The sequence below is a fragment of the uncultured Idiomarina sp. genome, assembly GCF_964010655.1.
Taxonomy (GTDB): domain Bacteria; phylum Pseudomonadota; class Gammaproteobacteria; order Enterobacterales; family Alteromonadaceae; genus Idiomarina; species Idiomarina baltica.
Window position 1 is genome coordinate 1 of sequence record NZ_CAXGLS010000012.1, and the last position, 54,626, is coordinate 54,626.

47 protein-coding genes are annotated in these 54,626 nt (G+C 48.1%); 11 read left to right on the forward strand and 36 right to left on the reverse strand.

Annotated elements, in window-relative coordinates; genetic code table 11:
* Window positions 1-9: 9 nt before the first annotated feature.
* From ABNS04_RS04870 to mgtE, 6 genes are read left to right on the forward strand one after another with little or no spacing between them, the layout of a single operon-like run.
* Window positions 10-1,461, forward strand: coding sequence for an RNA polymerase factor sigma-54 (locus tag ABNS04_RS04870; RefSeq protein WP_348671214.1), 1,452 nt, complete (start codon window positions 10-12; stop codon window positions 1,459-1,461).
* A 28-nt stretch (window positions 1,462-1,489) separates the two neighbouring features.
* Window positions 1,490-1,777 (forward strand): ribosome hibernation promoting factor, encoded by a 288-nt coding sequence (gene hpf / locus ABNS04_RS04875; protein ID WP_006956868.1) that lies wholly within the window; start codon window positions 1,490-1,492, stop codon window positions 1,775-1,777.
* A 3-nt stretch (window positions 1,778-1,780) separates the two neighbouring features.
* On the forward strand, window positions 1,781-2,257 hold the full coding sequence (gene ptsN, locus ABNS04_RS04880) for a PTS IIA-like nitrogen regulatory protein PtsN (protein ID WP_286681510.1): 477 nt from the start codon (window positions 1,781-1,783) through the stop codon (window positions 2,255-2,257).
* On the forward strand, window positions 2,242-3,087 hold the full coding sequence (gene rapZ / locus ABNS04_RS04885) for an RNase adapter RapZ (RefSeq protein ID WP_272978204.1): 846 nt from the start codon (window positions 2,242-2,244) through the stop codon (window positions 3,085-3,087). The genes ptsN and rapZ overlap by 16 nt, the downstream gene beginning before the upstream one ends.
* Window positions 3,084-3,362 carry an HPr family phosphocarrier protein gene (locus ABNS04_RS04890; protein WP_006956871.1) on the forward strand — a complete coding sequence of 93 codons (279 nt, stop codon included), beginning with the start codon at window positions 3,084-3,086 and terminating at the stop codon, window positions 3,360-3,362. Before rapZ ends, ABNS04_RS04890 begins: the two co-directional genes overlap by 4 nt.
* A 2-nt stretch (window positions 3,363-3,364) precedes the next feature.
* On the forward strand, window positions 3,365-4,726 hold the full coding sequence (mgtE, locus tag ABNS04_RS04895; protein WP_006956872.1) for a magnesium transporter: 1,362 nt from the start codon (window positions 3,365-3,367) through the stop codon (window positions 4,724-4,726).
* Between the two features lie 21 nt (window positions 4,727-4,747).
* On the opposite strand, the gene pmbA is transcribed toward mgtE, so the two are convergent.
* A complete protein-coding gene (gene pmbA, locus ABNS04_RS04900; RefSeq protein WP_006956873.1) occupies window positions 4,748-6,094 on the reverse strand; it encodes a metalloprotease PmbA in 1,347 nt (448 codons plus the stop codon).
* Between the two features lie 84 nt (window positions 6,095-6,178).
* Here pmbA and yjgA point away from each other — a divergent pair, with 84 nt between their 5' ends.
* Complete coding sequence (gene yjgA / locus ABNS04_RS04905; RefSeq protein WP_272978203.1) at window positions 6,179-6,712, forward strand: ribosome biogenesis factor YjgA; 534 nt, start codon at window positions 6,179-6,181, stop codon at window positions 6,710-6,712.
* A gap of 3 nt (window positions 6,713-6,715) precedes the next feature.
* Here yjgA and tldD read toward each other — a convergent pair whose 3' ends face one another.
* From tldD to ABNS04_RS05050, 29 genes are all read right to left on the reverse strand, one after another.
* The gene (gene tldD, locus ABNS04_RS04910) at window positions 6,716-8,152 is read right to left on the reverse strand and encodes a metalloprotease TldD (RefSeq protein WP_006956875.1); all 1,437 of its coding nucleotides are present in this window, start codon (window positions 8,150-8,152) and stop codon (window positions 6,716-6,718) included.
* Entirely contained in the window at window positions 8,149-8,988 is an 840-nt protein-coding gene (locus ABNS04_RS04915; RefSeq protein ID WP_272978202.1) for a carbon-nitrogen hydrolase family protein, read from the reverse strand. Before ABNS04_RS04915 ends, tldD begins: the two co-directional genes overlap by 4 nt.
* The gene (locus tag ABNS04_RS04920) at window positions 8,951-12,823 is read right to left on the reverse strand and encodes a YhdP family protein (RefSeq protein WP_272978201.1); all 3,873 of its coding nucleotides are present in this window, start codon (window positions 12,821-12,823) and stop codon (window positions 8,951-8,953) included. Before ABNS04_RS04920 ends, ABNS04_RS04915 begins: the two co-directional genes overlap by 38 nt.
* Complete coding sequence (gene rng, locus ABNS04_RS04925) at window positions 12,823-14,292, reverse strand: ribonuclease G (protein WP_006956878.1); 1,470 nt, start codon at window positions 14,290-14,292, stop codon at window positions 12,823-12,825. The genes ABNS04_RS04920 and rng overlap by 1 nt, the downstream gene beginning before the upstream one ends.
* A 4-nt stretch (window positions 14,293-14,296) precedes the next feature.
* Window positions 14,297-14,881 carry a nucleoside triphosphate pyrophosphatase gene (locus ABNS04_RS04930; RefSeq protein WP_272978200.1) on the reverse strand — a complete coding sequence of 195 codons (585 nt, stop codon included), beginning with the start codon at window positions 14,879-14,881 and terminating at the stop codon, window positions 14,297-14,299.
* Window positions 14,881-15,360, reverse strand: coding sequence for a rod shape-determining protein MreD (gene mreD / locus ABNS04_RS04935; RefSeq protein WP_006956880.1), 480 nt, complete (start codon window positions 15,358-15,360; stop codon window positions 14,881-14,883). The genes ABNS04_RS04930 and mreD overlap by 1 nt, the downstream gene beginning before the upstream one ends.
* Before the next feature lie 2 nt (window positions 15,361-15,362).
* Complete coding sequence (mreC, locus tag ABNS04_RS04940; protein WP_040488184.1) at window positions 15,363-16,217, reverse strand: rod shape-determining protein MreC; 855 nt, start codon at window positions 16,215-16,217, stop codon at window positions 15,363-15,365.
* 32 nt (window positions 16,218-16,249) lie between these two features.
* Window positions 16,250-17,293 carry a rod shape-determining protein gene (locus tag ABNS04_RS04945; protein ID WP_006956882.1) on the reverse strand — a complete coding sequence of 348 codons (1,044 nt, stop codon included), beginning with the start codon at window positions 17,291-17,293 and terminating at the stop codon, window positions 16,250-16,252.
* Window positions 17,294-17,343: 50 nt separating this feature from the next.
* Window positions 17,344-19,218: an SUMF1/EgtB/PvdO family nonheme iron enzyme gene (locus ABNS04_RS04950; protein WP_272978363.1), complete on the reverse strand. Its 1,875-nt coding sequence runs from the start codon at window positions 19,216-19,218 to the stop codon at window positions 17,344-17,346.
* A 193-nt stretch (window positions 19,219-19,411) separates the two neighbouring features.
* The gene (locus ABNS04_RS04955; protein ID WP_348671212.1) at window positions 19,412-24,985 is read right to left on the reverse strand and encodes a DUF6701 domain-containing protein; all 5,574 of its coding nucleotides are present in this window, start codon (window positions 24,983-24,985) and stop codon (window positions 19,412-19,414) included.
* Complete coding sequence (locus ABNS04_RS04960; protein ID WP_006956797.1) at window positions 24,982-25,395, reverse strand: hypothetical protein; 414 nt, start codon at window positions 25,393-25,395, stop codon at window positions 24,982-24,984. Before ABNS04_RS04960 ends, ABNS04_RS04955 begins: the two co-directional genes overlap by 4 nt.
* Entirely contained in the window at window positions 25,385-26,209 is an 825-nt protein-coding gene (locus ABNS04_RS04965) for a type II secretion system protein (protein ID WP_272977718.1), read from the reverse strand. The genes ABNS04_RS04960 and ABNS04_RS04965 overlap by 11 nt, the downstream gene beginning before the upstream one ends.
* Complete coding sequence (locus ABNS04_RS04970; RefSeq protein WP_272977719.1) at window positions 26,209-26,745, reverse strand: type II secretion system protein; 537 nt, start codon at window positions 26,743-26,745, stop codon at window positions 26,209-26,211. Before ABNS04_RS04970 ends, ABNS04_RS04965 begins: the two co-directional genes overlap by 1 nt.
* Window positions 26,735-27,238: a prepilin-type N-terminal cleavage/methylation domain-containing protein gene (locus ABNS04_RS04975; protein WP_272977720.1), complete on the reverse strand. Its 504-nt coding sequence runs from the start codon at window positions 27,236-27,238 to the stop codon at window positions 26,735-26,737. Before ABNS04_RS04975 ends, ABNS04_RS04970 begins: the two co-directional genes overlap by 11 nt.
* A 69-nt stretch (window positions 27,239-27,307) precedes the next feature.
* On the reverse strand, window positions 27,308-27,820 hold the full coding sequence (locus ABNS04_RS04980) for a type II secretion system protein (RefSeq protein ID WP_272977721.1): 513 nt from the start codon (window positions 27,818-27,820) through the stop codon (window positions 27,308-27,310).
* 38 nt (window positions 27,821-27,858) lie between these two features.
* Window positions 27,859-28,476 carry a prepilin-type N-terminal cleavage/methylation domain-containing protein gene (locus ABNS04_RS04985; protein ID WP_006956806.1) on the reverse strand — a complete coding sequence of 206 codons (618 nt, stop codon included), beginning with the start codon at window positions 28,474-28,476 and terminating at the stop codon, window positions 27,859-27,861.
* Window positions 28,477-28,529: 53 nt separating this feature from the next.
* Entirely contained in the window at window positions 28,530-28,988 is a 459-nt protein-coding gene (locus ABNS04_RS04990) for a hypothetical protein (protein ID WP_272977722.1), read from the reverse strand.
* The gene (locus ABNS04_RS04995; protein ID WP_006956810.1) at window positions 28,985-30,238 is read right to left on the reverse strand and encodes a type II secretion system F family protein; all 1,254 of its coding nucleotides are present in this window, start codon (window positions 30,236-30,238) and stop codon (window positions 28,985-28,987) included. The genes ABNS04_RS04990 and ABNS04_RS04995 overlap by 4 nt, the downstream gene beginning before the upstream one ends.
* Before the next feature lie 2 nt (window positions 30,239-30,240).
* Window positions 30,241-32,004 carry a GspE/PulE family protein gene (locus ABNS04_RS05000; RefSeq protein WP_006956812.1) on the reverse strand — a complete coding sequence of 588 codons (1,764 nt, stop codon included), beginning with the start codon at window positions 32,002-32,004 and terminating at the stop codon, window positions 30,241-30,243.
* On the reverse strand, window positions 31,985-33,112 hold the full coding sequence (locus tag ABNS04_RS05005) for a tetratricopeptide repeat protein (protein WP_272977552.1): 1,128 nt from the start codon (window positions 33,110-33,112) through the stop codon (window positions 31,985-31,987). The genes ABNS04_RS05000 and ABNS04_RS05005 overlap by 20 nt, the downstream gene beginning before the upstream one ends.
* Window positions 33,109-34,038: an AAA family ATPase gene (locus ABNS04_RS05010; protein ID WP_006956816.1), complete on the reverse strand. Its 930-nt coding sequence runs from the start codon at window positions 34,036-34,038 to the stop codon at window positions 33,109-33,111. The genes ABNS04_RS05005 and ABNS04_RS05010 overlap by 4 nt, the downstream gene beginning before the upstream one ends.
* Window positions 34,039-34,052: 14 nt before the next feature.
* Window positions 34,053-35,735 carry a pilus (MSHA type) biogenesis protein MshL gene (gene mshL, locus ABNS04_RS05015; protein WP_006956818.1) on the reverse strand — a complete coding sequence of 561 codons (1,683 nt, stop codon included), beginning with the start codon at window positions 35,733-35,735 and terminating at the stop codon, window positions 34,053-34,055.
* Window positions 35,732-36,085 (reverse strand): hypothetical protein, encoded by a 354-nt coding sequence (locus ABNS04_RS05020; protein ID WP_006956820.1) that lies wholly within the window; start codon window positions 36,083-36,085, stop codon window positions 35,732-35,734. Before ABNS04_RS05020 ends, mshL begins: the two co-directional genes overlap by 4 nt.
* Window positions 36,075-36,710, reverse strand: a complete 636-nt coding sequence (locus tag ABNS04_RS05025; RefSeq protein ID WP_006956821.1) for a hypothetical protein — start codon at window positions 36,708-36,710, stop codon at window positions 36,075-36,077. The genes ABNS04_RS05020 and ABNS04_RS05025 overlap by 11 nt, the downstream gene beginning before the upstream one ends.
* On the reverse strand, window positions 36,703-37,296 hold the full coding sequence (locus ABNS04_RS05030) for a PilN domain-containing protein (RefSeq protein WP_272977551.1): 594 nt from the start codon (window positions 37,294-37,296) through the stop codon (window positions 36,703-36,705). The genes ABNS04_RS05025 and ABNS04_RS05030 overlap by 8 nt, the downstream gene beginning before the upstream one ends.
* Window positions 37,293-38,225, reverse strand: coding sequence for a hypothetical protein (locus ABNS04_RS05035; protein ID WP_006956826.1), 933 nt, complete (start codon window positions 38,223-38,225; stop codon window positions 37,293-37,295). Before ABNS04_RS05035 ends, ABNS04_RS05030 begins: the two co-directional genes overlap by 4 nt.
* 100 nt (window positions 38,226-38,325) lie before the next feature.
* Window positions 38,326-39,948 carry a methyl-accepting chemotaxis protein gene (locus ABNS04_RS05040; RefSeq protein ID WP_272977550.1) on the reverse strand — a complete coding sequence of 541 codons (1,623 nt, stop codon included), beginning with the start codon at window positions 39,946-39,948 and terminating at the stop codon, window positions 38,326-38,328.
* Window positions 39,949-40,062: 114 nt separating this feature from the next.
* Window positions 40,063-41,094: a dihydroorotase gene (pyrC, locus tag ABNS04_RS05045; RefSeq protein ID WP_272977549.1), complete on the reverse strand. Its 1,032-nt coding sequence runs from the start codon at window positions 41,092-41,094 to the stop codon at window positions 40,063-40,065.
* Between the two features lie 70 nt (window positions 41,095-41,164).
* On the reverse strand, window positions 41,165-41,746 hold the full coding sequence (locus ABNS04_RS05050; RefSeq protein WP_071463013.1) for a thymidine kinase: 582 nt from the start codon (window positions 41,744-41,746) through the stop codon (window positions 41,165-41,167).
* A gap of 77 nt (window positions 41,747-41,823) precedes the next feature.
* On the opposite strand from ABNS04_RS05050, the gene ABNS04_RS05055 reads away from it, so the two are divergent.
* Window positions 41,824-43,062 (forward strand): adenosine deaminase family protein, encoded by a 1,239-nt coding sequence (locus tag ABNS04_RS05055; protein WP_272977548.1) that lies wholly within the window; start codon window positions 41,824-41,826, stop codon window positions 43,060-43,062.
* Here ABNS04_RS05055 and ABNS04_RS05060 read toward each other — a convergent pair.
* From ABNS04_RS05060 to ABNS04_RS05085, 6 genes are all read right to left on the reverse strand, one after another.
* Window positions 43,008-45,473 carry a GGDEF domain-containing phosphodiesterase gene (locus tag ABNS04_RS05060; protein WP_272977547.1) on the reverse strand — a complete coding sequence of 822 codons (2,466 nt, stop codon included), beginning with the start codon at window positions 45,471-45,473 and terminating at the stop codon, window positions 43,008-43,010. The two genes, ABNS04_RS05055 and ABNS04_RS05060, sit on opposite strands and share 55 nt — an antisense overlap.
* Before the next feature lie 99 nt (window positions 45,474-45,572).
* Window positions 45,573-46,598 carry a DUF2955 domain-containing protein gene (locus ABNS04_RS05065; RefSeq protein ID WP_272977546.1) on the reverse strand — a complete coding sequence of 342 codons (1,026 nt, stop codon included), beginning with the start codon at window positions 46,596-46,598 and terminating at the stop codon, window positions 45,573-45,575.
* Between the two features lie 13 nt (window positions 46,599-46,611).
* Entirely contained in the window at window positions 46,612-47,673 is a 1,062-nt protein-coding gene (locus tag ABNS04_RS05070) for an HlyD family secretion protein (RefSeq protein ID WP_272977545.1), read from the reverse strand.
* Window positions 47,670-48,164, reverse strand: a complete 495-nt coding sequence (locus tag ABNS04_RS05075) for a MarR family transcriptional regulator (RefSeq protein ID WP_272977544.1) — start codon at window positions 48,162-48,164, stop codon at window positions 47,670-47,672. Before ABNS04_RS05075 ends, ABNS04_RS05070 begins: the two co-directional genes overlap by 4 nt.
* Before the next feature lie 151 nt (window positions 48,165-48,315).
* Window positions 48,316-48,930 (reverse strand): single-stranded DNA-binding protein, encoded by a 615-nt coding sequence (gene ssb / locus ABNS04_RS05080; RefSeq protein WP_006956836.1) that lies wholly within the window; start codon window positions 48,928-48,930, stop codon window positions 48,316-48,318.
* Between the two features lie 45 nt (window positions 48,931-48,975).
* Window positions 48,976-50,442 carry an MFS transporter gene (locus ABNS04_RS05085; RefSeq protein ID WP_272977543.1) on the reverse strand — a complete coding sequence of 489 codons (1,467 nt, stop codon included), beginning with the start codon at window positions 50,440-50,442 and terminating at the stop codon, window positions 48,976-48,978.
* Window positions 50,443-50,473: 31 nt separating this feature from the next.
* On the opposite strand from ABNS04_RS05085, the gene uvrA reads away from it, so the two are divergent.
* The 3 genes from uvrA to ABNS04_RS05100 all read left to right on the forward strand — a co-directional run.
* Complete coding sequence (uvrA, locus tag ABNS04_RS05090) at window positions 50,474-53,302, forward strand: excinuclease ABC subunit UvrA (protein WP_272977542.1); 2,829 nt, start codon at window positions 50,474-50,476, stop codon at window positions 53,300-53,302.
* Between the two features lie 9 nt (window positions 53,303-53,311).
* Window positions 53,312-53,719 (forward strand): thioesterase family protein, encoded by a 408-nt coding sequence (locus ABNS04_RS05095; RefSeq protein ID WP_006956839.1) that lies wholly within the window; start codon window positions 53,312-53,314, stop codon window positions 53,717-53,719.
* Window positions 53,709-54,626 (forward strand): glutaminase (locus ABNS04_RS05100; RefSeq protein WP_348671213.1); only part of this gene is annotated, 918 nt, incomplete at its 3' end. The genes ABNS04_RS05095 and ABNS04_RS05100, both read left to right, overlap by 11 nt.

The window sequence follows — 54,626 nt, forward strand, 5'->3', positions numbered from 1 at the left end:
GATAATCAGATGAAACAAAGTTTGCAACTAAAAATGGGTCAACAATTGACGATGCCCCCACAATTACAACAAGCCATTCGGCTGTTGCAACTCTCATCGCTCGATCTACAAGCTGAGATTCAAGAAGCCTTAGATAGTAATCCCTTACTTGAGGTCGAGAACGATGCCGACGACGCGCCTCAAGAATCTTCTCAACAAACTAAAAATGACGATAGCCAAAAAGAAACGTCTGATGCGCTGAACGAGCAGTCCCTGCCTGATGATTTACCATTAGACAGCACTTGGGACGATACCTATACCTCAACCACGCCCACCAGCAGCTTAAGTTCTAGCCAGTCATTTGATGGTGAACATGATGTTTACCAAGGCGAAACCAACGACTCCCTGCATGACCACCTGTTATGGCAAATGCAACTATCTCACTTTACCGACGAGGATGCGGCTATCGCCACCGCGATTATTGAGTCTATCGATGAGCGCGGCTATCTCACGACCGATGTTGCAGAGCTCGTTGAGGCCATTGCACTCCCCGAGGTTGATGTCGAAGAAGTCGCTATGGTGCTAAAGCGAATTCAACGCTTTGACCCGGTCGGCGTTGGGGCGCGCACGATCCAAGAATGCTTGAGTATTCAATTACAACAACTAACTGATGCAACCCCCCATAAAAATCTGGCATTGACCCTGATAAACGATTACATGGAGCTCATGGGTGCACGGGATTACAAAGGTCTGCAACGCAAGCTAAGAATAGATGAAGCCGAACTAAAAAGTACATTACGGTTGATTCAAACCTTGAACCCTTATCCCGGAGATGTAATCGATCAAAAGCCAACTGAATACGTTATTCCTGATATCTCCGTGGTTAAAAAGAATGGTCGTTGGGTGGTCGAATTAAATCCAGATAGCGTACCTAAATTAAGAGTGAACGAAGAATATGCAGCGCTGAGTCGGCAGGCAAAATCAAGTGCAGACTCTCAGTATATAAAGCAGCACACACAGGAAGCACGCTGGTTTATAAAAAGCTTAGAGAGTCGAAACGACACGCTACTTAAAGTTGCACATTGTATCGTTCAACGCCAACAAGGCTTTTTTGAGCATGGTGAGGAGGCAATGAAGCCGATGGTTCTGAATGATGTCGCAGAAGCCGTAGATATGCACGAAAGCACGATTTCGCGCGTTACAACCCAGAAATACCTTCATTGTCCCCGCGGCATCTTTGAGCTCAAGTACTTCTTTTCCAGCCATGTGAGTACCGAAACAGGAGGTGAGTGTTCAAGTACCGCTATCAGAGCCTTAATTAAAAAACTTGTTGCCGCAGAAAACCGCGCAAAACCATTAAGCGACAACAAAATTGCTGAACTCATCGCAGATCAGGGAATCCAAGTAGCGAGGAGAACGATCGCGAAATATCGCGAATCGCTCAATATTCCCTCTTCAAGCCAGCGGAAGAGTCTGCTTTAATATTGTTCAACCGTAGAAGGAAGACGTTATGCAAATCAACCTAACAGGTCATCACATTGATATTACCGACGCGTTGCGTGAATACGTGGATACAAAATTTGCCAAACTAGAGCGCCACTTTGACCACATAAACAACGTTCACGTCATCCTAAATGTTGAAAAAACGATTCAAAAAGCGGAAGCTACGCTTCACGTCAATGGCGGAGAGATTTTCGCCGATGCAGAACACGAAGATATGTACGCGGCAATCGATGGGCTTATTAATAAGCTCGATCGCCAAGTGATTAAACACAAAGAAAAGTTGAAAAAACACTAAATCATGCAATTGTCCGATCTTTTGAGCCCCGACTGCACCAAATGTGCAGTCGAGGGTGCAAGCAAAAAGCGTTTGTTAGAAACTATCAGCGCCATCGCAGCTCCTAAACTTGTGGGAATTACTAAACATGACATTTTTGAGAGTCTAATTAATCGCGAACGCCTCGGTAGCACAGGTATAGGGTTAGGGATTGCAATACCTCACGGTCGCTTGGCGAATGCAACCCAGCCAGTGGCAGTGCTTATGACATTGGAACAACCGATTGAATTCGATGCCATTGATAACCAACCCGTTGATATCGTGTTTGCGTTGCTTGTACCAGAATCGGAACATGAAAATCACTTAAATACGCTCGCGACCGTAGCTAAGCGAATGAACAATAAAGAGTGCACACGTTCATTGCGCGATGCACACAGTGATCGCGAACTTTATACGATTTTTGTCAGCGAGGATCAGGCACCTGAATGCAACTTATCATAGTTAGTGGACGCTCCGGCTCGGGAAAAACCATTGCCCTTAGGGTACTCGAAGATTTAGGTTTTTATTGTGTCGACAATTTGCCGATCGCTTTACTGTCCACACTTGTGCATTCCGTCATAGCGCAGTATGACCGCGTCGCGATAAGTATCGATGTACGTAATCTGCCCGAAGACTCTCAAGAGCTGCTCGAATCCATTGATTTTTTACCGGCGGAAGTTGATATTGAGGTATTATTCATTGACGCCGATGACCAAACCCTACTGCAGCGTTTTGGAGAGACTCGTCGACTCCATCCTCTGTCGCAAAAGCAACTCCCCTTGCTTGAGGCTCTTCAGCTTGAGAACCGCCTTCTTGACCCCATCGCCGTACGTGCAACTTGGCGTATTGATAGTAGTCACCTTTCGCTCCACCAATTAAGTGAAGAAGTCAGTGCCAGAGTACTTGGCAAAGCATCAAAGCAAGTGGTCATTGTGTTTCAGTCATTTGGCTTTAAACATGGTGTGCCAAAAGATGCCGACTTTGTATTTGATGCGCGTATTCTTCCAAACCCACATTGGAATCCAGAGCTCAAGCTGCTAACGGGACAGGATGAAGACGTAAAACAATTTTTCCGAAAGGAAAGCTTGGTCACTAAATACTTATTACAAGTTGAAAACTTTTTGGCTACCTGGCTTCCTTATTTTCGACGCAGTAACCGTAGTTATTTAACTATTGCAATGGGCTGTACTGGCGGTCAACATCGCTCGGTCTATCTAGCCGAAACTTTAGCAGAACAGTTCCGATCTGAGGGGACTCATGTTCAAGTTCGTCACCGGGAATTGTCAAAATGACGCAAAAAGTCTGTAAATCCTTGATCATTCGCAATAAACTAGGGCTTCACGCACGCGCAGCAACTAAATTGGCGCGTTTGACGCAAACCTTCGCTGCTAAGATTACAATTAGCCAAGACGGTCAAGAGGTCGATGCGGGTAGTGTGATGTGCTTAATGTTGCTAGCAAGCCAGCAAGGACGTGAAGTCCAAGTCTGTGCCGATGGTGACGATGCAGAGGCGGCTTTGGTTGCCATCACCACCTTATTTGAAGATAAATTTGAGGAAGCAGAATAATCATGATGGCTGAGTTGTCCGATAAAGAATACGCAATGCAGCGTATTCAAGAGGTAAATACTGCCCTGTCGGACGGTATGTATGTGGCTGCCCGCCGCATGCTGCACAATATGCCAGCCTGCGATATTGCATTATTGCTTGAATCATCGCCGCCGAAAAGTCGAGCTATCGTTTGGAAGCTTGTCGATGCCGATGAACACGGCGATATCCTTGAAGAGCTCTCAGAAGAAGTTCAAAAATCCATTATTCGCCAGATGGCGCCGGAGAAATTGGCGGCTGCCACCGAGGGAATGGATACCGATGACTTGGCTTACGTACTGCGTGGTTTGCCCGACCAAGTTTATCAAGAAGTTCTCAAATCAATGGACGAGCGCGACCGAGAGCGCGCAGAAACGGCATTGTCATACGATGAGGACTCTGCCGGCGGCATCATGAATACGGATACCATCACGGTACGAGCCGATGTCACCGTCGATGTGGTATTACGTTACCTTCGTCTAAAAGGTGAGCTACCAGAAGCCACCGATAAACTTTATGTCGCCGACCGCAACGATAAACTCATCGGTGAAATTGCTTTATCACGTTTAGTGACCGTCGACCCGTCAAAAGTGGTCAGTGATATTATGTCACCGGATATCGTCAGTATTCCTGTCGATATGGATGAGACCGAGGTCGCTAAATTATTTGAACGTCACGACTGGGTTTCAGCGCCCGTTGTCGACGGAGAGCAACAACTTGTTGGTCGAATTACCATCGATGACGTGGTTGATATCATTCGTGAGGATGCCCAACACTCGATGTTGAGTATGGCGGGTTTAGAAGATGACGAGGATACTTTTGCTCCGGTACTCAAAAGTACTCGCCGCCGTACGGTATGGTTGGCTATTAACTTGGTTACGGCGTTACTCGCCGCCATGGTGAGTTCATTATTCGAAGATGTGTTAGCGCAGATGGCAGTGCTCGCCATCCTGAATACCATTGTGCCAAGTATGGGCGGGATCGCGGGTAGTCAAACCCTGACCTTGGTGATTCGAGGTATGGCGCTTGGTCATATCGGTAGTAGCAACTCAAGGTGGTTGATCGGCAAAGAACTCGCCATTGGTGCGCTGAACGGTATTATTTGGTCAATCCTTATTGCCGCTGTTGTGGCGCTCTGGATGCAAAGTTGGTTGGTCGGTGGCATTATCGCCTTCGCGATGATGATGAACCTCTTAGCGGCGGCGCTTGCCGGCGTGACCGTACCCATGATACTGAAGCGTTTTGATATTGACCCGGCACTGGCGGGTGGTGTGATTTTGACCACCGTCACCGATGTGGTCGGTATCTTTGCATTCTTGGGTACTGCGACATTGCTGCTGTCTTAAACAGCAATGTCGCCGGTTGCTTTACTGACCTGCAATCCGCATTTCTTCTAACAACACCGATCCCGTATGCAAGGCATGGCGCTCGTCAACATCGTTACCAATAGCGACAATATTCGCCAACATATCTTTTAGATTGCCCGCAATCGTCACCTCTTCAACTGGATATTGAATTTCACCATTCTCAACCCAGAATCCAGCAGCGCCACGCGAATAATCACCGTTAACTAAGTTTACGCCTTGACCCATCAATTCGGTGACCAGTAAGCCTGTGCCCATCTGTTTGCACAGTTCAGCCAAACTCTTATCACCATGGGTCAAGCGCCAGTTATGGATGCCCCCAGCATGACCGGTGGGCTGCATATCCATCTTGCGGGCCGCATAGCTAGTAAGTAGATAAGTCTGCAACTCACCGGCCGTAACGATATCACGTTCAATCGTAGCTAAACCTTCATGGTCAAACGGACTGCTTGCTAAACCACCCACGATATGAGGACATTCTTTAATGTTTAACCACGACGGCAACACCGGCTGGCCCAATGCATCTAGCAAGAAACTCGATTTCCGGTAAAGGTTGCCGCCACTGATCGCACTCACGAAATGACCGAACAAACTGCCAGCCACGTCAGCGCGGAAAATTACGGGGACTTTGGCGGTATCAATCTTACGGCCCCCTAAACGTGATAACGTCTCCTGAGCGGCTTCCTCAGCTACTTTTTCGGGCGCAGCTAAGTCTTGCGTTCGACGCGCAACCGAATAGCTCATATCGCGTTGCATGCGCTCACCTTCTTTTGCGATCAGTACGCAACTTAAATTATGACGCGACTGCAAATAACCGCCCAAAAAACCGTGACTATTGCCATATACGCGAAAGCCCGTATGCGAACCGTAGTGTGCACCGTCAGAGTTAATAATGCGATCATCTAAAGCTAAGCCATGACGCTCACAGGCAAGTGCTTGCTCTATCGCGTATTCTGCACTTTGATCGCCGGGGTGGCATAAGTCTAACTCAGGATAATCTTTGGTCATTAGTTCTTTGGGTGCTAACCCATTAAACGGGTCAGCTGAGGTATAACGGGCAATTTCCGCCGCCTTTTTTACTGCCGCAGCAATGGCTTCACGCGATAAGTCGGTAGTCGATGCCGAGCCTTTTTGATGATCACGATACACACTAATGCCCAGCGCACCGTCTTGATTAAATTCAACGGTCTCTACATCGCCCATACGCGTACCGACTGAAATACCGGCGCTTTTGCTGATCGAGCACTCGGCCGCTGAAGTCCCCTCTTTAGCCGCTAACTCCAACGCATATTGGACCGCTAATTCAACATCATCAAGTTGTTGCTGTAACTCGCTAAGTTGAGGTTTCAATGTACACTCCTCTAAATGATTAACGCGTCTTGCGTAAAACTGGTAAACTGCTCGTTATTATTAGCAATTAAAACTGAATGGATTATGGCTCGTAAACCAACCCACTCGACATCGCCAGACGAAACTGAATTTGCAGATGTCCCCAGCAAAAGTGAACGCAAACGCCAAGTTGAAGCCCTACAAAAAATGGGCACTGAGCTCGTAGACTTAACTGATGCGCAACTCAAAAGCATTCCACTCGATGAGGAGCTGCGCAATGCGGTCTTACTCGCTCGTAAAATTAAAAATAAACACGAAGGCTATCGCCGCCAACTCCAGTTTATTGGCAAGTTAATGCGCCAAAGAGACGTTGCACCTATTGAACAAGCAATGGAGCGCCTCAACGCCTTTCATCAACAAACTGTGAATCAATTTCATGCTGTTGAGCAACAACGCGACCTGCTGTTGTCAGGTGACGAAGAAGCGCTCACAGACTTTTTTAACCGTTACCCCAACGCCGATATTCAGCGTATTCGCCAATGGCTTCGACAAGCGAAAAAGCAAGCCGAGGAAAACAAGCCGCCTACGGCAGCGCGCCAGCTATTTGTCTATTTACGTGAACTAATGACTGAGGCCTAAGCCTCAGTCAGTACCACCGACTGTCATAGCGTCTAGTTTCAGCGTTGGCTGACCGACGCCGACCGGTAAGCTCTGACCATCCTTGCCGCACACACCGACACCTTGGTCGAGCGCTAAATCATTACCCACCATTGAGACCTTACTCATTGCCTCGGGCCCGTTACCAATTAAAGTCGCGCCTTTAATAGGTTGAGTAATTTTACCGTCCTCAATCAAGTATGCTTCTGATGCCGAAAACACGAATTGACCCGACGTGATATCGACTTGACCACCAGCAAAGTGCGGCGCGTAAATCCCCCGCTTCACAGACGCGATAATATCCTCGGGCTGGTGCTCACCGGGTAGCATGTAAGTATTTGTCATCCGCGGCATAGGCAAGTGTGCATAGCTCTCGCGACGACCGTTACCCGTCACCGCGTGGCCCATCAGACGAGCATTCATTTTATCCTGCATGTAGCCTTTCAAGATGCCATTTTCGATCAGCACATTGCGCCCTGCAGGTGTGCCTTCGTCGTCAATACTTAGCGAGCCGCGGCGATCGGCTAAGGTGCCATCGTCAACGATAGTACAAAGTTCCGAAGCCACTTTTTCACCTATTTTACCCGCGTACGCCGAAGAACCTTTACGGTTAAAGTCACCTTCAAGTCCGTGTCCAACCGCTTCATGCAACAATACACCCGGCCAACCGGCACCAAGTACTACTGGCATCGTTCCTGCCGGAGCGGCAATGGCTTCTAAGTTTACTAATGCTTGGCGAACCGCTTCTTCAGCAAACGCTTTCCAGCGGGGTGTGCCTTCTTCATCTTTAAAGAAGTACTCATAGCTGACGCGCGCGCCACCTCCTGCTGAACCCCGCTCTCGTCGCCCCTCTTGTTCAACAATGACAGAGCAGTTTAACCGGACCAGTGGTCTGTGGTCTTCAGCAAACGTGCCATCAGTCGCTGCAACAAGCACATCGTCGTAGCTGCCCGAGAGACTAACAACCACCTGAGATACACGCTTATCTTGCGCACGCGCATGGGCATCCACCTGCTTCAACAGCGCAATTTTCTCCGCCTCTTCGAGTGACTGCAGTGGGTTCTTAGCGGCATACTGTGCCGCTACCGACTGCTTAGTCCACGCCTTGACCTGTTTACTTTGACCTTGCCGAACAATGCCGCGTGCCGCGTTACAAGTTTGTGTGAGTGCTTGCTGAGTAATCTCGTCAGCATAAGCAAAGCCTGTTTTTTCACCTTGTATGGCACGGACACCCATACCCGTTTCATTGTGATATGCACCGTCTTTAATAATGCCGTCTTCTAATACCCATGACTCGTTGACACTGCCTTGAAAATAAATGTCAGCAAAGTCGATATCGCCGTTGTACAAGGTACCCAGCGCTCTAGCGAGATCCGACTCAGTCACAGGTAGTTCATTTATCCAACTCAATTTATCGCTCATACATCCTCATTTAGATTAGCACTCACCGCTAGACGCGTTTGATCCGCGACAGGCATCTGCGCGCGAATGTTCTCTAATTTTTCTCTGTCAAAATAGGCACTGACAACGCCCTCTCCATCGGCTTGCTCGGCTATGACTTCACCCCAGGGGTCAACGATCATCGAGTGTCCATAGGTACGGCGTCCGTTGGCGGCCTCGCCGTATTGGTTGGGTGCCAACATATACACTTGCTGCTCAATCGCCCGCGCTCTCACCAGCGGATGCCAGTGTGCTGCACCTGTTACCTCAGTAAATGCTGAGGGTAATAAAATAATATCGGCGCCCTTGGCACGCAGCGCTTTGAATAACTCCGGAAAACGTAAATCATAACACACCGCCATACCGACCACAGCGAAGCCGAGGTCGATGGTGACAATCGAACTTCCCGCACGTGTCCAGCGTGATTCTCGGTATTGCCGCGTGTTGTCGGCAACGTCAACATCAAACAAGTGGATTTTATCATAACGCGCCAGGCAGCGACCGTCGGGCCCATAACACAAGCTGGCTGCTGCAAAGCGTTCGCCCGCCTGAAGCGGAATGGTGCCACCGACAAGGTATATTTCATGCTGTTTAGCTAGCTCAGATAAGCGTTGTTGTACGGGTCCATTACCAACAGGTTCGGCCATATCTAACTGAGCTCGGTCGCCAGCACCAAAGCAGCTAAACGCTTCAGGAACCACTACCAGTTGCGGGCGTTGCTCTGGCAATTGTTCTAATAAACGTTCAAGCAGAGCAAGGTTTTCAGTGGGCGTCTTAAAACTACTGAGTTGGATTGCGCTGAGTAGAGGTGACGTCATTGTTTGCCTCCTTATCTTTTTCCAATTCTGGAATGTCCACAGGGCGGCTGTCTCGTTCAACTTCTTGAACGACAGGGTTATCAATAGTACCAGTGACGTGGTAGCGCAACAATGAGATAACTTTGGCGTCTTGCAGCACCTTGTCAATGAGCAGTGCCGCTAATCCGCTCGGTGGATTAACCATCCAAGCCAAAATAACAGGTAAACTAGAGGTCACTTTAGGGGCGTAAGTTAACTCATAATTTAACGACTGCGTCTCTAAATCAGTCGAGCCACGAATCGCCATATCGCCGGCGGACCCAAATAATTGCGTATCATTGGTAGTCAAAACACCCTGCGCGATCTGCACGCTTCCATTGAGGTCGGTATAGAACATTCCTTGCGAAAACACGTCACGAAAATCCAAAGTGAGTTTACGCAAGATACCATCTAAGCTTAGTAGAGAAAAAAGTCGTGCTCCGCCATCACTGACCTCAGCCAAGTAACCTTGTCCAAAGTCCCACTGAAGTGCTCCCGATAAGGTATCGAAATCCACCTGATGAGGATGATCGTTCCAACGTACACCAAAACTGACCTTAGCTGAGCTATCACGAATCGCGGTTTCAAGGCCATACTCTCGTAACAATTCCCCAATATCACTGGTTGTCAACTCACCACTTAGTTGTGTTAACGGCTGTCCTTCACTGACCATCCAAAAACCCGACGCCTCAAGCTGCTCCGTTTCCGTCGTCATTTTCAGTTGATTGAGTGCAATGCCCCCTTGGATAGGAACTAACTCAGCATGTACACGCCCTAAATGGTGATCATCCAAACGACACACCTTACAAGTAATGTTGAGCGGCGGAACGCGGCTGACCCACTCGTAGTCGGAGGAGTCAGCAGGCTCAGAAGTTGTATTCGCCGGCGTGCTGGTATTGAGCTGCGCGAAATCTGCATTAACTTCAATGGGATCTTCTAAAAACGCTTCGGGGAGCGTTGCTTTCACTGATAAGTTATCTGCCAAAATGCGCGCCTGCCAAACACGCTTTTCAGGATAAATATCAATATCAGCATTATTAAACGACTGCTGTCCCCATGAAAGAGCATCGGTTTTGATGCGGATAGAATCAGGCAGATACCAAGCACTTAGCGACTGTTCACTATTGGCATTTGATGGGCCATCATCGGCGAACGAATCACTTATGAAATACAGCAAGTCGTACCATTGACCGATGGCTAGATTCGGTAAGTAGGCACGAATATCAAAAGTCGCTTCACTATTGAGGTCCGGCAACGACGCCCTATCGCCAATAGTCAGGCTTGCATACTGCCACTGGGGGACACCCGGTTGCCAGGCACTTCGCCAGCGCAAACGGTCACCGGATTTCACCTCGAGTGCGAGATCGTTGCCGTTACCATCGAGCCTTACATCTAATTGCCAGTTTTCACCGAACTCCTTATTCAAAGGTTCCGGGAGCCGTGATTCGAGCCCAGTAAGATCGAGTTGTGAATTCGCCGATACCTGAACGTCATCCTGAATATTCAGATCGACATTGACGATACCATTGATTGCACCATAAAAATAACGCGCCCATCCCTGTTTCGGTAGCGCTTTGAAGAGCGGTTCAAGTTGCCAGTCTAATTCATTTTCGATCGTCAGGTGATAACCCTCTGATTGAGGTTTACCGACAACCTTGCTAGCGAAGGGACGTCCAAACCATTTCAGCACAAGATTCTCGGTCGCGACTTGCTGGTCGTCTATCAACAAGGTACCTGACTCAACATCAAACCATTGATCGATCGCCGCGATATAGACTCGGTTACCCGCTAAGTCAGCTTGCACATCAACCCCAACCTCTCGCGAACCGTCAAATGGAACATCGAGGTTAAACTGACCACTGATGCGGCTTTCAGGCATCACTTGGTTAAACACTTCAGCGACCGAGGTCAACGGTGACTGCTGAAATACCGAGCGTACGGACGATGCCGGTCCAGCGACTTTTGCGTTAACCTGTAAGCCACGGCTTGGATCGAGCAAGTCAGCAATAGTGGCATTGACTTGTTCGATCGTCACACCATTGATACGTCCCTGTGAAGCTCGCATGTTCAAACTATGTTGATAAAAATCGAGCGTCAGTGGTAGCTCCTGCAGAGCTGGCCAATCGGGCTGAAAACGATAAGTCAGCGTATCGAACTGCACACTTGCATTAAAAACCCCCTGATTTATATTGCGAGGAAGCATAAAGTGCTCGGCACGCCATGCCAGCGTCATTTGCTTTACCGCGCCTTCCGCTAATGCGCCGGATAGGTAACGCTTGAGCCCTTCCCCCATCACATCCGGTAATGCCGTTTTCAACGAGTCCACAGCAAAGGGTTGTTTGCTAAGCAATGCCAGTTCAAACCCTGGACCTAGCGCCTCGTTTGAGCGCCAAACACCTCGCGCTTCAAGTTGCATATCAGCAATTGCAAGTTGGCTATCTTGCCATGCCACTTGCCAGCCGTCAGAGCCATAGTCAGCGGAGCCACCTATTGCTACGTTATTCAGTTGCCAAGCACGTTGTTCGGATAGATGATCACTGGTAATTGTTAACTGCGGTGCTTCAATCGTCCAATGCGCCTGTTGGAGATCGCCCTCAGCTGTCATTGATAAAGGTGAAAAGGCCGGAATTGTGTCTGAACCAGAGGCCCTCACATTATCGAGCTCTGCTCGCCAGTGCCATGGATGCTTAGCATCGCTCCGCAAATAGAGATCGGCCTCAGCCTCAAGCCCAGACGCCTGCACTGTCTGATATGTCAGCCCTCCATCATCCATTAATTGCAAAAGCGGCGTCAGTTTCGACAGCGGCAAATGTTCTATACTGGCACTCAGTGTATCCGCAAGACTTTGCACGCGCATTGCTGGCCATTCCAGCGAACTGTTGTCGACTTCGACGGTCATTGGGGTACTGTTAATAAGCCACCCCTGACCATGTCTTTCCATCTGTACTTCACCCGACGGTATATGTAAATCAACGACTCTATTGTCTCGTTGCATCGTCAAACGATTATCCAAGATCCGCATCAAAGCCTTCGATACTTGACCCTGGAAAATATCCAACCACACCGTAAAATTGACATTTGAGTCGGTGATGTCGATACCAGGAATTTGTTTTTCGAGCCAAGGACTCACATCTATTCCGCGTGAGTCCACGTAAAACTGACCGACCATATCACGCCAACGACGCCCTTCGAGTTGCAGCACGAAGTTTAAGCGATTCGGCGTAAAATTTTTGACTCTGAATTGGCCAACACCTTGGTGGATGCTACCTCGGTTACTCCAAGATAACCTTTCAATATCGATGGTTCGTGAGTTGCCGCTGAGCGGGGTTACATGCAAGCTACTTTGCTGAAAGGAAAAGCTTTCTAATTGATTCAGAAATAATTGCTCGACTTGATCAAGCTTTACGCTTTCACTCTCACCCTGTGTCAAACGCCGCAGATCTAATTGAATATCTGCCTGCTCAAGAATAAACTGTTGCAGTACCCATTGGCGCTCGGCCACTGATTCCCAGAAATCAATAACCACCCAAAGTCGACCCACATCAACACTGAGCGCGTCATGGTCGGCGTCACCGAGTTTGAAGTTTGATAGCTCGATGGCGGGGCCTTGTTGACGCCAAGATAATGCTAATTGATTAATATGGACCTGTTGCCCAAGACTTGCGCTCACTTGCCTTTCTAACGGTTTAGTGAGGTCGGGAAAATAAGGCAATCCATAGCGTAATAAGCTCAGCAGTACGGCAGCCAGCACTAATAAAATGGCCGATAACCAAACCAGCTTGTGAAAACTCCAGCTTATTGCGCGTTTTAAAGTCACTACATCATCACCACATCAAATTGCTCTTGGTTATAGAGCGGCTCTGTTTGTATTGTTATTTGACGCGAAACAAACAACTCAAGTTCAGCCAATGCATGAGATTCTTCATTCAACAGGGCTTCACTCACCGGTGCGGATGCGTAAACGACGAATTTATCGGCTTCATAGGCTTTGTGCACGCGGACAATTTCTCGCATAATTTCATAACATACTGTTTCAACGGTTTTCATTGAGCCCCGTCCGCGACATACCGGACACTCACCACACAATACGTGTTCTAGACTCTCGCGTGTACGTTTACGCGTCATCTCGACTAAGCCGAGTGTGGTAAAGCCATTTATCGAGGTCTTAGCACGATCCTTATTTAATGCTTGTTCAAGGCTATGAAGAACTCGCCGCTTATGCTCTTCATCTTGCATATCGATAAAATCAATAATGATAATACCGCCTAAGTTTCGCAAGCGTAATTGCCTTGCTATGGCTTGGGTGGCTTCAATATTAGTATTGAATATCGTCTCTTCGAGGTTTCGATGTCCCACAAATGCACCGGTGTTGATATCGATCGTCGTCATCGCTTCGGTCTGATCAATAATTAATGACCCACCCGACTTCAATTCGACGCGTCTATCTAATGCACGCTGAATTTCATTTTCAATATCAAACAGGTCAAAAATCGGACGATCTCCGCGATAATACTCCAACACGTGCGTCAGCTCTGGAATAAAATCCTTAGTAAATAACTTCAATTGATCGAGTGTGGTGCGAGAATCGACACGAATACGCTCTATCGCCTCTCCGACAAAGTCCCGCAGCACACGACAACAGAGGTTTAAATCTTCATATAAAATTCCGACCCGGCGCTGCGACTTTTTGCGCTTCTTAATCTGCGACCACAAGCGTGTTAAAAACTCTGCATCACTTGTTAGCGACCCCTCGTCAACACCCTCGCCCGCAGTTCGGACGATGAACTTGCCTTCATCGTGACTGAGTGACTCCGCAATCGAACGTAAGCGTTCACGTTCATCGGCATCATCAATGCGTTGTGATACGCCGACGTGATTACTCTGTGGCATGAAAACCAAATAACGGGACGGTAACGTAATATCGGTGGTGAGCCGTGCCCCCTTTGTACCCAGCGGATCTTTAACAACCTGGACCATAATCGGCTGGCCTTGGTGCACAAGCTGAGTGATATTCAACTGTGACTTCTCTTCACGCTCAATCGTTTCACCACCGTCCAGTGTTGTCACAATATCCGATGCGTGCAGAAAAGCTGCTTTATCTAAGCCGATATCTACAAACGCTGCCTGCATGCCTGGCAACACCCGCGATACCTTGCCCATATAGATATTGCCCACGAGACCACGTTTGACTTGGCGTTCGATATGCACTTCTTGCAAAATGCCGTTCTCAACCAACACCACTCGACTCTCGGTGGGCGTCACATTCATTAGTACTTCTACGCTCATGGTCTCATCCTAGTTTGGCTTCGACGGCCTGTAAAAGCTGTTCGGTTTCGTAAAGAGGCAAACCGACGACCGCAGTATAACTCCCGCTTATCCGTTTAACCCAACGGGCTGCCCCGCCTTGAATCGCGTAACCTGCGGCTTTATCTAGAGGTTCCCCAGTTTGCCAGTAAGTTAACGCAGCTGACTCACTGATAACGCCCATGCTCACCTCCGTGGTCACTTCTTCTCTTTCAACCAAGCTGGGCGCATTGCCATCATAATACATGATGCAAACGGCTGTGCGTACCTTATGGGTACGTTCGGCTAGGGAGCGTAGCATTGCAATACCGTGCGCTTGGTCTCGCGGCTTTTCCATAACCTCACCATCGCGATCGATAAGCGTATCGGAACCTATCACGATACAGGCTGCGCCATATTGTTTAGCAGATGCAATCGCTTTTTCGTAAGCTAATCTTTTAACGTATGCCGATGCCGTTTCATGTGTACCTTGTTGTTCCGGAATATCGCTTGCTAAACAGACAAAGTCGGCACGAATTTGTTGCAATAGCTCACGTCGACGAGGTGAACCAGAGGCGAGGACTAACTGCATTAAACAACTCCAAAGCGACGACGGATTTTGCGTAACAGAGGAAACAGCCAAAACCAAAACAATGCCGACGTCAGCGCTGGCCAAAAGTAGCTTGAGGTGAATTGTGCATCATGAATAAATACATTTGCTTGAAACACGATGAGTCGCTTAATCAATATTAAAAATGCGATTAATATCACTTGCTGGGGTAGCGAGAAGTTGCGAATACGCTGAAAGTGGCGGGCAGCGAAGTAGCTCACAACAACCATTCCAAGCGCATGCACGCCCAGCACGGAGCCCAGCAAAATATCGGTTAACACGCCAAGGACGAGTGCAGTACCCAGGCTCACTCGATGCGGAAGCGCGATAATCCAATAGAGCAATACCAACGTCACCCAATCGGGTCGATACACATCAATACTCGCAGGCATCGGCATCACCATCAATACCAGTGCAACTAAGTACGTGAGTACGAGCGGTATTAATCCGTGCTTAAACATGGTTATTTCTGATCCTCAAAAATCGGCGCTTGCTCGGCACCTTGTGGCCATAGCAACAATACCGTTCGCACGCGGTCGAGTGCACTGATTGAATCGGCTGTCACTTCGGCAAATGGCAGTGATTCGTTGCGATTGATACGCGTGATACGCGCCACCGGGTAGCCTTCAGGATACACGCCCCCCAACCCGGAGGTCATCAGTAAGTCTCCCTCGGCAAGTTCGGAGCTGTGTGGCACAAACATAAGCTGCAGCTTGCCAATCTCACCGGTTCCTTGCGCGAGTACCCGAATATCATTTCGCTCGGCGCGTAACGCAATGCCATGGCTCTGATCAGAGATCAGTAGCACACGGGCTGTGTTACTGCCAACATCTTGGATTTGGCCGACCACACCCTTGCTATCAATAACCGGTTGTCCCTCGTAAACGCCATTGAGCGTTCCTTTGTTGATCACCAATTGTTGGCTAAACGGCTCCGAAGCCACCGCTACCACTTCAGCTACCATTCGCCGACTCGGTTGACGTTGTTCTGAACCCAGAAGTGCACGTAGACGCTTATTTTCGTTACTAATGAATTGCAACTGTTGAAGCTGAGCACGTAATTCAAGCATTTGCTTTTTCAGCGCTTGATTCTCTTCAGCAAGCTGTTCTTGATTTTTAACACTCTCAGAAAAGTTACTTAGGATTTGCTCTGGTAAAATAGCTAAATACTGGACGGGTGTGACCAAGGAGTTCAGAAACATCCGCACAGGCTGCATCGCTTGCAGTCGATGGTCGACAAAAATCAATAGAAACGAACAGGCTAGTGCGAGCACTAGCCTGGATAGTAATGAGGGTCCACGAGTGAATAAGGTTTTCATCTGTGCGCTAACTACACCCCACCTAAATTGACTTACTCGTAACTAAACAAATCACCGCCGTGCATGGCGATCATTTCAAGTGCCTTACCGCCTCCACGTGCTACACAAGTGAGTGGGTCATCTGCAATCACAACAGGGATGCCGGTTTCTTCCATTAACAAACGGTCGAGATCTTTTAGTAAAGCCCCCCCGCCTGTTAGAACCATTCCACGCTCCGAAATATCAGACGCTAACTCGGGTGGCGACTGCTCAAGTGCAACCATCACGGCACTAACGATACCCATTAACGGCTCTTGTAAAGCTTCGAGAATCTCATTGCTGTTGAGTGTGAACGAGCGCGGTACGCCTTCCGCTAGGTTACGCCCGCGCACTTCGATTTCCTTCAGCTCTTCACCTGGGAATGCGGAGCCGATTTCGTGTTTGATTCGTTCCGCTGTCGCGTCACCAATCAACGCACCAAAGTTACGACGTACATAATTAATAATGGCTTCATCAAATTTGTCACCACCAATACGAACAGATGATGAGTAAACTACACCATTTAATGAAATAATCGCGACTTCTGTTGTACCACCACCAATATCAACAACCATCGAACCCGTCGCCTCAGATACTGGTAAGCCGGCACCAATCGCGGCAGCCATAGGCTCATCAATAAGGTGAACTTCACGTGCGCCAGCACCTAACGCTGATTCACGAATTGCGCGGCGCTCTACTTGCGTCGAGCCGCAAGGAACACAGACCAATACGCGTGGGCTTGGCTTAAAGTAATGGCTGTCATGCACTTGCTTAATAAAGAACTGAAGCATTTTTTCGCACACATAAAAGTCGGCGATAACACCATCCTTCATCGGGCGAATCGCTTTGATGTTGCCAGGAGTACGGCCTAACATCTGCTTCGCTGCTGCACCCACGGCTGCAATTGCTTTAGGTCCACCTGAGCGCTCCTGTCGAATAGCCACGACAGATGGCTCGTTAAGCACGATGCCCTCGTCCTTTACATAAATCAACGTATTGGCAGTACCCAAGTCGATGGATAAGTCGTTTGAAAACAAGCCGCGAATTTTCTTAAACATGTAGCGGTAAATCCCTAAAAAAAGTGCTAAAAACTGCAATCAAGCGCACATTATTGCGCTCGTACTACCCGAAACCCAATATAGTTAGAACTAAAATCTGCTGGAAGTTCCATTCGCGTCGAAACACGCGCTAGGCTAGGTGCAAAGTTCCATGCACCGCCACGGACAACTTGTCCGTCTTCAGAGCGAGTCCATTCCCAGACATTACCTACGGTGTCGAACAACCCCCACGGATTACGCGCGAATTGAGCAACAGGTGCTGAACGCTCATTTGACCATTCAGACCCACAGTGGCGACAGTTAGCGTTTTTCACGCCAACGTCTTCTCCCCACCAAAAGTCAGTTTCTGTGCCAGCGCGAGCCGCATATTCCCATTGCTTCTCAGAAGGGATATCGTAATCGAAACCGCTTTTGTCTGACAACCAGTCCGTGTATGCCTTTACATCTTCATAACTAATACAGACAACCGGTGAATTCTCTGTTTGCTGAAATCCTGGACTGCGCCAATTTAACGTACCGTCCATTTTCGGCATGCCGTTGTTCAGTTCAGCACAATTACCGTTCTTCTCTGCTTCTGTGACATAGGCGGTATCATTAACGAAATCACGAAACTTTCCCACCGTCACCTCTGTATCACTGATACCAAAAGGTGCGTCAATCGTTACGGTTTGCACAGGACGTTCGTTAGGTAAACCATCACCGCTTAAGTCGCCCATTTGATAGTTACCGGCCGGTACGACTACAAGTTCAGGCCCTCTGACATCACGAAATAAAATATCTTGAACCTTTTCACCACGCGTAAACGAGTAGTCCGATTTTTCTAATTCAGCGCGAATAGATTGCGCATCGCTCAGCCGAATGACGTCACTGTATGAACTATAACCATACTTACGAACTTCAACGCGGTGTTCCCCACGAGGCAACATGATCTCAATGGGTGTTGAGCCATAGCTGACGCCATCAATTAACACTTCATCGTCGTACACGTTTGAGCGCAAAGTAAGAGGATGCATGACGGCATCGCTCGATGACCCTGCATTCGTCTGGGTTGTGCTGGCCTGTTCGGCATTTTCAACGACACAGTATCGCGCGTCGATTTCAAGCAATCGGCAAGCTTGTGCACGAGGAAGCTGTCCACGTAATTCAACAGCAATTTTTACACCGTAGTTTCCTTGTCCACTAAAGCCATTACTGACTGTCTTGGAGCCTAGGATCTGAACATTGGGGCTCACTTGCTCAAGGTTTTGACGAGCCTGCTCGGCCTCGCTCAAGCCACTTACGATTTCGTTGAGGTATTGCTTCGAGGCCTTTTGTTTGGCTAATAATTTACCACGCGTCTCGCATTGGCTGAGTGTTTCCTCACGGTCACACACAATCGACTGACTCACTTCGAGCTCACCCGTTTGGTTGAATTCACGTTCCAAACGCTCTACACGAGCCACCTCGCGCTGATCTTTCAGCGACTCGATCTCATTGAGCAGTGCGTGACGGCTGACTCGCGCTTCCTCAACTTCTTGCTGTTTGTCATCAACTAATTGTATCTGTGTTGCTATATCTTTCTTGTTTTGCTGATGAGCCATAACGGCTTCTTTATACGCTTGCTGAGCACCCGCAATATCAATTGTCGGATCATCCACCAGCTGTTGATAGCGGTTGTTCATTTCTTGCAACGCAGTTTGTCTTTGTTTCTCGAGCGTTTGATTGCGTTCGCGCAGCGAGGTTAGCTTTTGTTCCAGCTGCTCGGCTTCGTCTTTAAGACGTTGCACCGTTTGCGTATAGTTATCGTATTCATTTTGCAAACTCGTGATCTTGTCGGAGATCTGCTCCACCGTCATTGACTGCTGTTGCTCTTGCAGAGCAAAAGCCGGCGAAGCGATTGTCAAAGTCGAGGCCATCACTAAGGCCAGTTGAGCCAGTCGCATCATGTTCCCATTCCAAGCTTGAAAGTAATAAAGCGGTAGAGACGTTAAGCCTTACCAGCGCTCTTTATTCGAATATTTATTGGTAAACGTCGTTAACGTCGCGCATGTGTAACAACTTTGCCTTATGCTATTTGCTTGTCAACAAAAGCGCAAGGAAGAATCTCGGTAAATTGCCTACAAATGAGTAAGTAGCTACTTACAAACCGACCTCTTGCCAATAGATTTGCCGATCACTGCCACTGTAAATACCAAAAATTCCAAGTGCAGTTGGGTTCTCATCATAAACACCGTCACCCGTCCAGTCGTACTGCAAATGGGGGGGAACCTCTAAGTCAAATTCAAATTGGAGGTTTTCGTCTGCCGGCAACCAGCGCAAACTTTCGTCATCTCCCCGCTCCACTGACTGAATTCGACCACCGCTCAGCGTTACTGAGTTATCAGCAGTATCCGCTATAGGACCAAGTTCAAGGTCAACACCCGGTGTTTCTGCACCCTCTTCTACCACATACCTCTCTTCCGAAAACGCATTGTTTGCAACGGTATAGCAGTTATTGTTTTCGTCGAGTTGGTACTCGTTGCCATTCCAGAACTCAACGTGTCCCTGAATGAGTAGTGGGTCGCTGATTGCTGATGCGACATTGTTGAGTACCATACGAGCAAACACCAGCCCCGCCGAATCAAAAGCAGCATAATCCGCATCTACGTAATCATCGTCTGCGGGTGCCGATAAACCGGTGTTCTCAAGTTGGCTATAATAATGATCCCCTTCCCCATCGTTTATGCGAATCCCAAGGGTATAGTTCTCGTAAGGTCCCTCTTCAGCGTCACTACGTAAAAACGTTGCTTGAGCATTGTTTAACAACCCGTAGCCCCAGTTGCCAGCCGAATCGTCCCAGTCAATTGGACCCACTAAACTCGACTCTTGAGCGTTTGGCGTAACTCGCAAATTAAACGATTGGCCATTGACATTAAACGCTGCAAACTCCAAGAACGCTTTTGCCAAATCACTCGCATAATTACGAGTGATATTACCGCTAGCGTTACGTGCCACGAGTTGGATAGGTAGCAAGCTTTGTGGCTCACCAATGTAATACGACGGTTGCGCTCCACAGGTATTTGCAAAGCCAGTGCCCGCCTCAAGCGTAAAGTGGTGCGGAATAAATCGACCGACAACAAACGGGGTTTCAAGCAAGTCGCTAGTATCTTGCCACTGAGATAGATACCCGCCGCCATTCTGTTGGGCTACTTGTGCTGTAATATTAGCATTACCGACTTCAGAGTAGGTAACCTGACCATTAGTAAAGGTACCTAATGCTGAACGCGAAAATTGTACTCCATTTTCCAACGAGCCGTCGTTATTAGCTACTGGCGGCGCAGCGGTCGCTGTCTCTTGTATAATCAGTCGTTCAGCCACCTGTTCAAGGCCAAAATTCGGGGTAATCTGATCTTGCGCATTACGTGCCGTTAACACGACCTTAAACGGATCGCCTGCTTTAGCTAAAATCTCAGTTGAACTCGATAAATCAGTATCTAGCTGGCTCGATTGCATATTGATATGGTGCGGTTGCCAAACAAAAGTGTTTGAATCGCCGCGCAGCGTAACACCGTTGCTCAAAGTTGCTTTCGCCGAGAGCTTCACCGCGCCTACATCATCATACCGCATCGCTAAATTCGCTCTACTGTCATTAAATTCAACCGCTACATTTTGATAGTTACCCGCAATTAAGTCGGTTGCATTTGCAGCCGTAAGCTCGGAGCCCACTTGGCCGCTTACCAAATACTCGCTTTCTGAACGACATTGGTTTGGATCCACACACTCCAACTGCATTTCAACTTGCGTTAAGTTATTTGTCAGCGCTTGACACTGCAGTGTATTGGTGTTCGTTTCTACAGCGCGAATTGTAACACCTTCAGATTGAATTCCCGCCGTTTGCCGTGGTATTTGCGTGCTCTGTAAACCAGCATCATAGAATACAAACCCAGCATTGCTAATTGCGATTTGACAATCGTCTACCACGCCATCCACTAAGCACACTGTCGGGTTAGCCGGTTGTGGCGAGCTTTGATTGGTTACCGATAGGTTGGCAACGCCCGCCTGAGTAGGGTTCAACTGCGTTAGTAACTGCGAACTCGTCGCCTGCCAACTCAGCGAAGACGGTGAGAAGTTTCCGTTATCAGTACCAAGCTCAATTGATGCAGGACGATTAAACGTTTCCGAGCAATCGGCATTAGCGCACGCTTTAACCGCTACTTCGGCACCGTTGCATAAAACTGCATTTTGGTTGAATGCCAGTTGATAATGATGCACGTCCTGCTCGTTTGGAGAGCCAGGAATTGAGCAAACTGACAAGTCCTTAATCCAATGATAATTCGTCTCGCCTCCAGTACTACCGGTAAAACTTAAATACACCTGTTCGGGCATCTGCGGCTGATCTTGAATATCATCGAGCTTCAAAATACTGACAAAATTATTGTTCGCGCCGTTTTCGTCCAGCTTACGTAGTACCTCGATACTTGGATTATCACCCGTTCCATCGATCAAGACTTTATAGGTATGTCCCGGTTTAGGGTTAAACACAGAATTTGGGTTTTGGTTCGCTGGCGAATCAATTGCAGGATCAAGTTCCTCTGAGGCGTCTAAGAACTTGTAATTCGTTGAATCAGCCCCACGAACGCCGACACGATTGGGGACCAATCGATTAAAGCCGCCAACTCGACCTTCGTTGCTTTGTGAAAAGTTACCATATTCATCAAAGCCAATACCAAGCCAACCGGCTTGAAAACCGGGCACACCACCATTACGTTGAGCGTAACCTAGAGAGCCACCATAACTGCCCGCTCGTGGATTACCATTACTAATACGACTCGCATCAGACAGTACTAAAGCAATACCATCTGCACCGGTGAAGCCTGGCGACTGCGAGCCCCAAGCGTATAGTTTAAACTCAATTTCAATGCGATGCCCTTTACCCGGAAATGCCTTCTGTAACGTTACCGCAGTCGCTCGATTATTCTGATTATCAGTCAGTTCTAAATATTGCTCATTGTGAGCTTCAACTAACTTAGGTGAGTAATTTTCGTCCTTGGAATAACTCAGCCAGTCATTGCCAAACACTTGCCCAGCCATATTCAATGAATAGCATTGATTGCCACTTGCTTGGCAAACACTCCGTTGGTCCATCAAGCGTTTTATATCGTTGCCAGATAAATAGCTATCAAACATTTGGAACTCATCAATAGCGCCATCAAAAAAGCGGTTACCATCTCCTTCTTTGTCCGCTCCTAACCGAAGCGAGCTATTGTTTGTTGTTGGTTTATCGTTAATCGAGGCGTCGATAATGACTTCGTTATCGACGGTTAATGTTTGCTTACCTGATTTAAAACGAGCGACGACGTAATGCCATTCACCATCATCAAACCGTTGCGTGCTGGTTAGGGAATGGACACCCCTTTGTCCTTGCCACCACCAGTTAATTTGACCAGAAGACGTTACGTGCAACTCGTAATTAGTATCTTTACTCACCAGAGTCATTAACCCGGAGTCTGGTGTCGTGCTATACCGAGCCCATAGCGCTATCGTATATTCGTTGGTCAAGTCCAGAACCGGATCATCGGGCAGCTCTATATACTGCTTGGCGGAGCGTTTAAAATACCCATACCCACACGTACCCATGCCGTTTTCGTCGACTGGTAAGGCAGAACTTGCGCTTGCTTGTTGCCATTCAAGTCCCTGTTTTGCTTGTCCATTGAGTAAATTCTTCGAGCCATCAAGCACGTCTGTATTTGTTGTCCATGGACCGTCATTCATTGACCACTTCAATATCGGCTGAAGAGGCGCTGCGGTGCCGACAGTACAATAGCCTCCACCTTGAATATCTACACCAGGTTGTTGATAGTTAATCTGTGCGGGTTGACCACAACCTGTCTGGTAAATATCACCGGCAGCGGCAAGGGCACCATTTACGATCGATGTATTCGCCTCGAAACAAAATAAAAACCAAGGTTCGCCGGCATTCGCAAGAAAAATATCGCCCGTTGCGTAGATATAGCCATTAATTCGCACATCGCGTTCAATGGTTAAATCGCCGTTAACGATCAGCATGAAATTATCAGCATCATCGTTCTGGTTTAATCGAGCGCCTTGTTCTATGGTCAGGGAACCATCAATGTATACCCGAGAAGTTGGCGCAGGTGTCTGGTAGTCTTCGCCTACGTTTGCAAATGAGCCTTGACGTAAATAATCGATGGGATCTAGCGTTCTCGGTAACTGCTGTCCGTATGGGGGAACATCGGGACGAATATTTACCAGACTATTATTTCCGGACGTTAGCGCTTGGTCCCAAATATCTGAACACTGTTTAAGCGTATCTACAGCTCCGCACGGGCGGCTACGATTAAAGAGTTGATTCACTTTTTGACTGGAATACACGCCGGTCGCGACTGTGACCTCATCAATTGAGCCGTTGACGCCATGGCCAGCAAATGACTGCCCGCCAATATATAAATTAGCACGGGATGACAGTGGGTTAAGCGATCTATTACTCACTCCAGCGGTTGCTTTAAGTACGCCATCAATATAGAGGTTAATATCGTCCGACTGCGCATCATAGGTTGCCGCTATATGATGCCAGTTGCCATCAAATACCTGTTGACCAGGTACCGAGACGTTGTGAATCCGGTCTAAACTATCGCGAATCTCAAAGTACAACGCGCCATCAGACACCCGTCTATAAACTTCAAAACGCCCGTTAGGTCCTTCGGTGGGTCCTTCACCATAAATCAATAGTGTTTGATATCGTTCGGACGATGAGCGTTGTGCTGATGCGCTGATATTAAACCACATTGAAAGACTGACACTTTCAGAAGCTGAAAGCTGCTGGGGTTGTGGAACTCTTACAAAGTCATCGCCCCCGAAACGCCCATAACGACACGTTCCGATATTCCCAGCAATCGCCGGCGAAAATGAACTCGTCGTAGGCTGACCGACAGCGGTTCCCGACAAGGAACTCGAAGCACTGTTAAGAACTTCGCCCGGCTCGCCTGTCCAACTCGATTCATCAAAGTGCCAGTCACCAACAAGTTGATACCCAACATTGTTTCCGCCTGTGCACGGTCCTTCATTTGCATTGATATTACAGGTTTCGTCGACATTGAGTGGTTTATTACCACAAGCATTACTCTGACTACTATCGGTACACTTTGCGTTGGCATAAGTACCGTTTATTTGACCATCGTTCCAAAGATCGCCATCGACATTTATGCTTCCGTTAATGACACCACTGCCATTATTTCTAATGTTTCCCTCAGCATCGACATTACCGTTGATAACGCGGTTGTTAATGAGATCCTTGTCAGTATAGAGGTTGCCATCGATTACACCGTCAGAAGTAATACTCCCGTTAGCAAAAATATCCGCTTTGATGGTTGATGAGGCATCTATCTTTACCGAATTCTGTGTTTGAAAGCGGAGCAACAGAGGAATTGACTGTTTGTTGTTAATAGTTGACTTAATGACGGTATTACCCGTAATAATAAGCTCTGCTTGAGAGGTCTTCTTAAACCTAATTTCATCCGAGCCATTCAGCGCAGTAAAAACACTTCCTGGACAAGTGATGCTCACTCCACCTGAATTTGCATTAACAGCCGTGCATTGCTCAAAAGGCTTGTTCTTCTTCCCAATATCTTTTGGAAACTCATACTGTTTGGCGTGTGACACCGCAGAAGCCGCAAATAACGAAAACATCAGCAAACATAAACTCATCCGTCTCATTCTAATGTCCTCGCTTCCATTGCTAACACACGTGTCGTGACTTGTGCTCCGACTGTGCACTCTCCCGTTGCTATCAACCGATAATGTGTATCAGATTCGTAATTATCACTCATGCATTGAATACTAACTTCGCAGTTCTGCAGGCCCTTGGCATCGCTAAAATCCATAGACGTGTCTACGGCAGGACAAGCTTGCATCTCGCTATCTAACGGGAATAATTGATTCATCCCCTGCTGCAAACCACTTTGCGCTGCAGTGAATGCCCGTGTGCCATACACCTCAGTTACAACACTTTCGTTACTGGTACGTAAGAGACCCGAAAGCGTTGCCACCAGCAGACTAGTTACCACGATCACGAATATAGCAACTATCAACGCACTGCCACGTTGTGATTGATAACTAGGGCGCATTGGGAATATGAACCTCTTGACTAAAAAACAACTGTTCATTATCTATACTATTAAATTGCAGGAACAGATGCACAATATTATTTTGCAACAAGGTGGTTTCATCTACTTGAAAAGCCGGCGCGTTATTAACTAAATTCGCCAAGTCGTTCCCCATTAGCGTGCCTGTGACACCCGCAAATCGCCCATTGGCTGGCGTAGGCTGCTGCTGCGACCAGCCATAATTAGCGTAACGATATATGTTTTGTCCCTCAACACAATAGCTGACGGGCGTACGTCCGATATACAGGCGTTGACGCGGCGAACGCTGACCATAGCGCGCGTTGCTACTCGCCAACGTTAGCTCAGTCACATTGCCAGAACGAGTTGTTTGTGCATTGACCTGCTCGTATCGATTAGAATTATTGGCGTAAACATGATTAGTACGCGTCGCGTAAATATAGAGTCTGTCAGTCACTTCGATAACAGACCAGTTGGCCAATGAAACAAAGGTTAACGTATTGGGTTGGTTATTACGAAACGGTGCGTCGTAATAGGTACCTGCTACGCGTGTCGGGACAAACTCTAAACACTGTATTGCGGTATTATTGCCGATATTTTTGGGAGTAACCCGTGCACTATTCGGTACCGAATTTCTCAGTTCTCGCGTTAGACGTTCGATCACAAATCGACTTTGATCGAGTACGCGTACTCGCTCGGCTCCACTGACAAACATCTGTGAGCCGAAACCCACAAACTGAAACGAGAAAATGGCGATAATTGCCAATAGCAAAATGACAATGACTAACTCAACGAGCGTGAAGCCTCTATTACGCATTACCAATTGCCTCTGAACGCCGAGAAGTCGATATTCTGCCCTTGTGGCGTAATGACAGTAACTTCGATACGCTTGAGTCTATCTGGTTGCTCGACCGCGACGCGCACCTGCAAACGAAACTGTCGATAATCGTCGGTCAGGTCATTCGCTAACGTATCAGCGACTTGGTTCCCCGAGAGTTCCAGGCAGTGATAGTCGTCCACATCGTCAAAGTTCTCTCGTGACGCCTCCTCTCGATAACTTGTATTACTGCAGTCATTGGGGATCGTCGTGCAACTCGGTCCACCTGTTTCGCCGCAACGAGCCTCGCCAACGGCACTAGACCCGTTTTCATCAAAACGGCGCGATAGAATTTCATTAATCAAACTTTGACCCAGCTCGGCGGCGCGCACTTGCTGCCACGGATTAACGCTTTGTTTAAACAGCGGTCCCATGCCCGCCGTTACGACCAGCGTGATAATGCCCACGACAACAATGCCTGCGATAATCTCGATAAGCGTGAAACCACGCTGTGGCTTGAGCTCTTTAACAGCCATAGATATAACCTTCGCGGTTGATACAGACTGACTGACTTGCGCCACTGGTTTCGGTGAAGGTGAATCGGCACGGTTGTGCGCCGCTACAGACTAAGCCAGATTCATCACGGGGGCGACCCAGTGAGTCGAACTCTATTTCTGTCGGTAAAGCGACATTCGTGTTCGTGCTGTTGGTGACCGTAAACGTTTTTCCTTGAAAATCTGCGATTTGACGTGCGTCGTCGGGATCTAGGCTGAATGTCGAGGTGGCAACGCCACAGTTTGTAGAAGTCGCTTGTCCAAGAGAGTTGGGTTGCAAAACAACCGCGGTACAGACCAATGAGGTATTCTGCATTGCTTTGAGCTGGCTATTACGCAGAATAGACAAGGTTCGCTCGCGTAATACTAAGCTTTCGGTGCCGCCCGAGCCAATGAACAACGGTGAGGCGCCAACCGCGAGAATACCCACCACTACTAAAACAATAATGAGTTCTACTAGGGTGAAGCCTTTCATAGGAGAGACCTTAGATATTCGGCCCGCCAAGGCGGCGAGCCGAGATTCGACCATTAAAAGATGGTTGGATTAGTTGCCGCAGCCGCTAACGTCGATTGCGACTGTTGGTGGTGTGTCTGCACTATCAGTTTGTTGGTAAGATACATAACAACCATTGTCAGCAGTTCCGCCAATCTCTGTAAAATCGGTAACAGCTGCACCATTATTACCAATATAACCTGCAGGACCGATATAAATAACTGTTGAGTCATCTGGGTCATCTGGGTCATCTGGGTCAACAAGACTCACCCACTCAGAAGAATCCAGTGATGCTGCTTTCACAATACCATCCGCAGTAGCTGTAGGATAGCCGTTAGCAATAGTTACATCACCAATAGCGGTAGAAAAGTCACCATCAACCGCCGCTTTCGCATAAACCGTTTGGTAAGCGCCTTGGATATTACCCTTCAAACCTTTAACTGCAGACTCACGAGCGTCACCCGAGAAGTTAAAGAACTGAGGTGCGGCAGTCACGGCAAGAATACCGAGCACCACAATAACGATAATTAGCTCGATGAGCGTGAAGCCTTTTTGATTACGCATGATTACTTTCTCCATTAAAAAAATATTCAGGTGCGGTGTTAGTTATTATTACTGAACACGTTTACACCACCATTCCTAGGGTTATATACAAACGAGTTTCCAACTGTCTGAAAGTCGTTACCCGTGGGTAAAGGGCTAACTCCTTTTATCGTGTTCACTAAATAATAAACACAAACTTGATTGGCAGCCTGTCCTTGTGCTGCACTACCGTTCGGATCATCGGTTGCATACGTATAGTATCGATACTCATCGATAGAACCGCTATCACCTTCTGCCATCACGGTCGGTGACCCTTGCAAGATTGCGGTCATCACAGTACGGCAATCGGCATTGGTTAACGTTGCATCAGTTGCCGAACTATTATTACCACTCACCGGATAGCCGGTATCACCGTCGACATACACGGGAACACCATCCATCTGCAACTGAGCGCCTGCGCCGTTTGTGCCGCCTTTAGGGCGACCTCGTAGCTCCCACTCGCCACGTACGATGCCGACAGCACTGGCAAAACCACCCGCGACGCCTTCGATAGCAGAGTCTTCCGCATCCGCTGTCACATCGGTAAAGCGCGGCAGTGCCGATGCGGCGAGCAAGCCAAGAATCACCACCACGATGATTAACTCGATGATTGTGAAACCGTGTTGCCGTTTATCCATAGTCAGCGTCCTTTATCATTTCTCATGATATTGTATAACGACATTTTTACAATTCATAGGTCAGATCCGACATTTTTTGGACGAACTTGACCTGTCTCAGCGTCATATACTTGCCAAGGCTTTTCATTAATACTGAAAATACATCGATTGCCCTCAACCCGTGCAGTTAGCTGGCGTGGCACATCAGCAAGACGTTGCCAAAGTGTTACACAACCTTGTTGCACGGCAGGCCAGCCACGCGCATTCATTTGTATAGTTTCTTCACTACTACTTATGTTAAGTGATACATGTGTCGGACGACCCCGCCGCATCCATTCCGCCCGAGCCAGTAATAAGGTGTCATTAAAACGCCGCAGTTCCATATCTCGTTGTGTTTCTTGCCACCCATTGTCGTCGCTCGGCGCGAACCAAATCCATAACGCGACTGCGGATAGCACCAATACGCTGATTATAACAACAACGTTTTGTAACAAACTGCGAAAACTCTGCTCGCTTTGCGCTTGGCTTTTCATCCCCGCCCCTGATACGCATTCATCATATCCCACATCGGCGTGAAGATACCCAGCGCAAGAATTAATACTAACACCGCCACAAAACCAATCATGACGGGTTCAATACGCGCAGTCAGCGTTTTTAAATCGTAATCCGTTTCTCGTTCATAATAATCAGCGACCTCTTTTAACAGCGTATCGCTTCGACCCGTTTCCTCGCCGACTACGATCATTTGTAATACCAGCGGCGTAAAAAGTTTGGACTGTCGTGCGGCACGAGACAAATTCTCGCCACGCTCAATAGTGCGCCGAATGTCTAAAATTTTGCGCTCCATGTGGGCATTATCAACGGCTTCAGACACCAATGAAAGCGCCTGCGTTAAGGGGACTCCCGCCGACAGCATAACCGCGAAACTGCGTGCAAAGCGAGACAGTATCGAACGCTCAAGAATCGAGCCGATAATCGGCATTCTTAATTTCCAACGGTCCCAAAATAGCCGACCGGAAGGGCTATTCACATAGGCGCGCACAGCAAAAAACGCCGCCACCATTGCGACAAGCATCAACGGCCAGTAGGCCACAAAAAACTCCGAGGTTCCCAGCAGTGCTCGCGTCGCCCAAGGTAACTCGACGTTAAAACGGCTGAACATATTGGCGAACGTTGGAATAACAAATATGTTTAAAACGAATAATGCAACCACAAGCGCAATCATCACAAAGGTCGGGTAGCGTGTCGCTGCCTTGATACGCTTACGCGTATCTTGCTCTTTTTCGAGGTAGAGGGCGAGTTGCTCAAATGACTCCTCTAGTTGACCGGTATTCTCGCCAACGTGCACGATAGCGACAATAAGACGTGAGAAGACTTTAGGATGCTGCGCCATACCTGCTGACAACGTGCGGCCGCGCTCCAATTGACTATGAACATCACGTAAGGCGCGCTCCAAGCGCTTATTTTGGGTGGTATCGGCGAGTCCCTCGATGGCGCGCAGAATGGGGATACCGGCATTGGTCAATGAATACATCTGACGGCAAAATATAATGAGTTGATCCAGCTCGACGCTCGGCTCGGTTAATGCTTTCAGTTGCATCCATAATGAACCTCTCGGCGCGCTCGCTTTACCGCCTTGAAGTTTGCCTTTACTAACCGCTACATCAACCGGGATCAGCCCACGCTGCATGAGTGCTTGCGCGGCACTTTTGGCATCATTTGCCTCTACTGTGCCTTGTTGAAGCGCGCCGGCTTTGTCTCTGGCTTTGTAGCTAAACTGCATGGTTAGTCATCACTCTCGCTACGTTGTGCGATTTCGCTTACGTTGGTAGCCGCAAAATTTTCCTCGACACTTTCTGCCAAGAACAATACTTCATCAATACTGGTAACGCCCTGCTTGGCAAAGTCCAGTGCGACATTGGCCATCGATCGGTAGCCCTGCGCATGTTTGGCCGCTTCAGCAAAGCGTTGGGTGTCCTCTTGCCGCAGAGCGTCCATCATCGCGCTATTCATCTCAAGCAATTCAAATACACCGATCCGACCTCGATAGCCCGTATGGTTACAGTTCTGGCAGCCGACACCTTTCTTAAAGGTTTGGTTGCAACTACCCTTTTCTAAATGTTCAAGAATCGCGCGCTGTGCCTCATCGGGCGTATCGTCATGCGCACACCGCTCACATACTCGTCTGACAAGTCGCTGCGCAATCACACCCCGCAAGGCAGCCGCTACTAGGTACGATGGCGCCCCCATATCAATCAACCGCATGGCACTGGTAATCGCATCGTTAGTGTGTAGCGTCGATAACACCATGTGACCTGTAATTGCTCCACGTAGACCAATTTCTACCGTCTCGTGGTCACGCATCTCACCCACCATGATGATATCTGGATCTTGTCGAAGTGTCGTGCGCAACACGCGAGCGAAATCAAGTCCAATCTTATTACTCACTTGGACCTGCGAAATCCTCGGTAAACGATATTCAACGGGATCCTCGACAGTGATCACTTTCTTCTCTTCCGTGTTAAGTTCACTTAGAGCACCGTAAAGCGTTGTCGTTTTACCCGAGCCCGTTGGCCCCGTGACAAGTAACATACCGTGTGGTCGATGAATTAGATGGCGGACGCGCTTGAGAATATCAGGCGGCATACCAACTTGATCCAGCGATAAGATACCACTCGATTGGTCGAGCAAACGCATGACACAGGCTTCACCATACTGCACTGGCATCGTTGATACCCGCACATCAATACTGTGCTTTTTGACTTTGATATTAAAGCGGCCATCTTGCGGTAGTCGTCGCTCCGAAATATCGAGCCCCGCCATTAGCTTTAATCGCAAAACGAGCGCATTCGCGATGTTCGTTTCATCAAGCACATTTTCCTGTAATACGCCATCGACACGCTGGCGAATACGCAGCATTTTTTGATCAGGCTCGATATGAATATCAGACGCTCGAACTTGTACTGCATCCTCAAAAATCGACTTTAATAACTTCGCGACGGTCGCATCATCGTCGTCGTCATCTAAGCTATCTGACCCGAGTGTAAAATCAGCGGTTTCTTCATATTCGGTTTGTAGTTGACTTGCGAAGGTTTCTATTTCTTTAGTGCGACGATATAGAGAGTCGAATGCCGATAAGAGCTCAGCTTCGGATACGACCGCTAAGGTCACCTCACGGGGCGATAAATGCTGAGTCACCGCATCGACCGCTGCAAGATCGGCGGGATCACTCATCCCGACTAGCGCACTTTCATCGTTCGCTTCGATCACCAGCGCTCGATAGCGTCGTGCTTGAACTTCAGGTAGTAACTGAACATCCTTTGGATTAATTTTACGGTCAGCAACGCTGACACGCTCTAGTTTCAGTTGCTGAGCCAAAAAGTCGAGCAGTTGCTCTTCGGTAATGTAGCCAAGATCACTGAGCGTCGCACCCAACTTGCGCCCACTGATTTGCTGTTCTTTAAGCGCACTTTCGAGTTGTGCTTCGCTGATGACTTGCTCGTGAACCAGCAAGTCACCCAATCGCATTTTAAGACGAGGTCGCTTCATCTTGATCTACCAATAAGTTGAGTTGTTGCTCGATAAATTCGAGCGTGGGTGCATGTTGGATTAATTCTTTTGCTCGATTAAAGAAACGAATCGCCGCATCCTTTTGAGCCAATTGTTGCGCAGCTATTGCCCGCCCTAACCACCAACGCCCCTCTGTCGGTTGAGCCTGTGCCAGCGACTGATAACTGTCGGCCATTAGCGTCCACTGATTCAGTTGTTGAGCTAGCTGAGCCTTAAGCCGGTAATACTCCAAATGACGACTAGCCTGCGGTTGCGCTTGCTTAAGCATGGTCAACGCGAGTTTTGGTTGCTGCCGCTTATCGAGCATCTTAGCCGCGAGCAGTCTTAATTCATGGGCTTGGGGATTAACTTCCAAACCGCGAGTAAGCACGGCTAATGCTTCCTGCCAACGATTCCGGCCGAATTGTAACGCGGCCAATTGTCGCCGCGCTTCGATGTGGCCCGGATCGATACTGAGCACTTTCTGCCAATGTTTCACCGCTTCGCTCAATAAGCCTTGCTCGGCGGTCTGTTTTGCAGCATTTATTTCCCGCGTGATGACTTGCTCCGGTGACAGTTGTACCGTTTTTCGCACGAGTGTCGGCGTGGGCTCTACTTCGCTCTCAGGCACGGCTTCCTGCGCATCATCAACCTCCGTTGACTCTGTTGCTTGCGGCTGTTCTGTCCTAGAAGACGTGGGCGGTACTTGTGCAGTATGCGTCGAATGATCCGCTTTAGATTGCTCAGCCGCAGGGGAATGCTGTTCAACCGGTTGTTGCCTGCTCGATGATTGTGTCACCGCTTGCGCTTCAGTTTGCGTCTCGGTTTGCGCTGGACGTGCGAAATTATTAGTCGACTCAACTGGCTCCGGCTCACTCACTTTTGGCACCGGTTGAGGTGCATTTACCGTCTCATTTTCGACCCAGCGATCCCAACTTAGGGCGCCGAAAATTAATGCAATCACAAGTAGCACTACGGCAACGATTGCAACCACCCAAGGGGTACGCGAAGAGGGACCCGCAACAGCAGAACCGCCGACACTCTCTGCTTCGCCGGGCTTTTGACCGCGTTTATCTAAATCTTTTAATACCTTATTCAATATACTCATGCGACAGAGTTCCACGGCCACGCTGGATGTTCAAAAGTTAAACTAACGATCGCTGAAACGGCCACACACACCAGTAGAATGGACCAAATGATCAGTCTGACCATCGGCGAACGATAACGCGTATCTGACGTATCCTTCGTTGCCAACCTCAAATCTTTATGTGACAACTTTCGACGACCTTCACCATAGGCTAATAAGAGCATTTTGTGCGCCAGCACATTAACGAGTCTCGGAATACCTCGGCTACTCTCATACAAGGCTGAAACCAAACCTGCTGAAAATATCGGTTCCCCCTTATAGCCAGCAATGCGCATTCGGTGGCCGATGTACTGTGCAGTTTCTCGTGCGTTCATTGCCGTAAGTCGATGCGAAAACGAAATACGCTGCCTGAGCTGCCGAAAGTTATGCTGGGCTAGCCGTTCATCAAGTTCGGGCTGTCCGACCAAAATAATATGAAGCAATTTACGTGATTCAGTTTCTAAATTAGATAGCAATCTTAATGCTTCTAAACTATCTTCTGGTAGCGCTTGCGCCTCATCCACGATAAGTACCACTGCACGTCCCGCGTGGTTAATTTCGAGCAGTTTATCCTGCAGTGCGCGAGCTAAAGGATGCTCACTTTCAATATCCGCAGTTTCAACTCCAAGTTCTTGCGCAACAGCACGACGTAATTGATCGGGATTAAGATAGGAGTCTGGTACGTAAGCCGTGTAAAAATAATCGGGAATTTCTTCCAACAGACGGCGGCATAGCAACGTTTTACCCGTACCGACTTCACCGGTCACTTTGATAAAGCCTTCACCGGTATTCAATGCCGTTAATACCACTTTAGCAGCTTGATCGTGACTCTTTAGCTCACAATAAAACTGTGTATTGGGCGTAATGGTAAACGGCAGTTGATTTAGCCCGTAGTGATACAAGTACATAGCGCGCCTGACACCTACTGTTCATGCGCGATGTCTGGAAACCAGGTTTCCAACAGTTCACGTGAGCGCTCTAACTCCTTCTGCCACGTATCGGCGCCAATAACTGTTGGCTTGATCAATATCACTAACTCTTTTTTCGATGCATCGTTACTCTTGTTTTTGAATAGGTTCCCTACCAGCGGCAGATCGCCAAGCAATGGTACCTTTTCTACGTTTTCTGACGTTGAGTTTTGCATCAAACCACCGAGTACAACGATCTCACCACTGCGCGCTCGTACAATCGTATCAGATTCACGAATATTACTGCGCGCCAATGGCAAACGCAGTGTTTCATCGCCAATCGTAATTACTTTTTCTTGTTCCTTCGTCTCAACGACTGACGGATGCACATGCAGTGTGACCTCGCCGTCGTCACTTATTTGCGGTGTGACATCAAGCGAAATACCCGAGAAAAAGGGCGTCAAATCAACATTTGAACTCGTCAACGCGTCTTGTGTGACCGTGGTATTGGTCTGCGACGTTACATCCGTGACGTAATATTCGTCTTCACCAATCTTTATCACCGCCTTTTGATTATTTGATGCGGTGACACGCGGGTTTGAAAGCACCTGCACGCTGCCTTGCGTTTGCAGCAATTCAAGAAAGCCGGTAAAGCGATTAGAGTTAAAGGTTAAACCGAACACACCATCCGCCGTCGCGGCAGCGATATCGTTCGGGACAGAGCCATTAAATCCGAAATCAAATCGCCCGCTCATGTTTAATTCATTCCAGCGAATACCCTGTTGATATTGGTCGCCTAGTGTTACTTCAACAATGCGTGCTTCTAAAATCACTTGTCTTTGTAAACGGGACTGTAAATTGTCGAGAAACTGACCCACTGCACGCAGTTTTGATGGTTGTGCAGTGACACTTACAAGCCCAGCTTGTGGCGAGAGCACGACGCTGCCATTACCGCCGACAATGCCTTGGATCATATCTTCCAAACTACCCCAAAGATCCGTTTCTGACTGCGTATTGACCGATGCGCCATTAGCACCGCCGGCATTCATATTGCCGAAGTTCTGATTTTGGCCGCCACCGTTGAGACCACCTAATCCACCCATGTTGGATGAACCGCTATTATTGTAGCTGTTATTGTTTCCATAGGTATTATTGTTATTTCGCTCTTGGCTAACACCGCCGCTCGTAATTTGCGTTTGCGATAAGCCAAAGCGCTTCAACGAAAGATAATCGAGCGTAAAGGTTTGCGTGCGAACACCGGCAGGGTATACCTGGATCATACGACCATCGCGACGAATCTCATAACCATAGATATCGCTTATAACATCGAGCGTTTCATCGATAGTCACATCTTTTAGATCAAGCGAAATATCACCTGAGACATCTGGGTGAACTACGATATTGTAAGGTGTATCCACTGTAAGACTGTAAAAAAATTGCTTTGCGGCCACACCATCAGCCTGTAATACAAAGCGAGGTTCGCTACCAACGAGAGCACGGGACTCGCCTGCTTGGCGCTCTACTGACTGGTTCAAGAAAGCGGCCACATCGTCCGGTACCGCTGATGATGCGGGTTGCTTTCCTTGCACAGGGGTATCTTGCTGCATCGCCTTATAAGCCTCGCGCGGTTTTTCATCGGGCTGATAGGCACAGCTCGTCAGCAACGTTGCCACCGCTGCTATCCAAAGCACTCTCATTGTTGATCTCCCTGAGATTCGATATTCTTTATATTCAATGGCTGAAATAATTTAAGTATTCGTTGAACCGAGCCATTGCTTAAGGTAACACTGTTCGAACCGATGTCCTCAACACGAAACCCTGCAATAGTGTCACCGAGACTTAGCCATTGATTGTTTATTAGGGCACGCTGCGACGTAGCCGAGACAACGACTTGCGCTAATACTAAGTTCGTATCCTGCTGAGAACTTACCCCACGCCCTGCAGTCCAACCGTATGGTTGAGTTGGATCTTGAGCTTGCGCTGTAAATGAAGCGACTGATACGACGGTCGCCAGTAGCCACGTCAAACGATAAGGACTAGTTTGCACCGATAAACTCCTTATCCATACTGATAATACGCCATGCGATACTCAGTTCAGCTTCGGGATAGCTATCCACACGATAATTAAACTTCAGCCATTCAACTTCAGGAAACTCAGCTTGAAGTTGCTCTGCATAGCCCATGATATGTTCGAAGTCACCCTTGAATACGGCATCGACGCGATGCTGATACAAAGCACCACTCTGCTCATCTGTGATGCGTTCAGGCTGAGGTGTCGTCAACGAAACCAGTTGCATGTCATCAGGATAATTCAATGCGGCGCGTAAAAACGCTTTCCGTTGTGCCGCGCCTAATACGCTATAGCCGCTTGCGCGCTCTACTAGTTGCGTCAAACGCGCCTGCTTACGTTCAATATCATCACGAATCGGCTGGTTTACATCCTGTTGTAACTGTGACTTCAATTGCTCGTTCAACGCGCGTACTTGGCTCAACTGCTGAGCCAACTGTTCGGTTCGTAATTTGCTGGAATTCATTGCTTTAATGTTTGGAAGTAATAATGTACTCCCCATATATACGGCAATAAGCACCCACACTAATATCGCAATTAAAATGCGTCTATCCCGAGGCTGTTGCTGAAACCATTGATTTAACTGTTGCCAGCGCTTATTCATCTGAACCTCGCTCACTCGCTAGGCTAAAGCTTTGATTGTCTTGTTCATATTGAGACAAATCGACGACCGAGAAGCGACTATTCTCGAGTACAGGCTTTCCTTCAAAACGCGCCATCCACTTCGGAATGAGGTGCCCCTTTATAGCTTTACCGTGCAAGTTAATCCGACCCTCTTCAATACCAAACTCGGTTAACCAGAGTCCATCCATATCAATGGCGCTTAATTCCGACATCAACTGCTGAGGCGCAATCAATTGACGCGATTCGAGATTAGTGAGCCGGTCGTTAAGCTCCATTTGCTGTTGGATCTGACGAGATAATTTATCGGACTGATCGATCAATTGTTGATTGGGGCTTTTCTGCTGAACTTGCGCCTGAAGTTGTGTTTGTTGCTGCTGCAACTGCTGTAACTGCTGATTCATCTCATCAGCGGTCGCTTGCCGTTCGCTGGCTAAGCTCTTTAACACTATCCACGCAACAAGTAATAAAATAGCCAGTGCTACAGCTACCACTAAACTGCGAGCAAGCGAGAGTCGGAGAACAATGGGTTTGAGCTCATCGGTATATAAATTTATGAACTGCTTCATTGTGCCGCCCCCTCTATCCGTGAGGATAAGCTAGCACCCAGCGCTTCTAAGTCCGAGAAGTCTCCCTCACATAGCTCGCTCATCCAGCTCGGATACTCAAACAACTCAACATCAGCTGCTAGCAAGTCACGCAATGATTCTGCCATGGCCTCTCGTTGTGGACCGGCTATCGCTAACACAATTCGGCGTAGACTCGCTTGACGGAGCTGCCCTTCATAGTAATCCATCGAGCGCTGTATTTCTGTCGCCAAAGGTTCCAAGGCGCCGAGTTCAATCTCTTGCGCTGAATACTTAGACAAGTCTCGGACGCCTCTCAGTTCACGTGTGAACACCAACGCTCCAGCGCGATATATTTGCACCACGTAGCGACTTTTACTCAAACCGTAAAGCACCAAGCAAGCATTGTCGGTGGTTTGAAATAAATTCTTCAACACCACTTCACTGACGGTAATGCTATCGAGTTGCCACGACTGCGAAGCGACCGCCTCAACGATTTGACTCAGCAATGTCTTGGAGGCAACAACGGCCGTTATTTTATCTTGTCCACTCGCATTTAATGGCAGATCGTAATAATCGGTCACCATCTCATCGGGACTCATATCGGTCAGCTCATCTAATTGAAACCGTAAACTTGCGGCAAGATCCTGTTCAGGTACGTCGGGACGTTCAACAGTGGTTGATTGATAATGAGCGGGCTGCAGCACAACAGTAACGGGTGCATGCTCTAAAGACAGTTTTTTATAACGTTCGTTAAAGGCATTTAACGCATGGTCAATGTGATTATTTTTGATCGGTTCAACATCATTCACGATCAACTCAGGCTCTTGCTCTGTTTTTATTTTAAGGACAAGGAAACGAAGCTCAGTCGCATTAATACTGACTACAAGCTGATAATTTGAAGCGTTTTTTTTCCCGAACAAAAAGCGCACTGAGCATTCCTTTGTTTATTTTTTGTTTATGTTATCAAACCACATACGCCTTTTGGAACAAAAATGCGCGTTATTTCCCCGTTTTTTGATTATCCTCTCACTAATCTAAAGAAAAACGTTTCACCGTTTGTTCGAGTTTTGCCGCCAGTGACTGCAAAGTGTGCGCAGTACCGCTTGAATGGCGTGTCGCTTCTTGGTTTTGTTGCGCCATACCGGCAAATCGCTCAACGGTTTCAGCGACCTCATCGCTGGCACGGTTCTGCTCATTCAACGCTTCGCTAATCTCTTGTACGACCTGCATCACGTCATTAAAACTGTCGCGTATCCGTCTCATTGCTTGTCCAGTCATGTCCGCAAGTTCAACGCCTTCCTCGACTTCACTGACGCCATGCTTCATTTGCTTAACGCTACTTTGCGTACCGCGTTGAATCTCTCCAACCATGTGTTCAATCTCATCCGTTGACTCTGCAGTACGTTGTGCCAGGCTTCTGACCTCATCTGCTACAACTGAGAAGCTCCGTCCTTGGTCGCCCGCACGAGCCGCTTCAATCGCTGCATTTAACGCCAGCAAGTTTGTTTGATCAGCGATACCTTTGATAACCGACACAATATCGTTAATTTTCTCTGACTGAGCATCAAGTTCAGTCAGTCGTTGTGAAGCTTGCGTGACAGCTTGGTTAATACGATCCATCGCTTGTGTCATCTGCTCAATGACCGTACTGCTCTCGCGGGCTTCCTCACTCGAGCGATGAGCAATACTTCGTGCTTGCTCGGCATTGTTTGACACCTGCTCAATACTCGCACTTAATTCTTGTATCGCAGTCGCAACCGAATCAGATGCTTGTGTTTGTTCATCCGAAGATGCAGACAGTTGTTCGGCGGTACTCGCCACCACGCCGCTGGAATCATTAAGCTCATTAACGGCGTGTCGAATGTTATTTAGCATCGCTTTCAGCTTGTCTTGCATGGACTTTAAGGTCGTGAGCACCTGCGCTATTTCATCCTTGCCGTCCGTGGTAATTCGATAGTTTAATTGCCCGTCGGCAATGGCATCAATCGCCTGTTGCGCATCGGCCAAGCGATTCTGAAGTTGCTTTTTGAATGTCCAAGCCGAACCAATCGCAACAAGTGCCACCACTAAACCACCCAATAATGTTGTCCATTCCGCCAATAGGCTCGCCTGATCGGCCTCTGCATGGCGTTCCGTGAGTTGCGTGCGCTCAAAAGCGATAAAGCTATCCATTAACTCACGCATCGCTTGCATGTCTTCGCGGCCACGACCTTGTTTTACAAGATATGCAGCCTGATCTAAGCCCATCGCACCGGGACCGTATTGCAACCGTATCGAAATAACCGGCTCCATAGCCTCTTCGAGCCAGCGTTGATACAGCTGATTAAACTCCTCTAAACGTTTGAGTTGCGCCGATGAGCTCTGGCTGAGCTGTTTTAGCTGTTCCCATGATTTAGACAGGTGAGCCTTTCCTTCATCATAGGGCACCTTGTCCTCGTCGTTTCCACTGATGACATAGCCACGTTGACCACTTTGAATCAGCAATAATTGCTTAACCAAATCTTCCGCAACAGTAATAACAGTAAACGTTTGCTCTGCTTGAGAAGTTGTGTTTACGAGTGATCGAATACTGAATAGCGTCGTTGTGATCAATACAACGAGGACTAGGAGGATGGCAGCAAATGCCGTGTACAGCTTGTGGGTTAGTTTCATGGGCTTGACCAATACCAAAATTAAGAATACTTAATCTAGTATCGGTCAATCAAAAGATAACTTCAGCCCTGAGAAATGTCATAGTAAACTCAGGGCTGCGGTCAAACGCGCTTATTATGAACGCTTCCAGTGCAACGTTTGACCGGCATAGTAAGGTACAATAGGCCCTGTCGCGGTTGCGACTTGCTCAGGTACTTGCCAAGTGTCCTGCGTTAAGGTTAAGCGCTCTTCATTCAATGGTAGTTGATAAAACTGCGCGCCAAACACCGAACTAAAATTCTCTAACTTATCGAGCGCATTATGCTGACTAAAAAACTCCGCGTAGAGTTCAATGGCAGCAGGGGCCGAATAGCAGCCTGCGCAGCCACATGCGGTCTCTTTGTTGGCTTTTACATGCGGCGCGGAATCTGTTCCTAGAAAGAATTTGGCACTCCCCGATAAAGCCGCATTTTGTAAACGCTCCTGATGCTCACGACGTTTTAAAATCGGTAAGCAATAGTTGTGCGGACGCACTCCCCCCACTAACAGATGATTGCGATTCATCAACAAATGCTGAGGGGTTATCGTAGCCGCCACATTGTCATGAGCCGAAGTCACAAAGTCGACTGCGTCACCGGTCGTAATGTGCTCCAAAATCAACTTCAGCTCAGGAAATTGCTGAGTAATCGGGATCAAATGACGCTCAATGAACACTTTCTCGCGGTCAAAAATATCGATATCAGCGTCGGTCACTTCACCATGAACCAGCAACGGCACAGCGTGCGCCTGCATCGCTTCGAGTACGGGGGCTAAAGCTTCGACTGATTTTACGCCAGAGGCTGAGTTAGTGGTTGCGCCTGAAGGATAGAGTTTAAAGCCGATGACTTTGTCTTCAGCGGCTGCTTTTTTTACTTCTTCGACCGTCGTCTCGCCTGTTAAATAAAGTGCCATACGAGGATCAAAGCGCTGATCCGCGCCGAGCTGGGCCATGATGCGTTCACGATAACTTAATGCGGAAGACACGGTTGTCACCGGGGGGACTAAATTCGGCATAACCACCGCACGGTGAAACACTTCAGCAGAATGCGGCACTGTAGTCGCCAGCATTTCTTCATCGCGTAAGTGTAAGTGCCAATCATCGGGGCGGCGGATCGTAATTGAGTTCATCAAGTTACCTCATCGGAGCGAATACACACCCCTAGTATACTGTGTTCGTCAAGTCAGCAACAGAACCTCGTTAACGAATACCCATCGCTTCTTTCCAATGGGTTCTGCAACACGATATATAGCGGTCGTTACCGCCAATCGCAATTTGTTGGCCCATCTTTACTGCATTACCGTGCTCATCCACCCTAAGCGACATCGTTGCTTTGCGTCCACAGTGGCAAATCGTCTTCATTTCAACCAGTTTATCTGCGACAGCGAGCAGTACAGCGCTACCAGGAAACGCATCACCAAAAGCGTCGGTACGGATGCCGTAGCACATGACCGGAATATTGTGTGTATCGACAATGGTCGTTAGCTGCCAAACTTGTTGTTCCGTTAAAAATTGCGCCTCATCAAGCAAAACACAGTCAATTCGACGCTGATGATACTGCTTTAAAATCAGTTCAACGAGATCACAGTCCTGCGTAAACTGGAGGGCATCACGCGCTATACCTAAACGTGAGGCAATTTTCCCCTGTCCTGCGCGGTTATCGATCGCAGGGGTCATGAGCAACACTTGCTGCTCACGCTCTTCATAGTTATGTGCCACCTGTAATAACGAGGTGCTTTTGCCGGCATTCATTGCCGAATAGGTAAAATAAAGTGATGCCATAGTGGGATTCTTTTTATTATCCGAGTCAATTCTGTGCCAAAATAATGCCAAGCAAATGTTACCGAGGAGTTTTCGATATGCAATACCCTGCCGATTTTATCAAGGCCATTCCTAAAGCTGATCTTCACTTGCACTTAGATGGTAGCTTACGTGCATCAAGCCTCATTGATATGGCTAAACGCGCCAGTATCGAACTCCCCAGTTATACAGAAGAAGGGTTATTTGATCAGGTTTTTAAGTCTCACTACAACAATTTAGGTGAGTACTTAAACGGCTTTCAATATACCTGTGCTGCGCTCCGCAACCTCGAAAATCTCGAACAAGCCGCCTACGAGCTTGCTATCGATAACCAGGAAGAAGGCGTCAACTATATCGAGGTTCGCTTTGCGCCTCAGTTGTTAATGAATCCAGCTGCAGGTGTGACTTTTGATACCATCATGCATGTGGTCAACGATGGTTTAAAGCGAGCTAAAAACGAATACAACCAACAGCCGAGTGTGCAACACGGTGAAAAACCGCCCTTTGATTATGGCATCATCAACTGTGCGATGCGCATGTTCGGTAAAAAAGGTTTCTCACCCTACTATACTCAGCTCTTCCAACATCTACGCGACTTTGAACCGATGCAAGTGATTCGCACGGCGGCGATGGAGTTGGTGCGCGCCAGCGTCAGAATGCGTGATGATGAAGGTTTACCTATCGTCGGTTTAGATATCGCAGGACAAGAAATCGGCTATCCGGCAAGCCAGTTTAAAGATGTGTACGAATACGCCCATGAAAACTTCTTGCTAAAAACCGTACACGCGGGTGAAGCCTATGGCGCAGAGAGTATTTTCGAGGCCCTTACCCAGTGCCACGCGGACCGTCTAGGCCATGGGTACTCGTTGTTCTCGCCTGAAATGACCGAGGATCCGTCGATTGAAGATCCTAAAGCGTATGGCGAAAACTTAGCTTCATATATTGCCGATCGCCGTATTGCTGTTGAGGTTTGCCTTACCAGTAATCTTCAAACCAACCCAAGCATCGGTGGTATCGAGAACCACAACTTTAAGCATATGCTCGACAACCGTCTAGCCACGGTTATTTGTACCGATAACCGATTGGTATCGCGCACGACCGTCAGCAACGAATATCAATTAGCTGTCGATAATTTTGATATCTCGCTAAAACGTCTAAAAGACATGGTCGCCTACGGTTTTAAAAAGAACTTCTTCCCAGGCGACTATGTGGCTAAACGAGAATATGCCAAGACTAACCTCGCTTACTTTGACAAAGTGGTCGAGCAGTTTGGCTTAAAAGACGCCAGCCACTCTTGAGCAGGGGTGGGATAACCATATAAGTAACCTTGCATGACGATCGTGGGGCAACGTTCAATTAAGAATTGCGCCTCACGCTCGGTCTCGACCCCTTCCGCGACTAATCGCAGACCCAAGTGTTCACCAATCGACAAAATAGTTTCTACGAGGGCATCGTGGGTGCTCTTCTCGCCGATTCCACGCACAAAGCTCTGATCGATTTTGAGCTCACTGACAGGCAACTTCTGAATATACGCGAGTGATGAATAACCGGTACCAAAATCGTCAATCGAGAAGCGCACGCCCAGACGACTCAACTGGTGCATCACCTCAATCACTTTTTCAGTATCCTCAATGAGGACACCTTCAGTCACTTCAATCATCAACTGACTGGGGTTAAACTGGTAGGTTTCTATTAACTCACGGACTCTTTTCGCCAAGTCACCGCGAATAAAATGGCGTGCCGAGATATTTACCGATAGCGCATCAAAATGGTGCTCTGCAATCTCTTCTGACGCTAAAATCTGTGCCGCACGGTTTAACACCCAATGGTCAATCGCAAGAATTAAGTCTGAACGCTCGGCTATCGGAATAAAAACACCCGGACTGATCATACCTTGCTCAGGATGATGCCATCTAATCAGTCCCTCTGCACTCACCACCGTACCCGCCGCGTTAACTTGAGACTGCAAATAAAGCTCGAGTTGATCCTGTTGGATGGCTTGGCGAAGCATCCGCTCTACCTCAAATTGGTGCTTAATTTCGTCACCATACTGCTGACGGTATACCGCAAAGTGGTTGCCTCCATAGCGTTTTGCTTTATGCAACGCTGTTTCAGCACGACGCAACAGCTGCTCGGCATTTCCCTCTTTCTGCGGATAAATGACGGCACCTATGCTCGCAGACATGGTCAACACATCATCGTCCAACTGCAAGGGCGCACGTGTCACCTCGAGGAGTGCATCACACGTCTCGTACAGCTGCTCTTTTAACTGATTACGATCGACTTTTTGCGCTGGGAAAAGTATCGCAAATAAATCAGCCCCCAAATGAGCCAGCTGCACATTGCGATTGTCTGACCACTGTTTTAATCGCTCGGCAAAGCATTGTACGAGTCGATTGCCAAATTCATGTCCGCGGGCGTCATTAATCTGCTGCAACCGATCGATATCAACCAGTAGCAAGTAGCCCATTTCAGCCGGCTCCAACGCAGCAAGTGCTTGGTCGATGATCTGAGTCATATGCAGGCGGTTCGGTAACCCCGTCAACGTCTCATAGTACGCCATAAAGTGCAGCCGCTGCTCATCCGCCTTACGCTCAGTAATATCATCTTCAACCGCGATGTAGTGAGTACACTCACCCTGCTCGTTGTAGACAGGAGTAATGATCGAGTACACCGTGTACACTTGGCCATCTTTACGCCGATTCAATAACTCACCGCGCCAGGTTTTACCTTGATTGAGTACTTGCCAAAGATCACGATAAACCGATTGTGCGGTTAAACCTGATTTGAGAATACGTGGATTATTCCCGATTAACTCCGAACGCTGATAGCCAGTAATCCACTCGAATGCCTTGTTCACATATTCGATTTCACCCTCGGCATTGGTGATGATAATACACTCATTGCTTTGGTCTACGGCGGTTTCTAGGTTTTTAAGTTTCGACCAATGCGCATGACGCTCGGCAGCGATCGCTTCAACCTGACGCGCCAGCGCCGCGATATCATCCTTGCCGCGTACGTCAATAGCAACACGCTTTTGCTCATCCCGCATCGCTTGCACACCGGTTTGCATGTAGCCAAGCCGTTTACTAATACGGTAATTCAGATATCGGTGCAGAAGTGCAACCAACAACAGCACGATAATGAGCTGAATTGTCAACGTGGTAATACGTGACTGAGCCACACTCCAAAAGGTATGCTTTTGCTCGAACGCGATCATGAGTGAGAAAGGTCGAAATTCAGGAAAGTCCGAAGATACCGTCAGCGGCACGTAAACAATCAAGCGACCTTGGTCCTCAACGTGATGTAGCGTGATATCGCTGTTTGCATTGAGTTCATGCCAAGTTTGCGGCGCGATATTCAATGCTTGATATAAGGGTTTATCAAGCCAATGATGATCAGCGGCATACTCGATACGCCCCTCTCTGTTATAGATAAAGGCGGCTAGAACATTGGGTTGGTCTTGTAGCTGGGAAAGAATTTCATGGAGTAGATCGGTGCGCTCATAACGGACCACGCGATCGAACGTTGCCTGCATCATGCGCGCAGTCGTTAAAACCTCTTGTTCGACCACGTGTCTGTTTTCAGTCGTCTGTTCCGTAATCGTGAAGGTTGCTAAACTGACAAACATCGCAACGCCAACAAAGCCCACCAATAGCGAGATTTGGGTGCTTAGTCGTTGAAAAAACTTAATTGACATCGATGTCATGAGAGGCGCTCCATCGCTGAAAACAGATATTAAATATCATTAACGCGAATTATGCGGCTTCACTAAATTTAATCAACACTCAGCGGTCTTTTTTCTTCATTAACTGCCAAAACGCGTTGCGACAAACTGATTCAAAGCCTTATGCACGATATAACACACCATCATTGCCGCAATAATCGCAACCAAGGTACTACTAAGCCGGTAGAGACCTGAATACACAAGATCTTGCGTAGGCGATAAGTACTGCCCAAAAAGAATACCTAACGTTGTGAGCGCACCAAAGCCGACACCAGCGCCGGAAGCCTCAAGCACATGAAGCCGAGCAAACAACATCACACCAATCCAAAATAAGGGCACAATAAGCCACAATGCGTCGTACCAATCATAAAGTAATAGCTGTACTGAAAGCCCAAACATGACGCCAATCAGCGTGCCCATCGCGCGTTTACGCGCGTAAGTCAGCGCACCATTCCAATGCATGGGGAACAACACCAAAATAGTGGTTGCTTGCGCGGATATTGAGTCTTGCAAATCAAACAGCTGAAAGACTAAAAATGACAAGGTTGTCACCGTGGCACCTAAAATCGCCTCATGACGGACGCGGTTCGATGATTTTTCAGGCGCTACGGGAGGCGCACTGGGCTCTGCTTTGTTGGGAATCAATGTATGCATCATAAAAGCAATAGCGATAGCCAACAATGACGCGAAAAAATTACTCGCAATGAGGTTATTGACGTCGGTAGTTGGATAGCTCGCATAGTGCAACATGATGCTTAGCATCAACACACCATTGGCGCCAAATAAAAACGCAGTGCCGCGTGCCATGAAAGCAAAGCGATACAGAAACAACAAAAATGCGACCATCGTCATGAGTATCGGATGGCCACCTAACAGCTGTGCCACAAGACCAACTTCAATCCCACACATCACCGAGGCGCCGATAAGTTGACGCGCCACATGTCCGTTAATGACCGGCACTAAACCCAGCAAGAGCATGGGCAGTACGGTAAAGAACACACCATAGGATAAATCAAACAGCGTGGTGACTAAGAAGCCAATGGACGCCCCGAAGGCAATGCGCAAGCATTGCCGTAGACCATTTTCAGTTAATCCGAGCGGTTTCATCGCTGCTCCCATGCTAGTAAATGTAATGTAACCAACCCAGTAGACGTACTTGGGCTTGTGCAACGGCGGCTTTAAAGCGGCTATCGGGCACAATTTGTACCGTTGCCTTAGCGCCCGCTGGACGGGGGTTATCAATACCTTTGGCAAGGCTCAGGTGCACACGCATACGTTGGGCATCTCGCACCCAGCGGTTCGAGTTAATCGGTTGTGCGAGTGTGCCATCCGCGCTCAACTGACCTGCGTTAACACCGGCATCAACGCTATCAATCGTCGCCTCATAAACGGTACCTGGCTCGGCATCAAAGACAATCAATGCGCGCTGACCTTTTTTTACATGGCGCAAATTCTTTTCCCTAAAATCAGCTACAATATCCGCGTGAGGCGATACCAACGCCAGTAATGGGTTACCTTGTCGGGCATATACACCTTCGCTGAGTTTTAAGTTACTTACACGACCCGCGTGTTGCGCTCGTACAGTGGTATAGCTCAAGTTCAGCTCGGCATTATCGACCGCATTTTTAGCCTGTTGAATAAGCAGGTTGTAGGCATTGTCTGAGTCACCGCGCTGAACTTTGAGGCTCTCCAATTGCGATTTAACTGCATCAACATTTGCTTGTGCTTGCAGCGCCGCGCTCTGCGCCTGATCAAACGCTTGCTCAGATGTACTGCCTTCCTTGACTAAGTCTTTGATTCGCTGCGCCTCACGACTTTGCTCATCAGCAGTCGCTTGTGCTGACTTTAGCTTTGCTTGAGCAGCACGAATTTGTGCATCCAGTTGACGGTTCGACTGTTGTGCCTGTTGCAAAGCTAATTCAGCTTGCTGTAACTGCAAACGAAACGGTCGAGGATCTAGCGTAAATAAAGGGTCGCCCGGCTCCACATACTGATTATTGTCAACCAACACTTGCTCTACCGTACCGTTAACCTGCGGCGCGACCTGAGTGACTACGCGAGTCACCATTGCTTGCGGCGTAAGCGGTAACGCTAAATCAGCCCAGAGGAAATAAGCAAACAATGCGATAAAGCCAATAAGCGCTCGCTTAACCCACTTCGCGAATTTTTCATCAGCCGTCATTGTGTGTCACCTCCTTGCTTATCGTCGTGCTTCTTTTGTTCACTGCACATTTGGTGGGCGTTACGCGAAATCACCGCCAATACGTGCTTAACCGTTTCAATGTCTTCGTCAGCAATATCAGCCATCAGCGTACGACGTACTTTTAGGATTTTGGCTTCCATTTTTTTCACCAACGTATGACCTGCGTCGGTTAGATAAACTCGCTTAGCGCGGCCATCGTCTGGACATACGCGCCGTACAACAAGTGACTGTTGCTCTAGCTGTGTCAACGTTCGCATTAATGATGCGAGTTCTATCTCCAACGCCTCTGCCAATTGCTTTTGACTTGCGCCATCACCGATTCGTACCAGCTTCCACATCGCGCTCCAGCGTGGGTAAGTTAAACCTAAGGGTGCCAGTTCACGATCTGCGACAGATTGCCATTGCCGTGCCACCCGTCCTAAACGTTCGGGCACGGACAGTTGTTTGAGTTGCTCTTGTGAGAGTGTCATAACCTGGTCTCATTTAGTTAGCTTGCTAAATATATTAACAAAGTTAGCAAGCTAAGTAAATTAAGGTGATTTCGATGGGTCTAATCGGAAAGATAGATACAAAAAAGCCCTCGACTGAGGGCTTTCGATAAACAGCGAGTGAAGTCGTGACCTAGAACGGAATATCGTCATCAAAATCGTTATCGGGTGAAAACGGTTCTGGTTGTGAAGGCTGCTGATTTTGGTTAGAACGCATCGCATTGCCTTGGTTTGACTGGCCACCTTGAAAACCTTGCTGCTGTCCAAAACCTTGGTTCGGATTGCTCTGCTGATTAGGCGCAGGCTGATTGCCGCCTTGGTTTTGATTCATGCCCTGGTTCATACCTTGATGCATGCCTTGGTTCATGCCCTGATTCATACCTTGGCCTTGACCCATGCCAGAGCCGCCACGAGAATCGAGCATTTGCATTTCGTTAATTACGATTTCTGTCGTGTAGCGATCTTGGCCGTCTTGACCTTGCCATTTACGTGTTTGTAAGCGACCTTCAACGTACACTTTTGAGCCCTTTTTAAGATACTCACCGGCGATTTCTGCTAAGCGACGATAAGCAACACAACGGTGCCACTCAGTTTGTTCACGGGGTTCACCTGTTTGCTTGTCTTTCCACGTTTCGCTGGTTGCGATTGAGAGATTAGCAATAGCGGTACTGTTCTGGGTATACCGAACTTCAGGATCGGCGCCCAAGTTACCGACCAAAATTACCTTATTCACACCGCGACTGGCCATATTTCTCTCCTGTTCTAAAATTTTCTCTTTTAATAGTTTAACACGCTATTGGGCCGATTTGTGACGTTCGATCAATGCTTCGACTGCATGCTCATCATACTGCTTTTTATCAACTTTTAAATAGCTTGTAGCATCATCAGGCGCGTAGCGAACTTCTTCGACGCCTGATATTCCAAGTAGCGCGTCATTAAACTGATCAAGGGTTTGTTGCTCAAGCCCTTTCAAACTAATCACCACGTTTGTTACGGCTTTAGGGTTTTGCATCAAACGGCTCAAAACAAACCATAACGCTAGTATAGCTAAACTCGCTACACCAATCCCTTTAAGCTGATAAGTTTGTAAGAGCCAACCGCCTAGCGCGCCACCGACGAACGCCCCGCTAAACTGGCAGGTCGAATAGATGCCACTGGCGCTCCCTTTACTGCCTGCAGGGGCAATACGTGTAAGCAATGAAGGTAGTGTCGCTTCTAAGAAGTTAAAGCCTGTGAAAAAAACCACCAACGCGATGGCTATCACAATCAGCGAAGCCCCCCACCATGTAATCAGTGTCGCACCCACCATCAACAATAAAATCGACAACCTAAACCAAGTGACATGTTGATTGGTTTTTGCGCCGTGAATAATCATGGGCACCATTAACGCGATCGATAGCACTAAGGTCGGTAAATAAAATAAGGCATGGTATTCCGTTCGTACATCATGCGCTGCTAACAAAGTGGGTAAGCTAATAAACCAAGACGTGAGTACCGCGTGCAGTACGAATACGCCGCCATTGAGTAACCAAAGTTGGCGGTGTCTCACCAAATGTTTAAGTTCCGTGGCAACAGGCAACGCCTCGCGACGGGCTGATTTAGTCAATGCTTTCGGCACTGCGACGAGTAATAGGCCAATCCCCACGAGGGCGCTCGCGGCAGTAAACCAAAATAGGCCTTGTAAGCCAATATGGTCGGCGAGTAACGGACCGATAATCAGCGCTAGCGCAAATGCCAAGCCGATACACATACCGATAATCGCCATGACTTTCGAGCGTTGATTATCGCGTGAAACATCGGCAGCCATCGCTAAAATAGCCGCTGCAATGGCACCAATACCTTGCACGGCGCGACCTACGACGACCCCCACCAAACTATCTGCTTGCGCAGCAATCATACTACCTAGAGCAAACACCAAAAGGCCGCCAACGATGATAGGACGACGCCCTATTCGATCCGATAACATACCCAGCGGAATTTGGAAAAAAGCTTGAGTTAAACCATAAGCTCCTAAAGCGATTCCCATCAACGCGGGTGTGTAATCCGGATACTCGTGGGCATAAATTGCCATGACAGGCATGATCAAAAACAGGCCCAACATGCGTATGCCAAAGACGGAGGCAAGTGCGAACGCTGCGCGCTTTTCTGTTCTATTTAACTGTTGCTGACTCATAATGCTCGCTATTATGAACGACCGAGCGGGCATTGTACCAGATACCCAAGTCTGTGCGATAATACTCGGCTCACTCGGTTGAATCATTGACGCCTATGCGCGGAGAAAAAAGTTTACTATGGACAAAATCGAAGTACGTGGTGCGCGAACACACAACCTAAAGAATTTTAACCTAACCATACCGCGCGATAAGCTCGTAGTCATTACGGGATTATCCGGTTCAGGCAAGTCGTCGCTGGCGTTTGATACGTTATATGCGGAAGGTCAACGACGTTATGTTGAGTCACTCTCCGCCTACGCTCGTCAGTTTTTGTCACTGATGGAAAAGCCTGATGTAGACGGCATTGAAGGTTTATCACCTGCGATCTCCATTGAGCAGAAGTCGACGTCTCATAACCCGCGCTCGACGGTGGGTACCATTACCGAGATATACGATTACTTACGTCTATTATTTGCCCGTGTGGGCGAACCTCGGTGCCCAACACATGATGTCCCGTTGGCGGCGCAAACCATTTCACAAATGGTTGACCAAGTACTTACCGAGCCTGCGGAATCAAAACGCATGTTATTGGCACCCATCGTACAGAACCGTAAGGGCGAACACGTCAAGGTGTTAGAAAACCTTGCTTTACAAGGCTTTATCCGGGCGCGCATCGATGGTGAAATTTGTGATCTAAGCGATCCGCCGACACTCGAGTTACAAAAGAAGCACACCATTGAGGTGGTTGTTGACCGTTTTAAAGTGCGTGAGGGTATCGAACAACGCTTGGCCGAGTCGTTTGAAACCGCTATTGATATGACCGGCGGTACGGCGTTTGTTGCACCAATGCCGGGTGAAGAAGGTGAAACACTGGTGTTCTCGGCTAACTTTGCTTGCCCGCACTGTGGTTACAGTATGCAAGAATTAGAACCACGCTTGTTCTCGTTCAATAACCCAGCCGGTGCTTGCCAAACCTGCGATGGCTTGGGGGTAGAGCAATTTTTTGATCCGAGTAAGGTGGTCGTCAATGGCGACTTATCGCTCACCGGCGGCGCTATCCGCGGTTGGGATAAACGCAATTTTTATTACTACCAGATGCTACAGTCATTGGCTAAGCACTATGACTTTAAGTTGTCGGTACCATTCAATGAATTAAGCGAAGATACTCGTGCAGTGTTGCTCTACGGCAGCGGCAAAGAAGAAATCAAGTTCACTTACATGAATGATCGGGGCGATAAGGTCGTTCGTGCGCACCCGTTTGAAGGTATTATTCCCAACATGCAACGGCGATACCGCGAAACAGAATCGCAAGCGGTGCGCGACGAGTTAGCAAAATATATTGCGGTTCAACCCTGTAAGAGCTGTCACGGTAGCCGTTTGCGCACTGAGGCGCGTCATGTATTTATCGAAAATACAAATCTACCTCAAGTTGCAGAACGTTCGATTGGCGATGCATTAGACTTTTTCCAAAGCCTTGATCTTGATGGTCAGCGTGGAAAAATCGCTGAAAAAATATTGAAAGAGATTAACGATAGGCTCGGTTTTTTAGTCAATGTGGGTTTGAATTACCTGAGCCTATCGCGTAGCGCAGAAACCTTGTCCGGAGGTGAAGCTCAACGAATCCGTTTAGCCAGTCAAATTGGCGCGGGCTTGGTGGGTGTGATGTACGTACTGGATGAACCGAGTATTGGCTTGCATCAACGTGATAACGAACGTCTTCTTAATACACTGATTCATTTGCGTGATCTAGGCAATACCATATTGGTCGTCGAACACGATGAAGACGCAATTCGTCAGGCGGATCATGTAATTGATATCGGTCCCGGTGCCGGTGTGCATGGCGGCGAGATCGTGGCACAGGGAACGGTCGATGATATCGTCAAAACTGAGCGGTCTTTAACAGGTGATTATTTATCGGGTCGCAAATTGATCGATGTGCCAAGTCAACGGCATGAGCCAGATGGCCGTTGGCTAAAAATTATTGGCGCCACGGGTAACAACCTAAAAAATGTCGATTTAAACATTCCTTTAGGTTTAATGACCTGTGTGACGGGCGTGTCGGGGTCAGGTAAGTCGACGTTAGTTAATGATACCTTATTCAAAGTTGCTCACCGCGAGCTTAACGGTGCAACCACCAGTGAGCCAGCTCCACACCAACGTGTTGAAGGTATGGAGCTGTTGGATAAGGTGGTTGATATCGATCAGAGTCCCATCGGGCGTACGCCTCGTTCTAATCCAGCGACCTATACGGGGATCTTCACGCCAATACGGGAACTCTTTGCCGGTGTACCAGAAGCCAGAGCACGCGGTTATAAACCAGGACGCTTTAGCTTTAACGTTAAAGGCGGACGTTGCGAGGCGTGTCAGGGTGACGGGGTCATTAAAGTTGAAATGCACTTCTTGCCGGACGTCTATGTACCCTGTGATATTTGTAAGGGTAAACGCTACAATCGTGAAACGCTGGATATTCAGTATAAAGGCAAGAATATCCATGAAGTATTAGATATGACCATTGAAGAGGCGCGCGCGTTCTTTGATCCGATTCCCGCGATTGCACGCAAACTTCAGACCTTAATGGATGTAGGTTTGTCTTATGTGCGCCTTGGTCAATCGGCAACGACGTTGTCAGGTGGTGAAGCGCAGCGTGTGAAGTTGTCGCGAGAATTGTCGAAGCGAGATACTGGGCGCACGCTTTATATTCTGGATGAGCCCACTACAGGACTTCACTTCCATGATATCAAGCAATTACTGGCGGTGATTCATCGTCTGCGTGACCATGGGAATACCGTGGTCGTTATCGAGCACAACTTAGATGTGATTAAAACCGCTGACTGGATTGTCGACTTAGGTCCTGAGGGGGGCTCGGGCGGTGGTGAGATCCTCACCGAGGGCGCTCCTGAAAAAATTGTTAATGAAACGCGGTCTCACACCGCACGCTTTCTTAAACCCATGCTTAAATCGTCATAGGAAGACAGGATGTTAGAAGAGCAGTTTAAAGTTCGTTTTTATGAAACCGATGCCTTAGGTCATGTAAACAATACCGTTGTGCCTATGTGGATTGAGACCGGTCGGTTACCTATATTTGAGTTCTTTGGTGAAATGTCGCCAAAAACAAAAAGTTTGATCGTTGCTCGTCTTGAAGTTGATTTCGCACGACCCATTTTCTTTGGCTCGAATGTGACTGTGAAGACTTTTGTTCAACGTCTTGGCGGCAGTTCTTTTGATATTGGCACCGAAATCTGGCAAAAGGGCGAGCTCTGCGCGAAGGGCAAAACCGTACTTGTTTATTTCGATTTTGAGCAACAACGTTCAGTCACTTTAAGCGAACAGCTGAGACAGCGCTTAGTTGAACTACAACATCCGGAGCAGCCCATTGACGCGTGATTTAGTAAGCGGTGGCCAGCAAATAAAAGCCCCCGATGATCTCAACCGGTTATTGAAAGAAATTCATCAGCAAGCGATGCAGATCCAGTCGGGCAACGTCGCCGACTACATTCCTGCGCTTGCTGCTGTCGAGCCGGAGCAATGTGCGCTGACTCTGACGACACTGGATGGAGAGGTGTTCAACGTCGGTGACACGGACACGTTGTTTTCGATCCAGTCCATCTCCAAAATATTTGGCTTAATGATGGCGATGGATCGTTTGGGTGACGATTTGTGGCAACGAGTCAAAATGGAGCCTTCAGGACAGGCGTTTAATTCCATTGTGCAGTTAGAATGGGAAAAGGGCATTCCGCGTAACCCCATGATCAACGCAGGAGCGATTTTAATTAGCGATGTGCTAGTTAGCCACTACTCGACCAGTAAAAACGCTGTAATGAGCCTTGTACGAAGCCTGTGTGGTAATGACCGAATATATGCTGATGAATCAGTACATGCATCGGAAAAAGAACATGGTCATAGGAACGCGGCTTCCGCTCACTTAATGAAAAGCTTCGACAACATTGAGTCCGATGTAGATGAAGTCCTTGATCATTATTTCTGGCAATGCGCGATTAGTATGAGCTGTGAAAACCTCGCGCGCTCGTTTACATTCCTCGCAAATGCCGGTGTATGTCCATTCTCTCAGCGCGAAATCATTACTAAGCGAGATGCTCAACGCATCAATGCGCTGCTATCAACGAGCGGTATGTATGACCAAAGTGGTGAGTTTGCTTTTACCGTTGGCGTGCCTGCGAAAAGTGGTGTCGGTGGCGGTATTGTCGCGATAGTGCCTGATTTTGGGGTGATTTCAGCATGGAGCCCAAAACTGAATGAATTTGGCAACAGCGCACGCGGCATGTTCATGGTG

Bases quoted from the DNA above. Each gene is read 5' to 3' on its own strand.
- mreD (WP_006956880.1), bottom strand. From the start codon at position 15,360: ATGTTTAAGCACGGATTAATACCGCTCGTACTCACGTACTTAGTTGCA.
- ABNS04_RS05010 (WP_006956816.1), bottom strand. From the start codon at position 34,038: ATGTACTTGTATCACTACGGGCTAAATCAACTGCCGTTTACCATTACG.
- ABNS04_RS05055 (WP_272977548.1), top strand. From the start codon at position 41,824: ATGCAATACCCTGCCGATTTTATCAAGGCCATTCCTAAAGCTGATCTT.
- rapZ (WP_272978204.1), top strand. From the start codon at position 2,242: ATGCAACTTATCATAGTTAGTGGACGCTCCGGCTCGGGAAAAACCATT.
- ABNS04_RS04960 (WP_006956797.1), bottom strand. From the start codon at position 25,395: ATGCGCCCTAGTTATCAATCACAACGTGGCAGTGCGTTGATAGTTGCT.
- ABNS04_RS05070 (WP_272977545.1), bottom strand. From the start codon at position 47,673: ATGACGGCTGATGAAAAATTCGCGAAGTGGGTTAAGCGAGCGCTTATT.
- mreC (WP_040488184.1), bottom strand. From the start codon at position 16,217: ATGAAAACCTTATTCACTCGTGGACCCTCATTACTATCCAGGCTAGTG.
- ABNS04_RS04930 (WP_272978200.1), bottom strand. From the start codon at position 14,881: ATGCAGTTAGTCCTCGCCTCTGGTTCACCTCGTCGACGTGAGCTATTG.
- ABNS04_RS05075 (WP_272977544.1), bottom strand. From the start codon at position 48,164: ATGACACTCTCACAAGAGCAACTCAAACAACTGTCCGTGCCCGAACGT.
- ABNS04_RS05065 (WP_272977546.1), bottom strand. From the start codon at position 46,598: ATGAAACCGCTCGGATTAACTGAAAATGGTCTACGGCAATGCTTGCGC.
- ABNS04_RS04870 (WP_348671214.1), top strand. From the start codon at position 10: ATGAAACAAAGTTTGCAACTAAAAATGGGTCAACAATTGACGATGCCC.
- mshL (WP_006956818.1), bottom strand. From the start codon at position 35,735: ATGAGAGTGCTTTGGATAGCAGCGGTGGCAACGTTGCTGACGAGCTGT.
- ABNS04_RS04950 (WP_272978363.1), bottom strand. From the start codon at position 19,218: ATGATGCGACTGGCTCAACTGGCCTTAGTGATGGCCTCGACTTTGACA.
- ABNS04_RS05000 (WP_006956812.1), bottom strand. From the start codon at position 32,004: ATGAAGCGACCTCGTCTTAAAATGCGATTGGGTGACTTGCTGGTTCAC.
- pyrC (WP_272977549.1), bottom strand. From the start codon at position 41,094: ATGAACTCAATTACGATCCGCCGCCCCGATGATTGGCACTTACACTTA.
- ABNS04_RS04975 (WP_272977720.1), bottom strand. From the start codon at position 27,238: ATGAAAGGCTTCACCCTAGTAGAACTCATTATTGTTTTAGTAGTGGTG.
- ABNS04_RS05040 (WP_272977550.1), bottom strand. From the start codon at position 39,948: ATGAAACTAACCCACAAGCTGTACACGGCATTTGCTGCCATCCTCCTA.
- hpf (WP_006956868.1), top strand. From the start codon at position 1,490: ATGCAAATCAACCTAACAGGTCATCACATTGATATTACCGACGCGTTG.
- ABNS04_RS04970 (WP_272977719.1), bottom strand. From the start codon at position 26,745: ATGGCTGTTAAAGAGCTCAAGCCACAGCGTGGTTTCACGCTTATCGAG.
- ABNS04_RS05030 (WP_272977551.1), bottom strand. From the start codon at position 37,296: ATGAAGCAGTTCATAAATTTATATACCGATGAGCTCAAACCCATTGTT.
- ABNS04_RS04995 (WP_006956810.1), bottom strand. From the start codon at position 30,238: ATGCAGTTTAGCTACAAAGCCAGAGACAAAGCCGGCGCGCTTCAACAA.
- ABNS04_RS04945 (WP_006956882.1), bottom strand. From the start codon at position 17,293: ATGTTTAAGAAAATTCGCGGCTTGTTTTCAAACGACTTATCCATCGAC.
- ABNS04_RS05005 (WP_272977552.1), bottom strand. From the start codon at position 33,112: ATGAGTATATTGAATAAGGTATTAAAAGATTTAGATAAACGCGGTCAA.
- rng (WP_006956878.1), bottom strand. From the start codon at position 14,292: ATGAGCGTAGAAGTACTAATGAATGTGACGCCCACCGAGAGTCGAGTG.
- ABNS04_RS04915 (WP_272978202.1), bottom strand. From the start codon at position 8,988: ATGACGTCACCTCTACTCAGCGCAATCCAACTCAGTAGTTTTAAGACG.
- ABNS04_RS04990 (WP_272977722.1), bottom strand. From the start codon at position 28,988: ATGAAAAGCCAAGCGCAAAGCGAGCAGAGTTTTCGCAGTTTGTTACAA.
- ABNS04_RS04980 (WP_272977721.1), bottom strand. From the start codon at position 27,820: ATGCGTAATCAAAAAGGCTTCACGCTCATCGAGCTAATTATCGTTATT.
- mgtE (WP_006956872.1), top strand. From the start codon at position 3,365: ATGATGGCTGAGTTGTCCGATAAAGAATACGCAATGCAGCGTATTCAA.
- yjgA (WP_272978203.1), top strand. From the start codon at position 6,179: ATGGCTCGTAAACCAACCCACTCGACATCGCCAGACGAAACTGAATTT.
- ABNS04_RS04965 (WP_272977718.1), bottom strand. From the start codon at position 26,209: ATGCGTAATAGAGGCTTCACGCTCGTTGAGTTAGTCATTGTCATTTTG.
- ABNS04_RS05050 (WP_071463013.1), bottom strand. From the start codon at position 41,746: ATGGCATCACTTTATTTTACCTATTCGGCAATGAATGCCGGCAAAAGC.
- ABNS04_RS05085 (WP_272977543.1), bottom strand. From the start codon at position 50,442: ATGATTCAACCGAGTGAGCCGAGTATTATCGCACAGACTTGGGTATCT.
- ABNS04_RS05060 (WP_272977547.1), bottom strand. From the start codon at position 45,473: ATGACATCGATGTCAATTAAGTTTTTTCAACGACTAAGCACCCAAATC.
- ABNS04_RS04985 (WP_006956806.1), bottom strand. From the start codon at position 28,476: ATGGATAAACGGCAACACGGTTTCACAATCATCGAGTTAATCATCGTG.
- ptsN (WP_286681510.1), top strand. From the start codon at position 1,781: ATGCAATTGTCCGATCTTTTGAGCCCCGACTGCACCAAATGTGCAGTC.
- ABNS04_RS04890 (WP_006956871.1), top strand. From the start codon at position 3,084: ATGACGCAAAAAGTCTGTAAATCCTTGATCATTCGCAATAAACTAGGG.
- ABNS04_RS05095 (WP_006956839.1), top strand. From the start codon at position 53,312: ATGTTAGAAGAGCAGTTTAAAGTTCGTTTTTATGAAACCGATGCCTTA.
- tldD (WP_006956875.1), bottom strand. From the start codon at position 8,152: ATGAGCGATAAATTGAGTTGGATAAATGAACTACCTGTGACTGAGTCG.
- uvrA (WP_272977542.1), top strand. From the start codon at position 50,474: ATGGACAAAATCGAAGTACGTGGTGCGCGAACACACAACCTAAAGAAT.
- ABNS04_RS05025 (WP_006956821.1), bottom strand. From the start codon at position 36,710: ATGAATAAGCGCTGGCAACAGTTAAATCAATGGTTTCAGCAACAGCCT.
- ABNS04_RS04955 (WP_348671212.1), bottom strand. From the start codon at position 24,985: ATGAGACGGATGAGTTTATGTTTGCTGATGTTTTCGTTATTTGCGGCT.
- ssb (WP_006956836.1), bottom strand. From the start codon at position 48,930: ATGGCCAGTCGCGGTGTGAATAAGGTAATTTTGGTCGGTAACTTGGGC.